Raw genomic sequence first — 55,756 nt, 5'->3', positions numbered from 1 at the left:
CTGATGCATGCTGCTGGCCCAGAAGGCCAGCCAGGCCTTCATCGCCGCGCCGCTGATCTGGGTTTCATCAAAATTGCCGCCGACAATCGCCTGCAATCGCTGCTCTGCGCTGCCGTCCGGCAGGGCGCGTAAACGGCTTAATACCGCGTCGCGCAGCTGACCGGTGATGTCACGCATGGTCGCTTCCAGCAGACCGTTTTTATCTTTGAAATAGTGGCTGATGATCCCCGTGGATACGCCCGCCCGACGGGCGATTTGCGCGATGGTTGCGTCATGCATTCCCACTTCATTAATTGCTTCCAGCGTGGCATCGATTAGCTGCCTGCGCCGGATCGGCTGCATCCCCACTTTGGGCATTTTTGCCACTCCATTCATCAGCGTTGGTTAACTATTAAAGCGGTTTTTGATTGGACGTTCAATATAAAATGTGTCTTAATTGTTGCGGATTTGGATTTCAATAGTTACAAAAACAGTGGGGATACTGGATGACAGACCTTTCACAGGACAGAGAAAAAGACAAAATCAACCCGGTCGTTTTTTATACGTCCGCCGGGCTGATTTTGTTGTTTTCCCTGACGACCATTTTCTTTCGTGATTTTTCTGCCGAGTGGATTGGGCGCACCCTGAACTGGGTGTCGAAGACCTTCGGCTGGTACTATCTGCTGGCCGCGACGCTCTATATCGTCTTCGTGGTCTGCATTGCCTGCTCGCGCTTCGGTTCGGTGAAGCTCGGGCCAGAGCAGTCTAAGCCCGAGTTCAGCCTGCTGAGCTGGGCCGCGATGCTGTTTGCCGCGGGCATCGGCATCGACCTGATGTTCTTCTCCGTGGCGGAACCGGTCACGCAGTATATGCAGCCGCCGGAAGGGGCAGGGCAGACGATGGAGGCCGCGCGCCAGGCGATGGTCTGGACGCTCTTCCACTACGGCCTGACGGGCTGGTCGATGTATGCCCTGATGGGCATGGCGCTCGGATACTTTAGCTATCGTTATAATTTGCCCCTTACCATCCGCTCCGCGCTGTACCCGATTTTCGGCAAAAAGATCAACGGCCCTATTGGGCACACGGTAGACATCGCGGCGGTGATCGGCACCATCTTTGGTATCGCGACAACGCTCGGAATTGGCGTAGTGCAGCTTAACTACGGGCTGAGCGTGCTGTTTGACATCCCGGATTCGATGGCGGCGAAGGCGGCGCTGATTGCGCTGTCGGTGATTATCGCCACCATCTCGGTGACCTCCGGCGTGGATAAAGGGATTCGCGTGCTCTCCGAGCTGAACGTCGCGCTGGCGCTGGGGCTGATCCTGTTCGTGCTGTTTATGGGCGACACCTCGTTCCTGCTGAATGCGTTAGTGCTGAACGTAGGTGATTACGTAAATCGCTTTATGGGCATGACGCTGAACAGCTTCGCCTTTGACCGTCCGACAGAGTGGATGAACAACTGGACGCTCTTCTTCTGGGCGTGGTGGGTGGCGTGGTCGCCGTTTGTCGGCCTGTTCCTGGCGCGTATTTCGCGTGGGCGCACCATCCGTCAGTTCGTGATGGGCACGCTGATCATCCCGTTCACCTTTACCCTGCTGTGGCTGTCGATTTTCGGCAACAGCGCGCTGCACGAGATCATCCACGGCAATGCGACTTTTGCCCAGGAAGCGATGGCGCACCCGGAGCGCGGCTTCTACAGCCTGCTGGCGCAGTATCCGGCGTTTACCTTTAGCGCGTCCGTAGCGACCATTACCGGCCTGCTGTTCTACGTCACCTCGGCGGACTCCGGCGCGCTGGTGCTGGGGAACTTCACCTCGAAGCTCAAGGACATTAACAGCGACGCGCCGAACTGGCTGCGCATCTTCTGGTCCGTCGCCATCGGCCTGCTGACGCTCGGCATGCTGATGACCAACGGTATCTCGGCGTTGCAGAACACCACGGTGATCATGGGCCTGCCGTTCAGCTTCGTGATCTTCTTCGTGATGGCCGGGCTGTATAAATCGCTTAAGGTGGAAGACTACCGCCGCGTCAGCGCCAGCCGCGACACCGCCCCGCGTCCGCTGGGCGCGCAGGACAGGCTGAGCTGGAAAAAACGTCTCTCGCGCCTGATGAACTACCCCGGCACGCGCTACACCAGCCAGATGATGGAGACGGTCTGTTTCCCGGCGATGGAAGAGGTGGCCCAGGAGCTGAAGCTGCGTGGCGCCTACGTGGAGCTGAAAAACCTGCCGCCGGAGGAGGGTGAAACCCTGGGGCACCTGGATCTGCTGGTGCACATGGGCGACGAGCAGAACTTTGTCTATCAAATCTGGCCGCAGCAGTATTCGGTGCCCGGGTTTACCTACCGGGCGCGCAGCGGGAAGTCGACCTACTACCGGCTTGAGACCTTCCTGCTGGAAGGCAGCCAGGGGAATGATTTGATGGATTACAGCAAGGAGCAGGTGATCACGGACATTCTGGACCAGTATGAACGGCACCTGAACTTTATCCATCTGCACAGGGAAGCGCCGGGAAATAGCGTGATGTTCCCGGATGTTTGAGGCTTGATCTGAAGAACCTACAAAGGCAGCGCCGCTGCCCTCATGCCGGGTGGCGGCGATGCCTTACCCGGCCTACAAAACCGGTTTATCGTAGGCCTGATAAGCGAAGCGCCATCAGGCGTTTAATGAGCATTGGATCTGAAGGGCAATATTTCCTTTCTTTATATTCACCATTTTATTTTTCTTTATTTACTCGAGCCGCCTCGCATTTCCCTAATATTCGACCCCTGTACATTTATCCATGGCAGTATAATAGCGGCAGTTAAGCCAGCACTGAGATCTTGAAAGAATAGGTAAAAAGGTAAGAAAAGGAATCGCGGTACAAAGGTGTGCGACCACCTTCATACCGCTAACCACAAACAACTAAAAGGGAGTTGATTATGGCTGCGAAGAATTCTATGCCAGAGCGGGCTATTGCCCAAACAGAAAATGCAGATCTAGAGATTCAGCAAGAAAATCGCGAGAAGCTACGCAAAAAACGCATCCGGGCGTTGCATGACGAGCCGGTTCACTCTGCGTATCTTCATGAAAGAGGAGAGGCGGATTCCTCCTGTGTGGAACTTTATACTCGAATGGAGCGCAACTATCTGCCGTTAACCGGCGCGTGGTTAACCCGCGCAGGGTTTAAAGCAGGAATAGCCGTGAAGATCCGCGTGATGCCGGATTGTATTGTGATTACGCCGCAAAATTCCCGTGAGCTGTGGGGCTGTCTGGAAGGCGTCAGTGCAACGTATACCAACAAACTGAAGATGATGAAGTGGCTGGAGACGTTTCCGGGAGCGTTAATTGATACGGGGGATTTGCCCGTGAACGAAAGTGGAAAAGGGTAGCGCTTAAGATTAACCAGGCGATCCAGGGAATGCCAGGATCGCCGTTTCTGAGCGGCAGCATGCAATGATCTTTATGAGCCAGGTAAATTATGCGTTACTCTTCTCTTTCTGTGCAGGTTTCATCCATGCATCGCCATAAAGAATATTGCCTTTCACATAATTCCACTGAATGCCCCGGAATCGAAGTCCCACCACTTCATGCATATTCGGGGCTGAACTGCCCGGGTAATAAACATGCGTGAAATCCAGAGATGCGATCACCACGCTGTCAAGCGTAATGGTGTAGATCTCTCTTTCTGCTCCCGCTTCAACAATTTCATAATATTTGATAATGGCTTTTTGCAGCCGTCTGCCCTCGCAGGCGGCAACGGCAAGATAAGGGCTCACTTTATCTAATTGCTTATGCACAGTAACGGGACCATGCTGCCGTGTTCCGGTCATATTCCCGGTATGGCTGTCCACTGCCTGTTTTATGCCGTAACTGCTGTTCATAATTTCGATAGCACCTTCCCGGCCTGGCATCATACAGTCGCCCTGAACCTGCATTCCGTTCTCATCGTAGAGAAATAAGTAAGCGGGTAATGACATTATAATTCTCCTAAGTTGATTTGTTTTCCGTTATTATCAACATCGAATTGGTGTACATATTTTTTATTGTTTAATCCGTAATGAATAACGTAAGTACGACCATTTTTCCATTTTATATTTAAACATGTATCCGGGTAGGAGATGTCTAAATTATTATATCCCGACCCTGTTACGATAGTGATTTTATGATCTTTACTTGAATAAATAGTGTAAAAGTTCAGGACGTCATTTTTATCTATGCTAAAACATAGGCGGTTACCATTAATAAATGTAAATCTATTTTTGGGGGCTCGATTACCTCCCGGGCATCCAGTGATTAAAATGCAGAGGATAAAGATGACAAATATGTTCTTCATCCTGGAAATCCCTTTAAGACATTTTTGTATTTTTGCAGAAGGAAATACAAGCTTTCCCTAAGTTTTAAGTCTCTGTATTGTAATAATTCTTCATTCCTCTCCAAACCAAAGTATTTCAATAACCAGTAATCGCTTACAATTGATGCTTGCTGCTCTAACCCATAATGCAATAAATCTACTTTATCTAAGCTATAAGTATAGTCAGCAATACCGGAAAATAATCCTCTTGTTCTGACAAACATCCCTTTTTGAGTTTGCCAGACATGCATCATCTCATGCATGAATCGATGTTTTTTAACAATGTCATCCTCTAGCGAAAAATCCGGCGAATACGTTTCCTCTCTGTACCACATCTCCCCATTGGGACTCATCGCCACATCAACGGGTTGCAGATTAAAAGGAAGATAGCTTTCCCTGTGTACCCACACCAGATGATAACGGATGCTGTAACCGTAAAGCGTCTTCGCAAGGGCGATTTCACCAATTGTGAGCTGTCGGATCCCGCCCGGATTAATCGGGGTTCCCGAAGTGGGGTGAATTCTTTCATTAACCGGCATATCAATTCCCTTTTGTTAATATGGGTATTGGCCGTAAATAATACTCCTGACCGTGAGAGAAAAAAGAAAGCACATTTCCTAAAAATTCCGCCTGACAGTCCAGGTTGACACAACTTTAATGATAATTATTTTCATTTAAATATAGCCTGTGCTATACCTTATAGCACAGGCTAATTTTGCTTTGAATTTAATCACCTCAGGAGACTTCTGCGATGCATCCACGGCAAGGATTGAAGCGTTTGTTGCTCGGCGCGCTGCTCATGACTGCGACCACGACCGGCGCGCTGGCGGCTGAAAAGTTCCAGGTCATCACCACTTTTACCGTTATTGCTGATATGGCGAAAAACGTGGCGGGGGATGCCGCAGAGGTCACCTCCATCACCAAACCGGGCGCGGAAATTCACGAATACCAGCCCACCCCGGGCGATATCAAACGCGCGCAGAAGGCACAGCTGATCCTGGCGAACGGCATGAATCTGGAGCTGTGGTTCCAGCGCTTTTATCAGCATCTGAACGGCGTGCCGGAGGTGATTGTCACCAAAGGCATCACCCCGATGGGCATCAGCGAAGGGCCCTATAACGGCAAGCCCAATCCGCACGCGTGGATGTCGCCGGACAACGCCCTGATTTACGTCGATAACATCTGCGACGCGCTGGTGAAGTACGATCCGGCCAACGCACAGACCTATCAGCGCAATGCGGAAGCCTACAAGCAGAAGATCACCGCCACTCTCGAACCGCTGCGCAAGCAGGTCGCGGAGATACCTGAAGACAAACGCTGGATGGTAACCAGCGAAGGGGCGTTCTCCTATCTGGCGCGGGATTTGGGCCTGAAGGAGCTTTACCTGTGGCCGATCAACGCCGATCAGCAGGGCACGCCGCAGCAGGTGCGCAAGGTTATCGATCTGGTGAAAAAACATCACATTCCGGCGGTGTTTAGCGAAAGCACGGTCTCGGATAAGCCCGCCCGTCAGGTGGCGCGTGAAACCGGCTCCCACTATGGCGGCGTGCTGTACGTCGACTCTCTGAGCGCTGAAAACGGCCCGGTGCCGACCTATATCGATCTGCTGAACGTCACCACCCGCACGCTGGTGCAGGGCATCCGTGACGGCATGAAGGAGTAACCATGCACGAGGGGATTGTTGTAACCGACGTGACCGTGACCTACCGCAACGGCCACACGGCGCTGCGCGACGCATCGTTCAGCGTGCCGGGCGGATCGATTGCCGCCCTGGTTGGCGTGAACGGTTCCGGCAAGTCCACGCTGTTTAAGGCGGTGATGGGGTTTGTGCGGGCGGCGAGCGGCACTATCTCTATTCTGGGGCTGCCGCCTCACCGGGCGCTGCGTCAGAACCTGGTCGCCTACGTGCCGCAGTCGGAAGAGGTCGACTGGTCGTTTCCGGTGCTCGTCGAGGACGTGGTGATGATGGGCCGCTACGGGCATATGGGGTTTCTGCGTCGTCCCAAAGAATGCGATAAGCAGATCGTCACCGACGCCCTGAAGCGTGTAGATATGCTCGAGCTGCGCCATCGGCAGATTGGCGAGCTGTCCGGCGGGCAGAAGAAGCGCGTGTTTCTGGCCCGTGCGATTGCCCAGCAGGGCGAGGTGATCCTGCTCGACGAGCCGTTTACCGGCGTGGACGTCAAAACCGAAGCCAGGATCATCAGCCTGCTGCGGGAGCTGCGCGACGAGGGTAAAACGATGCTGGTCTCGACCCATAACCTGGGCTCGGTCACGGAATTCTGCGATTACACGGTGATGGTCAAAGGCACCGTGCTGGCGAGCGGCCCGACGGAAACCACCTTTACCGCCGAGAATCTCGAGCGCGCCTTTAGCGGCGTGCTGCGCCACGTGGTGCTCAGCGGCTCGGAAGATCGCATTATTACCGACGACGAACGCCCCTTCGTCACGCACCGTCAGGAGGCCAAATGAACGTGCTTCTCGAACCCTTCGGCTACGAGTACATGCTCAACGCGATGTGGGTCTCGGCGATGGTGGGCGGGCTGTGCGCGTTTCTCTCCTGCTATCTGATGCTCAAAGGCTGGTCGCTGATCGGCGATGCGCTGTCGCACTCCATCGTGCCGGGCGTAGCGGGGGCCTACATGCTCGGGCTGCCGTTCTCGCTGGGGGCGTTTTTATCGGGCGGGCTGGCGGCGGGCAGCATGCTGTTTCTCAACCAGCGCAGCCGCCTGAAGGAGGACGCCATTATCGGGCTGATCTTCTCCTCGTTTTTCGGGCTGGGGCTGTTTATGGTCTCGCTCAACCCGACCTCGGTGAACATTCAGACCATCGTCCTCGGCAATATTCTGGCTATCGCCCCGGAAGATATCGTCCAGCTGGCGATTATCGGCGTGGTGTCGATAGTTATCCTGCTGTTCAAATGGAAAGATCTGATGGTGACCTTTTTTGATGAGAACCACGCCCGCGCCATCGGCCTGCGTCCTGAACGCCTGAAAATTCTCTTCTTCACGCTGCTGGCGGTCTCTACCGTGGCGGCGCTGCAAACCGTCGGCGCATTTCTGGTGATCTGTCTGGTGGTCACGCCCGGCGCGACCGCGTGGCTGCTGACCGACCGCTTCCCGCGCCTGCTGATGATTGCCGTCGCCATTGGCAGCATCACCAGCTTCCTCGGCGCGTGGGCCAGCTATTACCTGGACGGCGCCACCGGCGGCATTATCGTCGTGGCCCAGACACTGCTGTTCCTGATGGCGTTCGTCTTTGCGCCGAAGCACGGACTGCTTGCCAGCCGACGTCGGGCGCGGGAGGCACACCCATGTTGACGCTGCTTCTCGAACCGTTCCAGTTTGCGTTTATGAACAACGCGCTGCTGATTTCACTCATGGTGGCCGTGCCCTGCGCGCTGCTGTCGGTTTTTCTGGTGCTGAAAGGCTGGGCGCTGATGGGCGACGCCATGAGCCACGCGGTGTTTCCCGGCGTCGTGCTGGCCTGGATGATGGGCCTGCCGCTGGCGTTGGGCGCGTTCGTAGCCGGTCTTTTCTGCGCGGTCGCCACCGGATATCTGAAGGATAACAGCCGCATCAAACAGGATACGGTCATGGGGATCGTCTTTTCCGGCATGTTCGGCGCCGGGCTGATCCTCTATATCGCCGTCAAACCCGAGGTGCATCTCGACCACATTCTGTTCGGCGATATGCTGGGTATCAACGGGATGGACATTCTGCAAAGCGGTCTCGTCGCGGGGCTGATTGCGCTGGTGATTGGCCTGAAGTGGCGCGATTTTCTGCTGTTCTGCTTTGACTATCAGCAGGCGCAGGCGAGTGGCTTGCGCACCCGCTGGCTGCACTACGGCTTACTGTGCATGGTTTCGCTGACCATCGTTGCGACGCTGAAAGCGGTGGGGATCATTCTGTCGATTTCCCTGCTGATTGCACCCGGCGCCGTGGCGGTGCTGATTACCCGACGCTTTCACATGGCGCTGCTGGTGGCGGTCGCCGTTTCAGCGCTGGTGTCGGTAAGCGGCGTTTATGCCTCGTTTTATCTCGACAGCGCGCCTGCGCCGACCATTGTGGTCCTGTTCGCGATGGTGTTTATCGTGACGTTTGTGGTGACCAGCGTGAAGGCTCGTCGCCAGGAGCGTGTGACAGCAGGGTGATGACTTGTTCGCCGTGCTGCTGCCAGTGCAGGCGGAAGGCGGTGCCTTCTTCAAAGCCTGCCAGTTGACGGGTCAACGCCAGCGTGAGCGTCTTGTCGTCGAGCTTGGTAACGCGGGCGCAGTCAAAACCCATCCAGGCCTGTACCTGCGGAAAGAGGGCCTTAAACAGGCTCTCTTTGGCGCTGAAGACCAGCGTCAGGGCGAGGGCGAACGGGTATCCCTGGCGGGAAAGCACAGGTTCTTCCTGCGTATCAATAATGCCGTCTTTGATTTCCCTGGCTTCGTTTTCGAAGAGGATCGTTTCACAATCGATGCCGATAAGCGCCGGGTATTGCGTGACGACGGCTATCGCCTGCGTGCCGCTGTGGGTGATGCTGCCGGAAATACCTTGCGGCCAGAGCGGTTCCCCGCTGGGGCCGATGGCGGGCATGGTGTGGTCAGGTAAGGCGTGCGCGGCGGCGATGCGGCCTGCCAGGTGGTCGGCCTTGCGTTTGCGTCCGGCGTCAGCGAGCTGGGCGTGGTGGGGGAGCCAGAGGAGATCGGCGTCGGTAAAGGTGGCGGGGTCGAAAGTGATGCGGTGGAGGGTGTGGCCAGCGAGAGAAAATGTGCTGTGGGTGGTGTGCATGGTTTTTCCCCTCACCCTGACCCTCTCCCCGGAGGGGAGAGGGAAGGATTGACTTCAGTGCCTTAAAAACGCGTATTCACGCTCATATACCAGGTACGGCCCGGTTCATTATACGTATACGCGCCCGCACCGTACATATACGCGCCGGTGGTGGTATTACCCGTGGTCTGGGCGTTACCCGCACGCCACTGGCGCTTGTCGAAGACGTTGTCCACGCCGCCGGTCAGGCTGACGTTTTTGGTCACGTCCCAGGTCGCGCTCAGGCCAACGATGCTGTACGGGCTGACTTCGTCTTTCTCAGACCCGGTCACCGGCTGACCTTTGTAGTTGTACTTCTTCGGCTGCTGCTTGCCATACCAGGTGAAGGTCGACTGCAATGAGACATCCTGACGTACCTGCCAGCTCAGGGTAGAGTTCAGCGTATACTCCGGGATGATCGACAGACGATCGCCGGTCTCCTTGTTCTTGCTTTGCAGCATGTAGGTGATGTTGTTGGTCCAGTTGATGGTATCGCTGACCGGCACGTTCAGGGAGCCTTCCAGACCTTCTACTACCGCCTTCGGCACGTTTTCCCACTGGTAGATATCGGTGGTGACTTTGCCGGTGGACGTCTGGCCAATCGGCGCGTAGCCCGCTTCAATCTTGTTGCGGTAGTCGTTGCGGAACCAGGTCACGCCCGCCAGCCAGCCGTCGCGTTTCCACTCCAGGCCAATCTCTTTGTTGATGCTGGTTTCCGCTTTCAGATCGTCGTTACCCATCATGTAGCAGCCCACGCCGTCGGAACTGGCGTAGCAGCCCTGGCCTTTACTGTACAGCAGGTAGTTCGGGTTGGTCTGGTACAGGCTTGGCGCTTTATAGGCGCGCGCGATGCCCATCTTCAGGGTGAAGTCATCCCCCAGACCCTGCGACAGGTTCAGGGACGGGCTCCAGTTATTACCCACAATGGTGTGGTGGTCGAAGCGCAGGGCAGGGGTCAGCATGGTGCTGTCGGTCAACTCCATGTTGTTTTCGGCAAACAGGGAAAAGATCTCCGCTGAAGTGTACGGGCTACGGTCTTCGCTCATGCCCGGAATGGTGCCGCCCTGCTGGGTTTGCGTGAAGGAGGTCGAGTCCTTCATGCGCTGCTGGTTCCACTCGGTGCCGAGCGTCAGGTTTTGATTCACAATGAAATCAATCGGCAGGTTGATTTCGCTGTGCAGCATCACGTCGGCCAGGTCGGTATCGGTGAATTTATTGCTGTTGAACAGGCCTTCCAGACCGCCCGCCAGGCCTTCGCCCAGACGTGAGTTGCGGGTGTGCTCGTACTGCGCCCAGTTGCTGGTGGTAATGCCGTTATCCCAGCCGCCGTTCCAGGTCACGGCGAAGTTCTGACGATAGATACGGTTAGTCTCTTTACCGTAGTTCTTCTTCACCAGCCCGCTGGAGCTGTTGTCGTTGTTGGTATTCTGGGTATCGCCCGCGTAAAGGTTGTTCTGGCGGCTGTATCCCGCCTCAAACTCCAGGGACTGCATAGGCGCAAAGTCCCAGCGCACCACGCCGTTGATGTCTTTATTCTCGACCCCTTCACGGCCTGCCGGCAGCGTGTCGGCATATGTGCCGGTACGGTCAGACTGATGGCCCTGGTTAATGTCCCAGGCGTCGGCCTGAGTTTTATCCAGGTTACCGTACATGCGGAAGCTGAAATCCCCGCCCAGCGGGCCGCTCAGGCTGAAGTTAGTGCGTTTGGTGGAACCTTCGTCTTTATGCTCTGGCGCATTCAGGTAGGTGTTCCAGGAGCCGTGCCACTGGTCGTCAAATTTTTTGGTGATGATGTTCACCACGCCGCCCGCCGCGCCGTTACCGTAGCGGGCAGCAGCCGGGCCACGGATCACTTCGATGCGCTCGATCATCTCCGGCGGGACCCAGCCGGTATCGCCGCGGGTATCACGCTCGCCGCGCCAGCCCAGACGGATGGAGTTGCGGCTGGTGACCGGCTTGCCGTCGATCAGGATCAGGGTGTTTTCCGGGCCCATGCCGCGAATGTCAATCTGACGGTTATTCCCGCGCTGGCCGCTGGTGGAGTTGCCGGTCAGGTTAACGCCCGGCATGGTGCGGATGATTTCCGCCACGTCCCGCGCGGGCGGGTTTTTGCGGATCTCGTCGGCGGTGATGGTCGACACGCCCGGCGCCTGCAAATTCTGCTCGGCGGCGGTGATCACCATGGTGTCTTCATGCTGCGCGGAGGCGGTGTTGTCGTCTGCCATGACGGGCAGCGCGACACCATAAATCCCTAAATTGACCAGCAAGGCCAGAGAGTGAATCTTCTTATTCATTGTACGTCCCGCTTTTATGGTTATTTAATGAGCGCGCTTCCCACAGCGCGGGCATTACGCTATTGCAAATGCAAATAGTTATCAATAATATTATCAATAAAATTTGCTCTGAAACAAAAAAGACTGTTAAACATGGGGTTATAAGGGTGACGGCGTTAACAACCGGAAGTGAAGCGTGGTGGCAGGCGAAAGACGGGCCGGAACGGGAACGTCATCAGGAAAACTATCGCGTGACATTCTGGTGGCGGGACCCGGCGGGAACGCAGAAAACGTCGACGGTTAAACGCGTCTGGCTCTACGTCACCGGTGTGACCGATCACCATCAAAATGCCCGTCCGCAGTCCCTTGAACGTATCCCGGATACCGACGTCTGGCAGTGGCAGGGCGAGTTCAGCCCCGAATGGCGCGGCAGCTACTGTTTTATCCCCTCCGACAATGAAAACGATTTTGCCAGCGCAGTGTTTGAAGGCGATCAGCCGGACCGCATGGCGCTGCGCGAAGGCTGGCGCAAACTGTTGCCGCACGCGGTGTCCGACCCGCTGAACGCCCAGAGCTGGCGCGGCGGGCGCGGGCACGCAGTCTCGGCGCTGGAGATGCCGGAGGCGCCCGTACAGCCCGGCTGGAACCATCCCGATACCCCTTACAAAAAGCCTGTCTGCATTGAGTGGCACAGCGCGCGTCTGAAGAACCGTCGCCGCGTGTGGATTTTTACCACCGGGGATGAAAGCCCCGAGCGCCCGCTGGCGGTGCTGCTCGACGGGCAGTTCTGGGCCGAAAGCATGCCCGTCTGGCCTGCGCTGGCGTCGCTCACCCTTGAAGGCAAACTGCCGCCTGCGGTCTATGTCTTAATCGACGTGATTGACACCGCACACCGCAGCCGCGAGCTGCCGTGTAACCCTGATTTCTGGCTGGCGGTGCAGGACGAACTTCTCCCGCAGGTGAAAAGCATGGCCCCGTTCAGCGACCGCGCCGACCATACCGTGGTGGCGGGTCAGAGCTTCGGCGGGCTCTCTTCCCTCTATGCGGGCCTCAACTGGCCGCAGCGTTTTGGCTGCATCCTCAGCCAGTCCGGATCCTACTGGTGGCCGCACCGCGGCGCGCAGCAGGACGGGCTGCTCATCGAACAACTCAAAGCGGGTGACAAAACCGCTCGCGGGCTGCGCATCGTCCTTGAGGCCGGGCGCAACGAGCCGCTTATTTTGCGCGCAAACCAGGCGATCCTCGCCGAACTACACACTCAGCAACCGGTTTTCTGGCGTCAGGTTGACGGCGGACACGATGCGCTTTGCTGGCGCGGTGGGCTGACGCAGGGGCTGATGACCCTCTGGCAGCCGCTTATTCAATAACGGAGTCTGTATGGAATTCAGCAATCCTTTCGATAATCCGCAGGGACAGTTCGCCATTTTGCAAAATGACCAGGGGCAGTACAGCCTGTGGCCGCAGCAGTGCGAGTTGCCCGCGGGCTGGCGCGTGGTCTGCGAACCGCAATCTCAGGAGGCGTGCCAGCAGTGGCTGGCGGAACAGTGGCAGACGCTTGAGCCGTCATGTTTTGCGGGGGAGCGCGCATGAACCGTCTCCCTCTTGTCGCCGCCCAGCCCGGGATCTGGATGGCAGAGCAGCTTTCCTCCCTGCCAAATGCCTGGAGCGTCGCGCACTACACCGAGCTGAAAGGCGCTATCGATGCGCCATTGCTGGCAAAAGCCATCGCTGAAGGCATGATGCAGGCCGACACCCTGCGGATGCGTTTTGCCGAAGATAACGGTGAGGTGTGGCAGTGGATCGATGAGGCCATGCTCCTGCCGGAGCCGTCCATCGTGCGCGTTGACTCCCACGACGCCGCCGTGGCGCTGATGGAGGCCGATCTCAACCAGAACCTGCGCGTCGACAGCGGTCAGCCGCTGGCGTTTCACCAGCTGATCCAGGTGGGAGAAAGCCACTGGTACTGGTATCAGCGGTATCATCATCTGGTGGTAGATGGCTTCAGCTTCCCGGCTATTACCCGTCAGATCGCCGCCATTTACGCTGCGTGGCAGAAAGGTGAATCCACGCCGGCCTCGCCGTTCACCCCGTTCGCCGAGGTGGTGGAGGAGTATCAGCGCTATCGCGACAGCGAGGCGTATCAGCGCGACGGTGCTTTCTGGGCCGCACAACGCAAACAGCTTCCTTCTCCGGTCTCGCTCTCTTCCGCGCCGCTGCCGGGACGCGCCGCCACCACCGATATCCTGCGCCTGAAAATTGCGATGGACGGCCGTGCGTTCAGCCAGCTTGCACAGAAGGCAGGCCAGGCGCAGCGTACCGATCTGGCCCTTGCGCTGGTGGCGCTGTGGCTGGGCCGCCTGACCGGACGGCTGGACTACGCCGCCGGGTTTATCTTTATGCGCCGTATGGGCTCCGCCGCGCTGACCGCGACCGGACCGGTGCTCAACGTCCTGCCGCTGGCGGTGAATATTCGCCCGCAGGAGAGCCTGCCGGAACTGGCGCTGCGCCTGGCGAACCAGCTGAAAAAGATGCGCCGCCATCAGCGTTACGACGCCGAGCAGATCGTGCGCGACAGCGGACGTGCCGCAGGCGACGAAGCCCTTTTTGGTCCGGTGCTGAACGTCAAGGTGTTCGATTATCAGCTGAATATCGACGGCGTGGAGGCCATTACCCACACGCTGGCAACCGGCCCGGTGAACGATCTGGAGCTGGCGCTGTTCCCGGACGAGCAGGGCGGACTGAGCATTGAGATCCTCGCCAACGGGCAGCGTTACGACGAGGCGACGCTGAAGGGGCACGCGGCGCGCCTGAACGCAATGCTGACGCAGTTTGCCGCCAATCCGGACCTGCGCTGTGGCGACGTGGAAACCGTATCAGAGCAGGAATACGCCCGGCTGGCGCGCATCAACGATACCGGGCTGGCGCTGCCGTCCACCACGCTGGCGGATCTTGTGGCGGAGCAGGCGAGCAAAACGCCGGACGCCCCCGCGCTGGCGGATGCCCATACTGAACTGAACTACCGCCAGATGCGCGAGCAGGTGGTCGCGCTGGCAAACCTGCTGCGCGCGCGCGGCGTGAAGCCGGGCGACAGCGTGGCGGTGGCGCTCCCGCGCTCGGTGTTCCTGACCCTGGCGCTGCACGGGATTGTTGAAGCAGGCGCCGCCTGGCTGCCGCTGGATACCGGTTACCCGGATGACCGTCTGCGGATGATGCTGGAGGACGCGAAGCCGTCGCTGCTCATTACTACCGGCGAGCAGCTTCCGCGCTTTAACGATCTGCCGATCGCCACCTTTAGTTACAACACACTATTACCGGCCACCGATGCTGAACCTCTGCGCCTGGCGAAGCCGGAGCAGACCGCGTACATCATATTTACCTCCGGTTCGACGGGGCGTCCAAAAGGGGTGATGGTCGGCCATACCGCCATCGTTAACCGCCTGAAGTGGATGCAGGATCATTATCCACTGGCGGCGCATGACGTGGTGGCGCAGAAAACGCCGTGCAGCTTTGACGTGTCGGTGTGGGAGTTCTGGTGGCCGTTTATCGCCGGGGCGAAGCTGGTGATGGCCGAGCCGGACGCGCACCGCGATCCGCAGGCGATGCAGGGCTTCTTCGCAGAATATGGCGTAACCACCACCCACTTCGTGCCGTCGATGCTGGCGGCCTTTGTCGCCTCTCTGACCCCGGAAAACGCTGTGTGCTGCAAAACCCTTAAGCAGGTGTTCTGTAGCGGCGAAGCGCTGCCGACTGCGCTGTGTCGCGAGTGGGAACAGCTCACCCATGCGCCGCTGCACAACCTCTATGGCCCAACCGAAGCGGCGGTGGATGTGAGCTGGTATCCGGCGTTTGGCCCCGAGCTGGCGGCGGTGGAAGGCAACAGCGTGCCGATCGGCTTCCCGGTGTGGAATACGGGGCTGCGCATTCTGGACGCGATGATGCGCCCGGTGCCGTTCGGCGTGGCGGGGGATCTGTATCTCACCGGCATTCAGCTGGCGCAGGGGTATCTGGGACGCCCCGACCTTACCGCCAGCCGCTTTATCGCCGATCCGTTTGCCCCCGGCGAGCGAATGTACCGCACCGGGGACGTTGCCCGCTGGCTGGACAACGGCGCGGTGGAATATCTGGGCCGCAGCGACGATCAGCTGAAAATCCGCGGCCAGCGCATCGAGCTGGGCGAAATCGACCGGGCGATGCTCGCGCTGCCGGATGTGGCCCAGGCGGTGGCGCACGCCTGCGTGTTCAACCAGGCGGCTGCCACGGGCGGCGATGCCCGCCAGCTGGTGGGATACGTTGTCTCTGAATCCGGCTTACCGCTGGATCGCGACGCGCTGCTTGCCTCACTCAAAGCCCAGCTGCCGCCGCATATGGTGCCGGTGGTGCTGCTGCAAATCAGCGCGCTGCCGTTAAGCGCCAACGGCAAACTGGATCGCAAGGCGCTGCCGCTGCCGGAGCTGACCAGCAAAACTTCCGGTCGCGCGCCCGAGACGCAAACCGAAGTCACCGTGGCGCAGGCGTTTTCTGCCCTGCTGGGCTGCGCGGTGAACGATATCGAGGCCGATTTCTTTGCCCTCGGCGGCCACTCGCTGCTGGCGATGCGCCTTGCGGCTCAGCTCAGCCGTGCGTTCAGCCGCAAGGTCACGCCGGGGCAGATTATGGTCGCCTCGACGGTGAGCAAGCTTAGCGCCCTGCTGGACTCGCAGATGAGCGACGAGCAGGCGCAGCGTCTGGGGTATGAAACCGTTCTCCCGCTGCGTGAAAGCAACGGCCCCACGCTGTTCTGCTTCCATCCGGCGTCCGGCTTTGCCTGGCAGTTTAGCGTCCTGGCGCGCTACCTCAGCCCGCGCTGGTCAATCATCGGCATTCAGTCTCCCCGACCTGAGGGGCCAATGCAGCAGTGTGCGGATCTCGATGCGGTGATCGAGCATCATCTGAAGACGTTGCGTAAGCAGCAGCCGCAGGGGCCCTATTATCTGTTCGGCTATTCCCTCGGCGGCACGCTGGCGCAGGGCATTGCGGCGCGTCTGCGCGAGCAGGGTGAAAACGTAGCGTTCCTCGGCCTGCTGGATACCTGGCCACCGGAAACCCAGAACTGGGCGGAGAAAGAGGCCAACGGCCTCGATCCGGAGGTGCTGGCGGAAATTGAGCGCGAACGTCAGGCGTTTATTGCCGCCCAGCAGGGGCAGGGCTCCAGCGAGTTGTTTAACGCCATTGAAGGCAACTATGCGGACGCGGTGCGGCTGCTCACCACGGCACACAGCGCGCGGTTTGACGGTAAAGCGACGCTGTTTGTCGCCGAGCGAACGCGAACCCTGGATCCGCAGGCCGCGTGGGCGCCGTGGGTGGGTGAGCTGGAGGTGTACAGCCAGGACTGCGCCCACGTGGATATTATTTCACCGCAGGCGTTTGAAAAGATTGGGCCGGTACTGAAGGAAATTTTTGGATAGTGCAAATGCCCGGTGGCGCTGCGCTTACCGGGCCTACGGGAGCTGAATGTAGGCCGGGTAAGGCGTAGCCGCCACCCGGCAATTACCGCCGACCCAACGGCACCACCAACGGCGTACCCGCCACCGGATCGTCAATAATCATGCAGCGCATGCCGTAGATCCGCGCGATCAGATCCGGCGTCACAATCTCCTTCGGCGCGCCCTGCGCCACAATCTCGCCGTCGCGCAGCGCAATCAAATGCGTAGCGTAGCGGCACGCCTGGTTTAAGTCGTGCAGCACTGCCGCCAGAGTGTACCCCTGCGTACGGTTCAGTTCGCTCAGCAGCTCCAGCAGGTCAATCTGATGGCTGATATCCAGCCAGGTCGTCGGCTCGTCCAGCAGCATGATGGAGGTCTCCTGCGCCAGCACCATCGCGATCCACGCGCGCTGGCGCTGTCCGCCGGAGAGGGTATCGACGCTTTGCTGGGCCAGATCGGTGATGCCCGTCGCCTGCATCGCGCGCTTCACGGCCTCGTCGTCCTCCTTGCGCCAGCGGGTAAACAGCGGCTGGTGCGGATAGCGCCCGCGGGAGACCAGCTCCTGCACGGTAATATCCCCCGGCGTGGTGGCGTTTTGCGCCAGCAGCCCAATTCGGCGCGCCACCTCTTTGCTGGCGAAGCGCTGGATCTGCTCCCCGTCGAGGAACACGCTGCCCTCAACCGGCGACATCAGGCGGCTCAGCGTGCGCAGCAATGTCGATTTGCCGCAGCCGTTTGGCCCGATGATGGCGGTGAAGTGGCCGTCCGGAATGGCAACGGATAAGTCCCGGGCAATGATTTTTTTACCGTAGCCGAGGGTCAAGTTTTCGCCGCGCAAGCGGGGTGTTGAATCTGTCATTTCTTGCGTGACTCCTGAACGAGCAAGACGATGAGGTAAATCCCGCCGAGGCTGACGGTCACCACGCCCACCGGCAGTTGATAAGGCGTAAACAGCTGCTGAGCGCAGAGATCGGCGGCCAGCAGTAATACTGCGCCGCACAGCGCTGCCTGGGTTAATCCCCAGCGCGCGGTGCCGCTAAGTCGCCGCGCGATATGCGGCGCGACAAGGGCAATAAACGAGATCGGCCCGGCGATGGCGGTAGACGCTGCGGTCAGCAAGACCGCCACCAGCATCAGCATCAGGCGCGAGCGCTCTACGCTCACGCCCAGCGCGCAGGCGCTGTCGTCGCCCATCTCCAGCAGGCGCATGCGCCTGACCAGCAGCAACGCGCCAATAAACATCAGGATAATCAGCGGCGCGGCGGGCCAGGTTTTTCCCCACGTCAGACCGTTGAGGGAACCGGCGTACCACAGCCCGGCGGAGAGTGCGGTTTCCAGCGACGCCTGTAGCAGAAGCCAGGTGTTAAACGCCATCAGCATCGCGCGGATGCCGATCCCGATGATGATCAGGCGGAAGGTGTCGATGCCGTTGCGCCAGGCCAGGGCCCAGATAAGCAGGGAGGTGAGAATGCCGCCCGCCATCGCCGTAAAGGTAATGGCCATGAGATGCTGCCCGAACAGCACCATCGCCACCAGCACGCCGCTCCACGCGCCGGTATTCAGGCCCATCACGTCCGGGCTGCCGAGGGGGTTACGCATCAGCGACTGGAATATTGCGCCGCTGACGCCGAGCGCCGCGCCAACCAGGATCGCCATCGCCACGCGCGGCAGTCGCCATTCGGTGACCACCATGGTGATGTTACGCGGCGCGCTGCCGGTGAGAGCATGAAAGACCTGCGCGAAATCAAGCGTTACGGCACCGCTTTGCAGGCTCCAGACCGCCAGCAGCAGACTGGCGACGACCAGCAGGGCGACGCTGGTGAGTAATCGACGGGACGGGGCCATCATGCGCCACCCCCGCGTCTGCGTCGTACCAGGAAGATCAGCACCGGCGCGCCGATAAAGGCGCTGACCACCGAGACGCGCAATTCACCCGGCACCAGCAGGCGGCCCAGTACGTCGGCAAACAGCAGCAGGGCAGGGGTCGCCAGCAGCGTGACCGGCAGTGACCAGCGGTGATCCGCCCCCACCAGCCAGCGCGCCATGTGCGGCATCATCAGGCCGATAAAGGCAATCGGCCCGACGACGGCGGTCGCGCTGCCGCACAGCACGGTGATGACAAGCAGGCCCGTCAGCTGCGTGCGCGCCACGCGGTTGCCGAGGGCGGTCGCGGTGTCGCTGCCGAGGCTCAGGCTGTTGAGCGCCCGGCTTAAACACAGCGCTACGGCGGCAGAGATAAACACCGGGAATGCCACCACTTTCAGGGTATCAAGGGTACGGATATCCAGCGAACCGGCCTGCCAGAAGCGCAGCTGGTCATACACGTCCGGGTTGAGCAGGGCGATGCCGTTCGATAAGCCTTCCAGCACCGCCGCGAGCGCCACGCCCGCCAGTGTCAGACGTACCGGGCTGAGCTGTCCGCCGCCCTGGCTGCCGGTAAAGGCCACCACCAGCGAGGCGGCCAGCGCGCCGCAGAAGGCCATCACCAGCTGTTCAGACGGAGAGGTGAAACCAAACAGCGCCGCGCCGAGCACAATGGCGAAACTGGCACCAGAGTTCACGCCGAGAATGCCAGGGTCCGCCAGCGGGTTGCGGGTGAGGGTTTGCATCAGGGCACCGGCAAGCCCGAGTGCGCCACCGGCCAGCAGGCCGGCAAGGGTGCGGGGCAGGCGGGCGTCGAGCACGATAATGCAGTCGGCGCTCTGGCAGGTACCGGAGAGCGCATCGACAATAACGGACGCGGGCAGCGGCTTCGCGCCAACCAGCAAACTGAGTGCAATCGCAAGGATCAACAGCAGCAATAAAACGGGCACGGCTACGGCGCGCACCGCGGAAGAGGAAAACGACATAGCAACGTCCATGATGTGATAATGATAGTAATTATCGTTATCTATCTTATTTGGCTATGTTAGCATGTGCGCCCATGGAAATGGTAGACCGATACCTCAAGGCCTTGTCATGAATCAAAAATCCTGGCTGCTCAACCTCAGCCTGCTGAAAACGCACCCGGCGTTTCGAGCGGTTTTTATCGCCCGCTTTATCTCCATTTTATCCCTCGGCCTGCTCGGGGTCGCCGTGCCGGTACAGATCCAGACCATGACCCACTCCAGCTGGCTGGTGGGGTTATCCGTCACCTTAACCGGCGGGGCGATGTTTATCGGCCTGATGGTGGGCGGCGTGCTGGCGGACCGCTACGAGCGTAAAAAACTGATCCTGCTGGCGCGCGGCACCTGCGGGGTGGGCTTTGTCGGGCTGTGTCTGAACGCAATGCTGCCGGAGCCGTCGCTGATGGCGATTTATGCCCTGGGCCTGTGGGACGGCTTTTTTGCCTCGTTAGGCGTGACGGCGCTGCTGGCGGCCACGCCCGCGCTGGTCGGGCGCGAGAACCTGATGCAGGCGGGGGCGATCACCATGCTCACCGTGCGTCTGGGATCGGTGATTTCGCCGATGGTCGGCGGCCTGCTGCTGGCGACCGGCAACGTGGCGTGGAACTACGGCCTTGCCGCGGCGGGAACCTTTATCACCACCCTGACGCTGCTGCGTCTGCCGCTCCTGCCACCGCCGCCGCAGCCGCGCGAGCATCCGCTGAAGTCCCTGATGGCCGCGATTCGCTTTCTGTTCAGCAACCCGCTGATTGGCGGCATTGCGCTGCTCGGCGGCCTGCTGACGATGGCGAGCGCCGTGCGCGTGTTGTACCCGGCGCTGGCGGGCGAGTGGCAGATGAGCGCCTCAGAGATTGGGGTGCTGTACGCCGCCATTCCGCTCGGCGCCGCGTGCGGGGCGCTGACCAGCGGAAATCTGGCGCAGAGCGCGAGACCGGGGTTAATCATGCTGGTGGCGACGCTGGCCTCGTTTATCGCGATTGGTTTCTTCAGCCTGATGCCGGTGTGGGCGCTGGGGGTGATGTGTCTGGTGATTTTTGGCTGGCTGAGCGCGGTCAGCTCTCTTTTACAGTACACCCTGATCCAGACCCAGACGCCGGAAGGGATGCTCGGGCGCATTAACGGCCTGTGGACGGCGCAGAACGTCACGGGCGATGCGATTGGCGCAGCGATCCTCGGCGGGCTGGGGGCGATAATGACCCCGGTGGCGTCGGCGAGCAGCAGCGGGTTTGTGTTAGCCGTGGTTGGCGTAATTTTATTGGCGGTTTTGGTGGAGTTGCGTCGGTTCAGGCAGAACCTGTAGGTCGGGTAAGGCGTAGCCGCCACCCGACAAAACGCCCGGTGGCGCTGCGCTTACCGGGCCTACGGGAAACGTGCCACTTATTTAAAAATTGAATTCAAACGCTGCAACACCAACAACGCGCTGTAATAATCCAGGCGGAACGTCTCCGTTCCCAGCGCCCAGACGCGCTTGTTCTTGACCGACGGCAGATGCGCCAGCAGCGGATTGGCGTAAATCGCGTCCACGTCTTTCTGGTCGCCGGCAAACACGAACAGCCCTTCGCCGTTCAGCCCCGTCGCCAGGTTTTCCCCGCCCAGCTGAATAATGTCGTGACGCTTGCCCTGGCTTTGCGAGGTGTGCAATCCATCAGGTAACGCCGCCAGCGTGAAGCCCAGCTGGTGCAGCAGCTTGCCCTGAGCCGAGTCTGTCGTCCACAGGTTCGCCGTGTGCGCCGCGGCGGTGTAGACGATGGCGTTCACCGGCTGCGGCGGCAGCTTCATCTGCTGCTTCACCTGGGCGAGCTGTTTATCGAAGGCAGCGATGCGCTCTGCGGCCTGTGTTTCCTGCCCGGTGATCGTCCCCAGCTGGGTCAGCAGTTCCTGCCAGCTTTTGTCGTCGTAGTTAATGATAAGCGTCGGGGCGATGGCGGAAAGCTGATCGTAGAGCGCCAGCGCGGAATCCCCGCCGGTGGCGCTGATCAAAATCAGGTCCGGCATCTGGGCCGCGACCGCTTCGGCGCTCGGCTCGCCGATGTACAGCCGGGCAACCTTACGCTGTTTCGCGATATCGCCCCACTGACGTAAAAAGCCCTGTGCATCCGCCACGCGGTTGTTTGGCGTGGTGGCTCCGCTGGCAATAACCGGGGCGTCAATGGCCAGCAGGGAGCCGGTTAGGGTCACGCTGGTGGAAACAATGCGCGTCGGTTTGCGCTCAAGCGTATGAACGCCGCGGCTGTCTGTGACCTGACGCGGCCAGTCGGCGGCCGTCGCTGAGGTTAGTCCTAAAACAAAAAGTCCTGTTAAAAGAAAGGCATTACGGCAAACGGCAGGGAGTTTCACAGAGCGGCATCCTGTTTTTGTTGAAGTTAATGCTTCTCATTTTCATGATTGCGGGGAAGGGATGCAAGCGTTAGTCGCACAAGTTGTTTGCTCTGCGGTTGACACCAGGGCGATGTGGGATTAGGTTAGCCGACGAAAATATAAATGATAATCATTATTACTGCTTTTATCATTTTAGGAGGATGATATGGATACGTCATTGGCTGAGGACCTTCAGCACACCGCGACCACGCTGCAATCAGACAGCTTTTTCTTTATGTCGCCCTATCGCAGTTTTACCACGTCAGGCTGTTTTGCCCGTTTTTCTGAACCCGCCGTCGGCGGTGACGATCCGGCGGGCCCCTTTCAGCAGAAATTAGCTCAGGCTTTCCAGAATGCGAAAAACAGCGGCATTGCCCATCCGGTGATGGTAGGGGCGATCCCCTTCGATACCCGCAAACCGTCATCGCTGTTTATTCCGCAACGTTGGCAAACCTTCTCCCGCCCGGCGCGTCAGCAGTCCGCACGCTACGCCTCCGGCGCGCAGACGCTGAACGTGCAACAACGCACCGAGATCCCGCCGCAGCCGGTTTTCGAGGAGATGGTCGCTCGCGCCGCGTCGCTCACCGCCACGCCGCAGGTGAATAAGGTGGTGCTGTCGCGCCTGATTGATATCGCCACCGACAAACAGATTGATAGCAGCGCGCTGATGGAGCGTCTTATCGCCCAGAACCCGGCGAGCTTTAACTTCCACGTACCGCTGGAAGACGGCGGCGTGCTGCTGGGCGCCAGCCCGGAACTGCTGCTGCGTAAAGAGGGCGCGCACTTTAGCTCGCTGCCGCTGGCGGGCTCTGCGCGCCGTCAGCCGGACGATGTGCTGGATCGCGAAGCGGGCACTAAGCTGCTGGCCTCCGAAAAAGACCGTCACGAGCACGACCTGGTAACGCAGGCGATGAAAACCATTCTGGAACCGCGCAGCCATCATCTGACCATGCCGGCTTCCCCGCAGCTCATCACCACCCCGACGCTGTGGCATCTGGCGACGCCGGTAGAAGGTGACGCGCGTGAAAACGAGAACGCCCTGACGCTGGCCTGCCTGCTGCACCCGACGCCAGCGCTGAGCGGCTTCCCGCATCAGGCGGCAAAAGAGCTGATTGCCGAGCTGGAGCCGTTCGATCGTGAGCTGTTCGGCGGCATCGTCGGCTGGTGCGACAGCGAAGGTAACGGCGAGTGGGTGGTAACTATCCGCTGCGCGCGGCTGCATCAAAATACCGTTCGCCTGTTTGCCGGCGCGGGCATTGTGCCTGCTTCCTCCCCGGTGGGCGAGTGGCGCGAGACGGGCGTGAAGCTCTCCACCATGCTCAACGTGTTTGGTTTGCACTAAGGAATACTCATGACCATCCCTTTTACCCGCTGGCCTGAGGATTTTGCCCGCCGCTACCGTGAAAAAGGCTACTGGCAGGATCTGCCGCTGACTCACATCCTGACGGACCATGCGGACAACGATGCGGTCGCGATAATTGACGGCGATCGCCGCATCACCTACCGCGCGTTTAATCAGGCGGTGACGAATCTGGCGTCTGTCCTTCAGGCGCAGGGGCTGCATCGCGGCGAGACAGCGCTGGTGCAGCTCGGCAACGTGGCCGAGTTCTACATCACCTTCTTCGCGCTGCTGCAAATCGGCGTCGCACCGGTCAACGCGCTCTTTAGCCATCAGCGCAGCGAACTCAACGCCTACGCGGAGCAGATCAAACCCGCCGTGCTGATTGCCGATCGCGACCACACGCTGTTCGCGGGTGATGATTTTCTCAATACCTTTGTGGATGCGCATCGCTCGGTACGCGTTGTGCTGCTACGCGGCGATAAGGGCGAACACGCGCTGGAGGCGGCGATTGCACGCCCGGCGGACAATTTCATCCCGAACCCGACGCCCGCCGACGAAGTGGCGTTCTTCCAGCTCTCCGGCGGCAGCACCGGCACGCCGAAGCTGATCCCGCGTACGCACAACGACTACGACTACAGCATCCGTCGCAGCAACGAAATCTGCGGTATCACTGCGCACACCCGCTATCTGAACGCGCTTCCCGCGGCGCATAACTACGCCATGAGCTCGCCGGGATCGTTAGGCGTTTTCACGGCGGGCGGCTGCGTGGTGCTGGCTAACGATCCGAGCGCCACGCTCTGCTTCCCGCTGATTGAGCAGCATCAGATAAACGTCACCTCACTGGTGCCGCCCGCGGTCAGCCTGTGGTTGCAGGCGATTGCCGACGGCGCGGGGAACGCCCAGCTGAAATCCCTCGAACTGCTCCAGGTAGGCGGCGCACGTCTCTCCGCCACGCTTGCGGCACGTATTCCGGCGGAAATTGGCTGCCAGCTTCAGCAGGTGTTTGGCATGGCGGAAGGGCTGGTGAACTACACCGCCCTCGACGATGCGCCGGAGCGCATCATCAATACCCAGGGCCGCCCGATGTGCCCGGACGATGAAGTGTGGGTGGCGGACGAGGACGGCAACCCGCTGCCGCGCGGGGAAGTCGGGCGTCTGATGACGCGCGGCCCTTACACCTTCCGCGGCTATTTCAATAGCCCGGAACACAACGCCAGCGCCTTTGATGCCAACGGTTTCTACTGCTCGGGCGATCTGATCGCCATCGATGAGCAGGGTTACATCACCGTGCAGGGGCGCGAGAAAGATCAGATCAACCGCGGTGGCGAGAAGATCGCCGCCGAAGAGATCGAAAACCTGCTGCTGCGCCACGACGCGGTGATCCACGCCGCGCTGGTGAGCATGGAAGACAGCCTGCTGGGCGAAAAAAGCTGCGCGTACCTGGTGGTGAAACAGCCCCTGCGCGCGGTGGAGGTGCGCCGCTTCCTGCGCGAGCAGGGCGTCGCCGAATTTAAGCTGCCGGACCGCGTGGAGAGCGTGGATGCGCTTCCGCTCACGCCGGTCGGCAAAGTTGATAAGAAACAGTTGCGCCTGTGGCTTGCTGAACGCGCCCGGGGCTGAGGAACAGATAATGGCCATTCCAAAATTAACCGCATACGCGCTGCCAACCGCCGCCGAACTGCCGACCAGTAAAGTGAACTGGGCGTTTGAACCGGAGCGCGCCGCGCTGCTGATCCACGATATGCAGGAGTACTTCCTGAACTTCTGGGGCGAAAATAGCGACATGATGCAGCAGGTAGTGGCGAACATCGCTAAACTGCGCGCGTACTGCAAAGAGCACAATATTCCGGTGTACTACACCGCGCAGCCGAAAGATCAGAGCGATGAAGACCGCGCCCTGCTGAACGATATGTGGGGGCCGGGCCTGACTCGCTCGCCGGAGCAGCAGCGCATCGTCGCTGAGCTGACCCCGGACGAAGCGGACACCGTGCTGGTGAAGTGGCGCTACAGCGCGTTTCACCGCTCGCCGCTGGAGCAGATGCTTAAAGAGACCGGGCGCAACCAGCTTTTGATCACCGGCGTGTACGCCCACATCGGCTGCATGACCACCGCCACCGACGCCTTTATGCGCGACATCAAACCGTTCTTTATCGCCGACGCGCTGGCGGATTTCACCCGCGACGAGCACCTGATGTCGCTGAAATACGTGGCAGGACGTTCGGGCCGCGTGGTGATGACCGACGAACTGCTGCCGTCCGTTCCGACAACGAAAGCCGCGCTGCGTGAGCTGATCCTGCCGCTGCTGGACGAGTCCGACGAGCCGATGGATGACGAAAACCTGATCGACTACGGTCTGGATTCAGTGAGGATGATGGCGCTGGCCGCCCGCTGGCGCAAAGTGCACGGCGACATTGATTTCGTGATGCTGGCAAAAAATCCGACCCTCGATGCCTGGTGGGCGCTGCTCTCCCGCGAGGTGAAGTGATGGCTTTTGATTTCACCGGTAAAACGGTCTGGGTGACGGGCGCGGGTAAGGGCATTGGTTATGCGACCGCGCTGGCATTTGTGGAGGCCGGGGCGCAGGTGACCGGGTTCGATCTGGCTTTCCCTCACGGCGAATATCCGTTTGCCACCGAAACGCTGGACGTGGCGGATGCGGCGCAGGCGAGTGACGTCTGCGGGCGTTTGCTCAGCAGCCTTGAGCGGCTCGATGTGCTGGTTAACGCGGCGGGCATTCTGCGTATGGGCGCGACGGATCAGCTCTCGCAGGAGGACTGGCAGCAGACCTTTGCGGTCAACGTCGGCGGCGCGTTCAACCTGTTCCAGCAGACGATGGGCCAGTTCCGTCATCAGCAGGGGGGGGCGATTGTGACGGTGGCCTCTGACGCGGCGCACACGCCGCGCATCGGCATGAGCGCCTACGGCGCGTCGAAAGCGGCGCTGAAAAGCCTGGCGCTGACCGTCGGGCTGGAGCTGGCGGGCAGCGGCGTACGCTGTAACCTGGTGTCGCCGGGTTCAACGGATACCGACATGCAGCGCACCCTGTGGACCAGCGATGATGCGGAACAGCGGCGCATTCGCGGCTTTGGCGAGCAGTTCAAGCTCGGCATTCCGCTCGGTAAAATTGCCCGTCCACAGGAGATTGCTGCGACCGTGCTGTTCCTGGCATCCGATGCCGCCAGCCATATCACCTTGCAGGATATCGTGGTGGACGGCGGCTCCACGCTGGGGGCGTAATGAACTGGAAACGTCATTTAACGCTCGAGGAGCTGAACGCCACCAGCCTGAATACGATGGTGGGGCACCTTGGCATCGTCTATACCCGCCTCGGGGACGATACGCTGGAAGCAGAGATGCCGGTGGATGCCCGCACCCACCAGCCGTTTGGCCTGCTGCATGGCGGCGCCTCGGCGGCGCTGGCGGAAACGCTGGGCTCAATGGCCGGTTTTCTGATGACCCGTGACGGGCAGAACGTGGTGGGCACGGAACTGAATGCCACGCACCACCGCGCGGTCTCTCACGGTAAGGTACGCGGCGTGTGTCAGCCGCTGCATCTGGGCCGTTCCAGCCAGAGCTGGGAGATCGTGGTGTTCGACGAGCAGGGGCGGCGGTGCTGTACCTGTCGGTTGAGTACGATGGTGTTGGGGTAAGTCATTCAGCTGAAAGTGATCGGCTTAACACTGTGGTGTAAATCTCTGGTTTGACCACGCATTATTGCGTTTCAAAGTTGTTAAATTTTATCCGTTGTTCTAGAAACAAAATGTAACATCTCACTGTTTCACAACAACGGACAACAACTATGAACAACTCAGGGAAATACCTTACGTGGGCGGTGCTCTCCGTGGTGGGAGCCTTTGCCCTGGGCTATATCGCCCTCAACCGGGGGGAGCAGATCAACGCGCTGTGGATCGTCGTCGCCTCCGTCTGCATTTATCTGATCGCATACCGTTTTTATGGCCGCTATATCGCTAAGACGGTACTGGGCGTAGACGGCACGCGCATGACGCCGGCCGTGCGTCATAACGACGGTCTGGACTACGTGCCGACCGATAAAAAAGTGCTGTTCGGTCACCATTTCGCGGCGATTGCCGGGGCAGGCCCGCTGGTGGGGCCGGTACTGGCCGCGCAGATGGGCTACCTGCCAGGGATGATCTGGATCCTCGCGGGGGTGGTGCTGGCGGGCGCGGTGCAGGACTTCATGGTGCTGTTCGTCTCCACCCGCCGCGACGGTCGTTCACTGGGTGAGCTGGTGAAAGAGGAGATGGGCGCAACCGCCGGGGTGATTGCGCTGGTGGCGACCTTTATGATCATGGTGATCATCCTCGCGGTGCTGGCGATGATCGTGGTGAAAGCCTTGACCCACAGCCCGTGGGGAACCTATACCGTCGCCTTCACCATTCCGCTGGCGCTGTTTATGGGGATCTATATCCGCTATCTGCGTCCGGGGCGCATTGGTGAAGTTTCAGTTATTGGCCTGGTGTTCCTGGTGTTTGCCATTATCTCCGGCGGCTGGGTAGCGGAAAGCCCGACCTGGGCGCCGTTCTTCGACTTCACCGGCGTGCAACTGACCTGGATGCTGGTGGGCTATGGCTTCGTGGCGGCGGTGCTGCCGGTATGGCTGCTGCTGGCCCCGCGTGACTACCTCTCCACCTTCCTGAAAATCGGCACCATCGTCGGGCTGGCGATCGGCATTCTGATTATGCGCCCGACCCTGACCATGCCTGCGCTGACCAAATTTATTGACGGCACCGGCCCGGTCTGGACCGGTAACCTGTTCCCGTTCCTGTTTATCACCATCGCCTGTGGGGCGGTGTCGGGCTTCCACGCGCTGATTGCCTCCGGGACCACGCCGAAGATGCTGGCGAATGAAAATCAGGCCTGCCTGATTGGCTACGGCGGCATGCTGATGGAATCCTTCGTGGCGATTATGGCGCTGGTTTCGGCCTGTATTATTGACCCGGGCGTTTACTTTGCGATGAACAGCCCAATGGCGGTACTGGCACCTGCCGGCACCGTTGACGTGGTTGCCTCTGCCGCGCAGGTGGTCAGCGGCTGGGGCTTTGCGATTACCCCTGAAACGTTGACGCATATCGCTAATGAGGTCGGCGAGCAGTCGATTATCTCTCGTGCAGGCGGGGCACCAACGCTGGCGGTGGGCATGGCCTACATTCTGCACGGCGCGCTGGGCGGGCTGATGGATGTCTCGTTCTGGTATCACTTCGCCATTCTGTTCGAGGCGCTGTTTATTCTGACGGCGGTGGATGCCGGTACGCGTGCGGCGCGCTTTATGTTGCAGGATCTGCTGGGGGTGATCTCCCCGAACCTGAAGCGTACCGATTCACTCCCGGCTAACCTGCTGGCGACGGCGCTGTGCGTGCTGGCGTGGGGCTACTTCCTGCATCAGGGCGTGGTCGATCCGCTGGGCGGGATTAACACCCTGTGGCCGCTGTTCGGTATCGCCAACCAGATGCTGGCGGGCATGGCCCTGATGCTCTGTGCCGTAGTCCTGTTCAAGATGAAGCGCCAGCGTTACGCATGGGTGGCGCTGGTGCCAACGGCGTGGCTGCTGATCTGTACCCTGACCGCGGGCTGGCAGAAAGCCTTCAGCCCGGACAACAAGGTGGGCTTCCTGGCGATCGCCAACAAGTTCCAGGCGATGATCGACAGCGGCAAGATCCCGGCACAGTACACCGAGTCGCAGCTGTCGCAGCTGGTGTTTAACAACCGTCTGGACGCCGGGCTGACCATCTTCTTTATGGTGGTGGTTGTGGTGCTGGCGTTGTATTCTCTGAAAACCGCGCTGGCGGCGTTGAAAGTCGACAAACCGACGGCGAAAGAGACGCCGTACGAGCCAATGCCTGAGAACCTGGACGAGATTGTCACCCAGGCGAAAGGGGCGCATTAACCCGTGTGCCGGGTGGCGGCTTCGCCTTACCCGGCCTACATTTCCTGTGAGATCAGAACTATGTTCGACACCCTTTCCAAAGCAGGTAAATACCTGGGCCAGGCCGCTAAAATGATGATTGGCGTGCCGGATTACGACAACTACGTCGAGCATATGCGCGTCAACCACCCGGACCAGACGCCCATGACCTACGAAGAATTTTTCCGCGACCGTCAGGACGCCCGCTACGGCGGCAAGGGCGGGGCGAAGTGCTGTTAACCCTCTTTTGGTAAATAGAGGCTGATCTGCTCCTGTTTACAGCCGTAAATTGCCGCCAGCTTTTCGCGGGTGCGCTTTTGCGGTCGGGAGTCCAGCGCTTCCAGCTGTGACACGGCGGACTGGCTGATGCCAAGCTTCTCCGCCACCTCCTGCTGGGACATGCCGCGTAAAATGCGCCAGGCGGCCTGTAGGCTGACGTTCTCGTTATGCATGACGTCGCACACTTCCCCCGGTAAACCTACGTTATCGTAGATATCTGATTCATAAGGGATGTCTTCCCAGTCGCTTTCATCCTCATCGTCATACTCAAGCGTGGCTAAACGCATGCGAAAATATTCACTATAAGGAATGACAACATACTGTTTTTTCCCTTCTTTATCCTTTATGAACTGAACAGTCATATTCCGTATGCTCCTCATGAAGGTAGGTGGTTGTTGTCCGGCGTTTAACCGCCACTACGTAGCAGATATCACCCGGCGGATCCCCGAAGGTGTAAATTACCCTGTAATCACCTAATCGCAGCCTGTAGTGGTTTTCGGGAGATGATAATTTCTTGATATCCGCGACAGGTGATGTTTTATCATCCATCTTCTCCAGCCTGAATTTAATGCGGTTCTGATATCGCGTATCGATTTTAGAAAATTGCTTCTCAGCGGTCTTTGACCAGACAATCTTCATCCGTACCTCCACTGTACGCCCACACAAAATATAAGGAAATAATAAGACTATTAGATAAATTCCGAATTTCTTATGGGTACTGTAGAGCGGAGAAAAACCGCGAGAAAGCGGCAAACCGCGAATCGTCGAGGCGGCTCGAACAGGCCTCTGCCGGACGACAGAGGCATACAGTAAATTTGCGATCAGGCGTTCAGACCGCCGTCGACATCCAGACCGGTGCCGGAAATTTGCCCCGCAGCCGGGCTGGCGAGGAAGGTGACCGCCGCTGCGATATCCTCCGGCTGGCCGTAATGGCCCAGGGCAATAAGCTGACGCTGAGAGTCAGCCTGCTCGCCGTCTTCCGGGTTCATATCGCTGTTGGTCGGGCCGGGGTGGACCAGGTTGACGGTAATGCCGCGCGGGCCTAAATCGCGGGCCAGACCTCGGGTGAGGGAGTTAAGGGCAGACTTGGTCATCGAGTAGACGGCGATCCCCGGCTGTGCCACGCGGTTCGCCAGACAGCTACCGATGTTGATGATGCGTCCGCCGTCAGACATATGCACCAGCGCTTCCTGAATGGCGATCACCACGCCGCGGATGTTGACGTTGATCAGAGCGTCGATGTCCGCCAGGGTCATGGACTCCAGCGGGCCGCCGCGCGCAATCCCGGCGTTATTGACCAGAATATCCAGCCCGCCGAGGGAGCGCGCCGCCTGCGTGACCGCATCCTGAATCGCCTGCGCGCTGGCGCTGTCGGCCTGAATCGCCTCGCCGTGTCGCCCCAGCGCGTTGATCTCATCGACAACCTGCTGGGCTTTATCGACGGATTTTTCGTAGGTGATAACCACATCGGCACCGGCGCGTGCCAGCGACAGCGCAATCGCCCGACCCAGCCCACGACTGGCGCCAGTAACCAGCGCCTTTTTACCTGTTAAATCGATCTGCATGATGACCTCGTTGCAAGAGTGGAGAGAATCATCATTAGGTATAGCCCGTCGGCGCGATTAACGGCTGAAGGATTCCACCTTCTCAAACGCGGCGCGCAGCACCTCAGGCGTTAACGTCACCGGCAGATAGTGAATCGACTCCACCGGGCGCAGGGTGTGGGCAATGACCTTATCCAGCTCGTCGCGGTTGTGAATATCGACGTCCAGCTCGCGAAGCGTGGTCGGCAGATTGAAGCGCTGGTACGCCGCCACCAGCTGCGCCAGCACGTCGTCCTGACCGAGCAGGGCGCTCTGCACCAGAATGCCGTAGGCCACCTTGGTGCCGTGCAGGTATTTTTCCGTCTGCGGCAGCACGGTTAAGCCGTTGTGCACCGCGTGCGCCGCCGCCACGCGGGTATAGCGCTCACCCAGACCGCCGACCATTCCGCCTCCGGCAATAATCGCATCCACCACGTCCCGGAACGCCTGCGTCTGTTCGCCGCGCTGCTGATCCGCAAGCGCTTCTTCGCTGCGTGCCAGCAGCACGTCACGGATCGCCAGCGCACCGTTCAGGCCAAGACGCACGGTCAGCGGCAGACTCTCAGGTTGAGGGGCGAGCACCGCCGCTTCGTACCACTTCGCCAGCGTATCGCCGATGCCCGCCAGCAGATATTCCGCCGGGGCGTTAAGGATGATCTGCGGCTCCACCAGCACCAGAAAGTTGGCGTCGTCAAAAATCTCAAACTGTAGCGCCTGACCGGCATCGTTGTACCAGACGGAGAGCGGGGTCCACGCCGCGCAGGTGGCGGCGATAGTGGGAATGCCTACGAACGGCACGCCCAGACGACGCGCCACGGCCTTGACGGTATCCATTACCGCACCGCCGCCCACGCCAATCACCACGCTGGTTTCACTACCCGACTCGTTCACCAGATGGGTGACGTCACGCTCGCTGCAATGGCCCTTAAACAGCAGATGTTTTGCCCCCGTCGCGTTAAAACTCTGCGGCAGATAAGGGCGTGCGCCCTCGATTGCCCGCTCGCCGTAGATCCACACCGCGCGGGAAAGCTGTTCCGGAGTAAAGAAATCATCCAGGTGGGCAAGGCTTCCCGGATGAGAGAAGTAGTTCGCCGGGCCGGGCACGACGCGGATATCGGTGTTGCTCATGAAGTTGTCCTTTTTTAGCAAGCGCTAACCCGATGTTATGTCTGGACATCCGGATGGCTAATAATATTTTGCTTTAACTTATGCCTTTTACGTCGTTGTCAGTCAACAAGAGCTGTGAAAAATTCGCTAAATCAGAAGAGTAATGAAGGATTTACGCGGATGGTTTCCAGTCGCCTTGAGATGCGCGGTATCAGCCTGGCCTTTTCCGGCTTTCAGGCCCTGTCGCGCGTGGATTTCACCCTGAACGGCGGGTCGGTGCATGCGCTGACCGGCGCCAACGGCGCGGGGAAATCGACGCTGATGGCGGTGCTGTGCGGGACGCACGATCGTTATGAAGGCGAAATCTGCATTAACAACCAGCCGGTAAGTATCCGCGAGCCGCTGGACGCCAAACGGCTGGGTATCCACCTTGTGCAGCAGGAGGTGGATGTGGCGCTCATCCCCGGGTTAAGCATTGCCGAAAACATCATGCTCGACCAGTTGGCGCATCCGGGGCACCGCTACAGCTGGCGCGCGGTTCGTCAGCAGGCGCGGCAGGCGCTGGCGCAGCTGGATGTTTCGCTCGACGTACGCCGCTCCATCGACAGTTGCACGCTGGCTGAAAAACAGCAGATTTTGCTTGCGCGGGCGCTCTCGCACCACTGCCGTTTTCTCATTCTTGATGAGCCCACCGCGCCGCTGGACGCGCACGAGAGTGAGCGTCTGTTTGCGGTAGTAAGACGTCTGCAACAGCAGGGTATCGGCGTGGTGTTTATCTCTCACCGCATTCACGAGCTGAAGGCCATCTGCGACACCCTGACGGTGCTTCGCGACGGCAGGCTGATTGAGTCCGGCCCGATGGCGGATCTGAGCGGCGAAGCGATTGTTGAGAAGATGCTCGGCCACGAACTGAGCGATATCTATCCGCCCCCGCGCCCGCCGCACGGTGAGGAGACGCTGCTGCGGGTGGAAGGGCTGCACGACGATGCGCTGCTGAAAGATATCTCCCTGCACCTGCGCAAAGGTGAAATCCTTGGCATTGCCGGGCTGGCGGGGGCGGGGAAAACGGAACTCTGCAAGGCGCTGTTTGGCGCCAGCAAAAGCCGCGTCGCGCGCGGCGAGCTGAACCATCAGGCCTGGAAACCGCGCGATCCGGCAGACTCGGTACTGCGCGGTCTGGCGCTGGTGCCGGAGGAGCGGCGCAAAGAGGGCATTTTTATCGACGAGCCGGTGAGCATGAACCTTGCCGTGTGCGCCGATAACAGCTTCTCGCGCTGGAGCCTGTTTGGTCATCGTCAGGCGTGGCGCTGGGCAGAAGAGGTGATTGCCCGCGTCGGTGTGCGCACGCGCGGGCCGGGGCAGGTGCTGCGTCGGCTTTCCGGCGGTAACCAGCAGAAGGTCGCCATCGGCAAATGGCTGCGCAATGACGCCAGCGTGCTGATATTCGACGAGCCGACCAAAGGCGTGGACGTGAAGGCCAAAACCGATCTGTTTCAGCTGATCGACGGCCTGGCGCGCGAGGGCAAAGGGGTGATTTACGCCTCGGGCGAGTTCGCCGAGCTGGTCGGGCTGTGCGACCGCATCTGCGTGCTGTGGGACGGACGCATCGTGGCGGAAATCGCCGGAGCCGAGGCCCGGGAAGAGACACTACTTTATTATTCAACCGGAGGAACGGCGTCGTGAGCAAGGCCCTTTCAGTGAACGCGGCGGCGTCTGGCCGTCAGCAGATTTTCGATTTTCTCTACAGGTGGGGCATGCTGCTGACCGTCGTCGCGCTGGTGGCGGTGTTTGGCCTGGTGTCGGACAGCTTCCTCGATCCGAACAACATCATCAACATTCTGCGCTCGATTGCCATCGTGACGGTGATTGCCATCGGCGTCTCGATTTCGCTGACCGTCGGCGGGTTCGATCTCTCGGTGGGGTCAACCGCGTCGCTGGCGAACGCGCTGGTGATTTCGCTTTTCGTCTGGCACGGCTTCGGCACCACCGAGTCGATTCTGCTGACCCTTGCGCTCTGCACGCTGGTCGGCCTGTTTAACGCCTTTCTGATCGTCATCCTGCGCATTCCGGACATGCTCGCGACCCTTGCCAGCCTGTTTGTCATCCAGGGCGTGGCGATGACCTACAGCTACGGCGGGTCGATTACCGAGAACATGGTGCTGCCGAGCGGCGACATGGCGGAAGGGACCATTCCGGCGGCATTCAGCCTGCTGGGGCAGGTGCCGACCATTGTGATCGTCATGCTGGTGGTGACGATTCTGGCGCAGCTTGGCCTGTCGCTGACCACCCACGGACGCCGGATGTACGCCATTGGCGGCAACCCGGAAGCCGCGCGTCTCTCCGGTATTCGTACCACGCGCTACAAGGTGGCGGCCTACGTGATCGCCTCGCTGCTGGCGGGACTGGGCGGAATTTTGCTGGCTTCGCGTATCGGTTCATCGCAGGTGAATGCGGGGGGCGGCTACCTGATGGATGCGGTGGCGGCGGCGTGGATCGGGTTCTCGCTGGCCGGGTCCGGCAAGCCGAACGCGCTGGGCACGCTGGTGGGGGCGGTGATCCTCGGCGTGCTGTCGAACGGGCTGGTGATGCTCTCCGTGCCGTATTACGCCATGGACATTATAAAAGGGCTGGTGCTCGCGATGGCACTGGCGATTACTTACATACAAAAACGCTGACAACACAACGGGATAATAAATGAAAAAGATTGCGCTCTCTTTGGTAGCTCTTGGATTACTCACTTCTTTGCCGGGCCTGGCGGCTACCCCCGCGCCGGTTCCGGCCGCCATTGCCAGCCATGACGGCCCCATTCGCATTGCGGTGATCCGCAACCTGGGCTCGGACGACAACACCACGCAGTTTGTTGCCGGGGCGATTCAGGAAGGGAAAAAGCTCGGCTTTAAGGTCAGCACGTTTTTAAGTAACGGGGACGACGCCAGATTCCAGGATTTCGTGAACCAGGCCATCAGCCAGAAATACGACGGGATTATTCTCTCTCAGGGGCGCGATCCGTACTCCACCGCGCTGGTAAAGAAGGCGGTGGATGCCGGGATTAAAGTTTCGGTGTTTGATACCGCCGTGAACGGCGAGATCCCGGGCGTAACCGTTACCCAGCAGGACGATGCCTCCCTGACCAACCTCTCTTTTGGTCAACTGGCGAAAGATTTCAACGGCAAGGCCAATATCGTCAAGCTGTGGGTCGCGGGCTTCCCGCCGATGGAGCGCCGTCAGGCGGCGTATAAAGAACTGCAAAAGCAGTATCCGGAGATTAAAGAGCTGGAGTCCATCGGCGCGGTCTCCTCTGACGTGCAGGGCGACACCGCCAACAAGGTGGGGGCGATCCTCGCGAAATACCCGAAAGGTAAAATCGACGCCATCTGGGGGACCTGGGATGCCTTCAGCCAGGGCGCGTATAAGGCGCTGAAAGAGAACGGCCGCACCGAGATCAAGCTCTACAGCATCGACATCTCCAACCAGGATCTCCAGCTGATGCGCGAGCCGGGTAGCCCGTGGAAGGTGAGCGTGGCGGTAGATCCGAAGCTGATTGGCGCGACCAACGTACGCCTGATCGCCAATAAGATTGCCGGAGAAGCGACGCCTGCCACCTACGATTTCAAGGCGGCGGCTATTCCGCAGGCGCTGCTGACCGCCCAGCCGGGCGCGGTGAACGTGGCGTCTCTGGGGAAAATCATTCCGGGCTGGGGCCAGACGGAAGATTTTATCGCGCCGTGGTTTGCGACGCTTGCCGCTAAAAACAAGTAAACCAAGCCGGGTGGCGGCTGCGCCTTACCCGGCCTACATTTCGCACCCGTAGGCCCGGTAAGCGTAGCGCCACCGGGCGTAAGGAGCATAAGGTGTCTCAATTACCCCCTCCCGAATACAGCCGCAATATGCGGCTGATTGGCCATAGCGACCAGGGCGGTCGTCCGGACGGTGTACAGCTGATGGTGCACCGTGGTTTCGCCTATATCGGTCATATGGTGTCGCAGGGCTTTTCCATTGTCGACGTGCGCGATCCGAAAAAACCAAAAGCCGCAGGTTACGTGCCCGCGCCGCCGGGTACCTGGAACGTACACCTCCAGGCGCACGACGATCTGCTGCTGGTGATTAACGCCCGGGACCTGTTTGCCGATGCGCGTTTTGCCGATGAGAAGGTCTACTACACGCGCCAGGTGGGGGAGACCGTCAGCGACGTGCAGGATAAAGGCTGGAGCGCCGGGCTTCGCGTCTTTGATATCTCCACGCCGGACAGGCCGCGCGAAATCGGTTTTCTGTCGCTGAGCGGCATCGGCATTCACCGCATCTGGTACGTCGGCGGCCGCTGGGCCTACGTTTCAGCGCTGATCGACGGCTTTACCGACTATATCTTCCTGACCATCGATCTTGCGGACCCGCGTAAGCCTGAAGTGGCGGGGCGCTGGTGGCTGCCCGGGATGAACCAGGCCGGAGGGGAGAAGCCGGACTGGCCGGATGGGAAGCGCTACGCGCTGCACCACGCGATTATCGCGGGGGATACCGCCTACGGCAGCTGGCGCGACGGCGGCCTGACGCTGCTGGACGTGAAGGACCGCACCCGGCCTAAGCTCATTAGCCACCGTAACTGGAGCCCGCCGTTTGGTGGTGGGACGCACACCGCGCTGCCGCTGCCGGATCGCGACCTGCTGGTGGTACTGGACGAGGCGGTGCTGGATAACCAGCAGGACGGCGAAAAGCTGATCTGGCTGTTTGATATCCGCGAGCCGTCGAACCCGGTAAGTATTGCCACCTTCCCGCAGCCGGATGAAACCGACTACGTGACGAAAGGGGCGCATTTTGGGCCGCACAACCTGCATGAGAACCGGCCGGGAAGCTTCGTCAGCTCAACGCTGATCTTCGCGACGTACCAGAACGCGGGGGTGCGCGCGTATGACATTTCCAATCCGTATCGCCCGGTGGAAACGGGAGCGCTGGTGCCCGCGGCGCCGGAGAGGATGATGGATACGCGGCCCAACCGCCCGCAGGTGATCCAGTCGTGCGACGTGTTTGTGGATGCGCAGGGGATTATTTACAGCACGGATTATAACGGCGGGATGTCGGTGATTGAGTATTTGGGGTGAGTTTTTGCCGGGTGGCGGCTTCGCCTTACCCGGCCTACATTTTGCACCCGTAGGCCCGGTAAGCGGAGCGCCACCGGGCAAACGTTCTCAGCTGTACTGCCGCACCCGCGCCACCAGCTCTTCCGCGCTGTCGATGCGGTCGGCAATGACAATCAGCGCTTTACCGAGGGATATTGCATGGCGCAGGCATTCGTGGCGCATGGCTTCATCCTGGATGGTGTCGATATCCGCGACGTGGGAAAGCCCGACGCTGCGGCGAATGAGTTCGGTGCCGCAGAAGCCGATGGCGTCATGCCAGACCTTTTTCAGGAACGCGGAGGCATAGCCCGGCACGCCGAGCGCGGCGTCGCGGGCTTTCTCGTTTGCCAGCGCCTGGAAGCGTTCCGCGAAGGTGTTCCACAGCTCCTGAATATCGGTCAGCCGCTGCTCGCGCGCGGCGGCGGCATCGCGAATGCCAAGATGCCCCGGCAGGCCGCAGAAGTTCAGCAGCAGGTTGCCAATGGCGGTGCCAACGTCAAAGCCAATCGGCCCAAAATAGCCGAACTCAGCGTCGATGGCCTTCAGGCTGCCGTCGGCCACAAAAATCGAACCGCTGTGAATGTCTCCGTGCAGCAGGGCTTCGGCGTGCGAGAAAAAGCGGTGCTTGAGGGAGGCCACGGCGATTTTAAGCTGGGCGTCGTCGCGCAGGGCGGCAACGTCGTTTTCCAGCTCGGCCGGGTAGCTGTTGCGCGCGTGGATCTGGTACGGATCGTTAAAGAACAGATCTTCGGTGATCTCGCACATCTCCGGGTTGATGAATTTCGCTACCTGCGCTTTTTTATCGTGCGGATGCAGATAAAAATCGCTGGTGTGAAACAGGGTGTGAGCCAGATATTCCCCCAGCTGACGCGCCGCCTGGGGGTAGTAAATGTTGTTAATCAGCTCGCCGCGCCAGATGCGATGGCTGGAGAGATCTTCCATCACCATCACCGCCAGTTCCGGGTCAAAGTGGTGGATTTTTACCGTGTGCTGCGGGCTGTGCTGGTAATGCTCGACCAGGGTTTGCGCTTCAAGACGGGCACGATCCAGCGTCAGCGGCCAGGATTCGCCGACGCAGCGTACATAGGGCAGCGCCTGCTTAACGACGATGCGGCTCACGCCCGCGCGGTCGAAAATTTTAAAGACCAGGTTGAGGTTGCCGTCGCCGATTTCCTGCGCCTCTACCAGCGATGAAGGATCGTCAAGTCCGCCAAACTGCCTGGCATACTCCACGGCGTCCTGAGCGGTAAAGGTACGGTATTGCGACATGGCCTGCTCCTCAGTTTTGCTAATTAAGACATGTAGACGTCTATACATCTGGATTTCATCCTGACACAATGTGCTACAACAACGCAACAGGGAATTAACGACATGCAGACATTACAGACGACCAGCCTGCGGGTGGCGGATAATCAGCTCTTTATTCTCGACCAGCAGGCGCTTCCACAGGAGAAACGCTGGCTCGATGCCTCGACGGTCGAGGCGCTGGTCGGGCACATCCACGCCCTGCGGGTGCGCGGCGCGCCGCTGATTGGTCTCTCTGCAAGCCTGTTGCTGGCGCTGTTAGCGGAAAGCGGCAAAAGCCGCGACGAGCTGGCGGTGGCGCTGGAAACCCTGCGCGCCTCCCGCCCGACGGCGGTGAACCTGATGAATAACCTCGATCGCATGAAGATTGCGCTGTGGCAGGAAGATTATATTCCGGCGCTGATGGCTGAAGCGCTGCGGCTGATTGACGAAGACAAACGGCTCTGTGACGCTATTGCCAGTGCGGGCAGCGCGCTGGTGAAGCCCGGCAGCCGTCTGCTGACCCACTGCAACACCGGCGGGCTGGCGACGGCGGGCGTCGGTACCGCGCTGGGGGTGATTGCTCGCGCGCATCAGGAAGGCAAGGTAAGCAACGTCTGGGTGGATGAAACCCGTCCGCTATTGCAGGGCGGCAGGCTGACCGCGTGGGAACTCGGCGAGCTGGGCGTACCGTATCAGCTGATTACCGACTCCATGGCCGCCAGCCTGATGGCAAAAGGGCAGGTGGACGCCGTGTGGGTGGGTGCAGACCGCATTGCCGCCAACGGCGACGTGGCGAACAAAATCGGCACCTATTCCCTGGCGGTGCTGGCGAAGTTTCACGGCATTCCGTTCTACGTCGCTGCCCCGCAAACGACCCTCGACCCGGACTGCCCGAACGGTGACGCAATCCCGATTGAGCAGCGCGCGGCCAGTGAAGTGACGGGCGTGGCGGGGAGCTTTGGCGCGGTGCAGTGGGCGCCGCAAGAGGCGCAGGTCTATAACCCGGCGTTTGACGTCACGCCTGCCTCGCTGATTAGCGGCTGGGTGCTGGATACTGGCGTGGTCACGCCGGACGAGGTAGCGGCAGGGAAATTTGCCTGAGTCCGGCTATCCTTTAAGGGGGTTCCATGAGAGGACAACATCGTGACGCTCGATCCTGACACAGACTTAAAACTGGAGCGCGTGGTGGATGCACCGCGCGACCTCGGCGATTGCGCGTCATCCGACGAAGGAGATCCGCGAGCAACATGAGCAGATGGGCTTCCACGAAGCATGGGGCGTGGTGCTGGATCATCTGGTGGGGTATGTTAAGGGGCTTAACGCGTAGTGCGCGCGGGTGCCCTCACCCCAACCCTCTCCCACAGGGAGAGGGGGCTAACCGTGCCTGTTCAGACTATGCCAGGCGTGGATACGCATCCGCAATCGCATCCCCGGTAAACTGTGCGACCCAACCCTCCGGGTTATCGAAGATACGAATCGCCGTAAAGTTCGGCTCTGAGCCCATATCAAACCAGTGCGGCGTGCCCGCGGGAACGGAAATCAGGTCGTTTTTCTCGCACAGCACCTGATACACTTCATCGCCGATGTGCAGGCAGAACAATCCCGCCCCTTCCACGAAAAAGCGCACTTCGTCTTCACCGTGAGTGTGTTCGTTCAGAAACTTCGCGCGCAGCGCCTCTTTCTGCGGATTGTCGGCGCGCAGGCTGATCACATCCCAGCTCTGGTAACCTTTCTCTGCCACCAGCTTGTCGATCGCATGCTGATAGGCCGCGATCACGGCTTCAGGCGCGGGATCGTGCCCTAAATCGCGATCCGCCGCCCAGCGTTCAAACCGCACGCCTTTGGCGTTGAGCTGTTGGGCAATCTCGGCGGCGTCGGTGCTGTGCCACTGGTGCTGACTGGCGTCTTTATCGGAATAAATGGTCAATGCGCTCATGAAGGGATCTGCTCCGGATTAATCTCGTCAAACTGGTGGATCTGATGATGATGGCTTGCGCCGTCATCTTCACCGCGAATCAGTTGCAGGGTACGAAAACCCGCCTGCTCAGCCGCGTCCAGCTCCTGATGAATATCCGACAGAAACAGGATCTGCGACGGGGCAATGCCCGTTTGCGCCGCAATATTTTGATAAGACTGCACCTCGCGCTTGGCGCCAATGTGGGTATCAAAATAGCCGCTGAACAGATGAGTAATATCACCTTCGTCGCTGTAGCCAAATAACAGTTTCTGCGCGGCGACAGAGCCAGAGGAATAAACATAGAGATCAATCCCTTGCGCCTTCCATTTTTCCAGCGCGGGCAGTACGTCAGGATAGAGGTGTCCGGTAAAGTCACCGTTGACGTAACCGTCCTGCCAGATGATGCCTTGCAGGGCTTTGAGCGCCGTCGATTTGCGGTCTTCATCCATAAAGGTAAACAGTACGTTGATGAGATCGCTGACGCTGGCATGCGGAGCGCTGATTTCATCGCGCAGGTTGTCCAGAATCGATTTGACCGGCTCGGCGTACTGCTGCGCGGTCACAAAGGCCGCCAGCCGCTCACGCGCGTAGGGGAACAAAACATCATGGACAAAACGGATATCGCTGGTGGTCCCTTCAATATCCGTCACAATCGCGCGAATCATACTCTCTCCCATTGTCGTAAACGCATTTCGCATTCAAATAAGAATTCTAAACCTTCCAGATGACGGCGGGCTTCGGCCACGTCGCGTCCCCAGCAGGTTAAGCCATGACCGCGCAGAAGAAAACCATAATTAAGCGGACGTTCCTGCGCGTAATGGGCGATGCGAGAGGCGAGGGCGTCGATGTCCTGGTCGTTATCAAACACCGGGATGGCCACCGTATCCTGGTGCGTGGTCTGCCCGGTAAGGGATTTTTGCATCTCGAAACCGGTGATCTTCAGCTCGGCCTCGTTGACCAGACGCGACAGCACCGTGGCATTGACAGTGTGAACGTGCAGGACGGCGTTAGCCTCGGGAAACAGGCGATAGATGAGGGTATGCAGCCCGGTCTCTGCCGACGGTTTACGGCCAGACGGCGCACGGTTGGTGGCGATTTCAACCTGTAGAAAATCGGCGGTGGTCAGGCTGCCTTTATCTTTTCCGGATTCGCTCAGCCAGCACAGGTGTTCATCCTGACGCACGGACATATTGCCGCCGGTAGCGGGCGCCCAGCCTTTGGCGCCAATCCAGCGGCAGGCCTCGACCAGGTGTGTGAGTTGCAGGTTGTCTGTCATTTCCTTTTACCCTCTCGGTCAGGAATATTTATATCGTTTAGACGTCTAAGCGTCTTGATTGCCAAAGACTAACATCGTGTTATAGTGTCAGCAACATAAGTATTACAGGCAGGCACACTACAATGAGCAATAACCCGTTGATCCCGCAGAGTAAACTTCCAAATCTCGGCACGACGATTTTTACCCAGATGAGCGCCCTGGCGCAGCAGCACAACGCCATTAACCTCTCACAAGGTTTTCCGGATTTTGACGGGCCGAAATATTTGCAGGAGCGTCTGGCGTACCACGTGGCGCAGGGAGCCAACCAGTACGCGCCGATGACCGGCGTGCAGGCGTTGCGTGAAGCCATTGCGGATAAAACGGCTGAGCTGTATGGCTATAAACCTGATGCGAACAGCGATATCACGGTAACCGCAGGGGCGACCGAAGCGCTGTATGCGGCGATAACCGCCCTGGTGCGTACGGGCGATGAGGTGATTTGTTTTGACCCGAGCTACGATAGCTACGCCCCGGCGATTGAACTGGCCGGCGGCGTAGTGAAACGCGTGGCGCTCCAGCCGCCGCATTTTCGTCCGGACTGGCAGGCGTTTGCCGCGCTGCTGAGCGATAAAACCCGGCTGGTGATCCTGAATACGCCGCACAACCCATCGGCGACGGTGTGGCAGAAGAGCGATTTTGCCGCCCTGTGGCAGGCCATCGCCGAACGTGAAATCTATGTTCTGAGCGACGAGGTGTATGAGCATATCTGCTTCGCCGAAGAGGGGCATGCCAGCGTGCTGGCGCATCCGCAGCTTCGTGAGCGTGCAATCGCGGTATCGTCATTTGGCAAAACCTACCATATGACCGGCTGGAAGGTCGGGTACTGCGTGGCGCCCGCCGCCATCAGCGCTGAGCTGCGTAAAGTGCATCAGTATCTGACGTTTGCGGTGAACACACCCGCTCAGCTGGCGCTGGCGGATATGCTGCGCAGCGAACCCGGACACTACCGTGAGCTACCGGATTTCTACCGTGCGCGTCGGGATCGGTTTGTGGCTGCGTTGAGCAAAAGCCGTCTGGAGATTTTACCCTGTGAAGGGACCTATTTCCTGCTGGCCGACTACAGCGCGATTTCCGATCTGGACGACGTGAGTTTCTGCCAGTGGCTGACGAAAGAGGTGGGCGTGGCGGCCATTCCGCTGTCGGTGTTCTGCGCCGATCCCTTCCCGCATAAGCTGATCCGACTTTGCTTTGCGAAGCAGGAATCGACGCTGCTGGCAGCGGCAGCGCGGTTAAACGCGCTCTGACTATTTCACCGTCCAGGCTTCAGAAAAACGACGGTCTGCGAAGAGTTCGAGCAGACCGTTGATTTGTTTGAGGCGCAGTACTTCGTCGCTATCCATCCCAAGCTCCTTGCCTATCTTCTCGTCGTCCCAGCCGAGCTGAACCAGTTCACGAACAATCTCTGACATGGCGTTGATTTGATGCCGCCCACGAGCCCGATTGTGGCGAATGGTGGCCGCCATTCGGTTATGTTTGTCCTGTCGCTCCTGGCGCAGGCAAGTGACGGGTAAGTACCCTTTGAGCTGGCGCTTCAAAACCGCCCGGGTTGTGCCAATTTCATGGCGGTGAAAACCGTCCACGATTTCATACTGCTGCTGTTCGCTTTCGGTCACAACGATAGGCTGGGTGAATCCATCAAGTTCCAGTGACTTGCTGAGTAATCGTTTTTCCGGTGGGGCAACGTTATTGGGGTTGTAATCGTTGGCGGTAATCGCGTCCTGTTTAACCCAGAGCACACAGTCTATAGGTTGCTCACGAAAAGGGCTGTTTTTATGTATTGCCTGACGGAAGGCGTTAATGGCATTGATCCGATCCTCTTCGGCAAGTGATTGAAGGTAGATGTCAATTTCGGTGATTATTCGCTGTCGCATAAAATGCCCCACTCCTTGCGTTTTGCCTTCACTCTGTCGCTGTAGCGCTGATAGTGTTTTAGTTTATTTGGGCTAAATGACAGGGCCCTGCACCAGTAATCGTTATTAAGTAAAACCTTACAGATACGTCGCCAGGAGGGGATGTCCTTGGCGCCAATGTCGCCCTCCTGCGTATCGGGAATATCGTTCATGCCTCGCTTTTGATACCAGTGGAGATAAACCGCAATTTTATTGCGGTAATGCTCCGCCGTATTTTGCGGCATGCTGTCGAGTAGCAGCATGGCGTATTCGCGCCAGCCAAGATGGTCTGGTTTCAGGATCTTCCGGTGGCCATAAAAATGGTTATCGTGCCCGGCATAAATACCGCCGCTGCGCACCCCGCAGGCACGCTCACACATCGCCGCCCAGCGTTCGGGTTCAATGACATGATAGAGCCACAAGCCCTGACGCTGTTCCGGGCCAAACGGTTCGCAGATGCGCATATAACGCGGCGGCACCCCCGCCTTGTACATCAGGTCGTATAACGGGTTATAGCAACATTTCGATTTCGCGAACCACGTCCAGATGTCGGCGGTTTTCCAGTCGTACAGAGGGTAGATATACCAGGTGTGCCCGCCCGGTGCGACGGTCGTCCAGGGTTTATCGTCAGAAAAGCGCTGCTTACGTGCCGACGCGATAGCCAGAAAGCGGTTGTAGGATTCATCGGCGCGGATCCCCACCATAACGGCGGCAGGACGTTTTTGCGCATACCATTCGGCAAACTCTCGCACGAAGACTTCAAACGTCATTCCCTGCTGATAAAAATCGAAATAGTGATAATCGGTAATGGCATCTTCCGGTGGCTGGCGAACCCAGTTTGTCCCGGGTTCCCAGCACTGCCATTCAGGTTGAAACTGTGACAGGGCGTTCTGGGTCGTGAGCGGAAGCGCTACCCACCAGAACTGATGGATAACATCCCGATACAGCGTTCTCATCGTGTCAACATGCTGAATGGTTGAGGAGAATTGCGCTTCCCAGTCCAGAAAGATGACATCTATTTTTCGCTTTAATTGCCGTGCTTGCTGGGCAACGAGATGCAGCATCACGGTAGAATCTTTTCCACCGGAAAAGGAAACGCATACCCTGGAGAAATTGTTTAGCGTCCAGTCTATGCGTTCCGCTGAAGCGTCTAAAACATTTTCCTGTAAAGGGATTTTATAGATCGACATGGTTAATCGCATCCTGCGTGTTAAATGTCTGGAAAAAATTAAGACGATATTATGAAATCATTTTTCATTATTTTCACGGGATCATTTTTTCAGTTTGCGATTTTTATATTCATCATATAAATGATTTTACGCAGATGGAGCGGAAAGACAGAGTTTATGCATTTTCTCAATGAACGTTGAAAAAACGCTGCTGTTCAGCGATGAACGGCTGTAAAGCATATAGACATGTATTTCGGGCAATTCAAATGGGGCGGCGATCCGTTTTATTTTTAACGTCTCTTTATAGGCTTCATAGATTGATACGGGTATAAAGCCTAACAGATCAGATGAACTGACCATGGAGATAAGCGAGCTGATGGAGTCCGTGCGAAAAGCAATATCTCTTTCCGGGAAAAGGTCATTGGCGCGATTCTGGAACTCTTTAACGCCCGGGTGCGCACTCTGGTAAAAGGTGAATTTTTCCCGGTATAACGCTTCAAGACTGACCGTATCGGCGAGTCTTGGGTGGTTTTCTCGGCAGATTAACGCTATTGGCACCGTGGCAAAGTGAGAACACACCACAGAGCGATTCTTAATTGGGGCAATAGTAAAGATCAGGTCGGCTTTACGGTAGGCGAGCAGGTCCTCTGCGGATTCCGGAGAGATAAGCATATCTCGTTGTTCTATCTCGTAATTTTCCTCTGACATTAGCAGCTTCATTGGTTCGAGCATATAGCCGGGCGACATCATTTGAGAGCAATAGATAACGAACTTTTTCTTGATGTCCGAGTGATGCATCATGTTGATCGTCTGCTCAATTTGGTTGAGATTCTGTTCAAGATGATGATGCAGGTTGGTGCCCACCGTGGTCGGCGTAATTCCCTTACCTGAGCGGATGAACAGGGGGTCATTGAGCTGGCCACGCAGACGTTGCAGCGACTGGCTCACGGCGGATGGCGTGATATAAAGTGTCTCGGCAGCCTTACTGATACTGAGATGTTGGTAAATGCATTCGAAGATGACTAACAGATTGAGATCGAATTTTTTTAGGTCGTAGAGGTTGGCCATGTTTCGTCCTGAGTGTGCTGTGTTTGCTGTCGTTATCACATCATGGAGTACGACAGAGGGAAGTTACCTTTAACAATCCGTGGGGGTAACTCGCTTAATTTAAAAATTAAGTGATCTTAATATATCACGGCTTTGGATTATTGAAACACAACTTCAAGATTTATTAAGATAATTTTATCTTTAAAGTGTGATTGAATTATTTGAATGACAACTGGCATTTATATATAGCGCGAAATTTATAATGAAATTAAATTTATAACGTTTCTGAGGCCTGTTCGATTCTGCCTATCACAACCATAGGCAGGACTATCCCTCTTATGCATTGCTCAATGCGCGCACGGATGCTGTAATCAAACCGCTGTTACGGCCTTGATACAAGGTATGTAGAGCGCAACGCAACGCCAGCTTCGGCTGGCACTGAATGTACCTGCGGGGAATTCAGGTATCAGGGCCGCCCGTTGAGGCGGCCTTTTTACTTTCAGGCTTTCCTGTAAAAGGTTCACCTTGCTGTCTTGTTGCTGTTGTAAGGTTTGGCTGATTGATTTGATAAAGCATACGCATTAGCCCCGATGAACAAAGTTGGTTACCTTACATCTCAACGAAAACACGGAGGAAGTACAGATGTCCTTGATTAACACCAAAATTAAACCTTTCAAAAACCAGGCGTTCAAAAACGGTGAGTTCATCGAAGTTACTGAGAAAGATACCGAGGGCCGCTGGAGCGTGTTCTTCTTCTATCCGGCTGACTTCACCTTCGTTTGCCCGACCGAACTGGGTGACGTGGCAGACCACTACGAAGAACTGCAAAAGCTGGGCGTAGACGTTTACTCTGTTTCTACCGATACCCACTTCACCCACAAAGCGTGGCACAGCAGCTCTGAAACTATCGCGAAAATCAAATACGCGATGATCGGCGACCCGACTGGCGCCCTGACCCGTAACTTCGACAACATGCGTGAAGATGAAGGCCTGGCAGACCGCGCGACCTTCGTTGTTGACCCGCAGGGCATTATCCAGGCTATCGAAGTTACCGCTGAAGGTATCGGCCGTGATGCATCTGACCTGCTGCGCAAAGTGAAAGCGGCTCAGTACGTTGCTTCTCACCCAGGCGAAGTGTGCCCGGCGAAATGGAAAGAAGGCGAAGCGACGCTGGCTCCATCTCTGGACCTGGTTGGCAAGATCTAAGTCTGTAAAGCCTGGCGGCGCTACGCTTGCACTGGCCTACAGTATCGTAGGCCGGGTAAACGAAGTGCCACCCGGCAATCAATGGGCGCTCCCCGCGCCCATTTCATTCCAGCACCATGATGCAAGTTGCATTCAGGCAGCCCGTATAAGGCGGCTTGCATGATGACGTTTTAAGAGAGGGAAGAATAATGCTCGACGCTAACATGAAAACCCAGCTCAAGGCCTACCTTGAGAAACTGACCAAACCTGTTGAGCTGATTGCCACGCTGGACGACAGCGCGAAATCGGCAGAAATCAAAGCGCTGCTGACAGAGATTGCTGAGCTGTCGCCGAAAGTGACCTTCAAAGAAGACAACACGCTGGCAGTCCGTAAGCCTTCTTTCCTGATCGCTAACCCAGGGTCTGACCAGGGGCCGCGTTTCGCGGGCTCTCCGCTGGGGCATGAATTTACCTCGCTGGTGCTGGCGCTGCTGTGGACCGGTGGTCATCCGTCAAAAGAAGCGCAGGCGCTGCTGGAGCAGATCCGCGATATCGACGGTGATTTTGAGTTTGAAACCTATTACTCACTCTCCTGCCACAACTGTCCGGACGTGGTGCAGGCGCTGAACCTGATGTCAGTCCTCAACCCACGCATTAAGCACACGGCGATTGACGGCGGTACGTTCCAGAACGAAATCACCGAGCGCAACGTGATGGGCGTTCCGGCGGTTTACCTGAATGGTCAGGAGTTCGGCCAGGGGCGTATGACCTTGACCGAAATCGTCGCCAAAGTGGATACCGGCGCAGAAAAACGTGCGGCGGAAGAGTTGAACCAACGCGATGCGTACGACGTACTGATTGTTGGCTCCGGCCCGGCGGGCGCGGCGGCAGCGGTCTACTCCGCACGTAAAGGGATCCGTACCGGTCTGATGGGGGAGCGTTTCGGTGGTCAGGTTCTGGATACCGTTGACATTGAAAACTACATTTCCGTGCCGAAAACCGAAGGCCAGAAGCTGGCCGGGGCGTTGAAAGCGCACGTCAGCGACTACGACGTGGATGTCATTGACAGCCAGAGCGCCAGCAAACTGGTTCCGGCGGCGGTCGAGGGTGGTTTGCACCAGATTGAAACAGCGTCCGGCGCGGTGCTGAAGGCGCGCAGCGTGATCATTGCCACCGGCGCGAAATGGCGCAACATGAACGTCCCGGGCGAAGATCAGTATCGCACCAAAGGCGTGACCTATTGCCCGCACTGTGACGGCCCGCTGTTCAAAGGTAAACGCGTCGCGGTGATCGGCGGCGGTAACTCCGGCGTGGAAGCGGCTATCGATCTGGCGGGAATTGTTGAACACGTTACCCTGCTGGAGTTCGCCCCGGAGATGAAAGCGGACCAGGTGTTGCAGGATAAGGTGCGTAGCCTGAATAACGTCGATATTGTGCTCAATGCCCAGACGACAGAAGTGAAAGGCGACGGCAGCAAAGTGACCGGTCTGGAATACCGTGACCGCGTGAGTGGCGATATCCACAGCGTGGCGCTGGCAGGGATCTTTGTTCAGATTGGCCTGCTGCCAAACACCACCTGGCTGGAAGGCGCGATTGAGCGCAACCGCATGGGCGAGATCATCATTGATGCGAAATGCGAAACCAGCGTGAAGGGCGTGTTTGCGGCGGGCGACTGCACCACCGTGCCGTACAAACAGATCATCATCGCCACCGGTGAAGGTGCGAAAGCGTCGCTGAGCTCGTTTGATTATCTGATCCGCACCAAAACCGCATAATAAAAGAAAGCAAGACGACACCTGCAATGCCAGAGGCCACCAAAAGGTGGCCTCTTTTTTTATCTCACGACCATCACCGGAATGTGGGTGTGGCGGATCACGCTGGAGGCGTTCGACCCCAGCAGGTGAGTGGTGATGGAAGGGTTACGTGAACCAATCACTACCACGTCGGCATTTAATTCCCCCGCCAGCTCATTAACGGCGTCGCGCACGCTACCGAACCGGACGTGGGTTTTGATGCGGGAAGGATCGATGCTGAAGTGCCCGACCATGGTTTGCAGGCGTGTCTCGGCTTCATGCTGTAAATGCTCTTCAAAACGACGCACATCAGCAGCGAAACGATGCAGGCTCAGGCTGGCAGAGCCCGGTAAAACATGCAGAAGATGAATAACTCCGTCCTGCTGCGCGAGAAATTCCGCGTGACGTACAGCCTTATCACTCAGTTCCATTTCGAAAACATCAACCGGCATAATGATTGTTTGATACATAACCGTTTCTCCTTGTTTATAAACGCTGAAATCATTCAACCACAAAATATAAAAGGTTTCTGTAATCCCGACAGCACTTTTTTATCTCGCCAGGATAAATCTCAAAACAGCCGGATTCCGGGGCAGATCCCGAGAGATAGCTACCCTTTTATAAGCTTACCCACACCCTTTCGGAGGTTGCATGAAAGCTCTCACCTATCACGGTCCGCATCATGTTCGGGTCGATAATGTCCCCGATCCGGGCATCGAACAGCCTGACGATATCATCCTGCGCGTAACGGCCACGGCGATCTGTGGTTCTGATTTGCATCTTTATCGCGGAAAAATTCCCAAGGTCCAGCACGGCGATATCTTTGGTCATGAATTTATGGGCGAGGTGGTGGAGTGCGGGAGCGAAGTGAAAAACGTGCAGAAAGGTGACCGGGTGGTGATCCCGTTTGTGATTGCCTGCGGTGACTGCTTCTTTTGCCAGATGCAACAGTACGCGGCCTGCGAAAACACGAACCGCGGGCAGGGCGCGGCGCTGAACAAAAAGCAAATTCCCGCCCCTGCCGCGCTGTTTGGCTACAGCCATCTTTACGGCGGCGTGCCGGGCGGACAGGCGGAGTATGTGCGCGTCCCGAAAGGCAACGTGGGGCCGTTTAAAGTGCCCCAGCTGCTGTCTGACGACAAAGCGCTTTTCCTGTCAGATATTCTGCCTACCGCCTGGCAGGCGGCAAAAAATGCGCAGATCCAGAAAGGCTCCAGCGTCGCCGTATTCGGGGCCGGGCCGGTGGGGTTACTGACCATTGCCTGCGCGCGGCTTCTCGGCGCAGAGCAGATTTTCGTGGTTGACCATCATCCCTATCGACTGCGGTTTGCCCAGGAGCGCTACGGCGCGATCCCGATTAACTTTGATGACGATAACGACGCGGCGGAGAAAATCATTGAGCAAACGGCCGGACAGCGCGGAGTGGATGCGGTGATTGATGCCGTCGGGTTTGAGGCCAAAGGCAGCACCACGGAAACGATCCTCAGTAACCTGAAAATTGAAGGCAGCAGCGGCAAAGCCCTGCGCCAGTGCATTGCTGCGGTGCGGCGCGGCGGCGTGGTCAGCGTGCCGGGCGTGTACGCCGGTTTTATTCACGGCTTCCTGTTTGGCGATGCCTTCGATAAAGGGCTGAGCTTTAAGATGGGGCAGACCCACGTCCATGCCTGGCTGGGAGAGCTGCTGCCGCTCATCGAAAAAGGGCTGCTTACCCCAGAAGATATTGTGACCCACTATCTTCCGCTGGCTGATGCGGAACGCGCCTATAAGATCTTCGAAAAACGGGAGGAGGAGTGCCGCAAGGTGATCCTGGTGCCTGGCGCAGACACCCCGGAGGCAGCGCAGCAGAAAGTGAAGGGACTGGTGAATGCCTTCCCCGGCGGCGTTGTGTGAGGTTCCTCACTCACCAGTGGCGCTCAAGATACAGCACCGCCACGACGAGGATCGCCAGGATGATGAGAAAAACCAGTGTGATAACAAGTATCTCACCCATGACCGTCCCCACGGCACTACAACAGACTAAGCGTGGATTAAGCGGTTTTTGTCCGGTATAGCACAATAGGGTGAATTTGCGGAAAGAGGATGCGGGTGCATCCTCTGTGCAAAGCGGGGTCGCTTGTTCAGAAGGGATTAACGCAGGTAATCGCCAGCGGCTTCGGGCTGGTAGAGCAGCTCAAGCACTTCCAGGTGAGCTGAGGCGCCGCCCGGGAGTTCCCAGTGGATGGTATCGCCCGTGCGCAGTCCAAGCAGCGCTGCGCCCACGGGTGCCAGCACCGACAGTTGCGTGCTGCTGTCGGTCATCTGCCCCGGATAGACCAGCGTACGAGTGAGCTCCTCTCCGGTGGTCAGGTTGCGGAACTTCACCTGGCTGTTCATGGTGACCACATCATGCGGCATGGTCTCAGGCGTACACATCTGCGCCCGGTCGAGCTCTTCGTTCAGCGCATCGGCTACCGGCAGCGAGGCGAATTCTGGTTTCTCCAACAGTCGGTCAATACGTTCTGCGTCGAGTTCATTGATGATAATCGTAGGTCTGGACATTTTTACTCCATGTCGTTAATGCTGCGTGTAACGCAGAAACCAATCCAAAAGAAAACCCTCGCCGTCTGGCAGCGAGGGTTTAACTTATCTGATGATACTGTCTGAAACCGTAAGTTTGAAGTGATGAAGGTCACAATCATGCGCCATATGACTTTTTGGCAATAAACCCGGCGTCCCGATTCACGCTGAACGGAAATTTCGTTACGCTGGAAAGACTGAACCCGGGCAATGCGCGTTGCAGCCCCAGCGTAGAGAGAGCGATATGTACTTTTACCAACCGTCTCAGGGGCACGGCCTGCCGCACGACCCGCTGAACGCCATTATCGGTCCACGTCCGATTGGCTGGATCTCATCCTGTGATAAGGCCGGTCAACTGAACCTTGCCCCGTACAGCTTCTTTAACTGCTTTAACTATCGCCCACCGATCATTGGTTTTTCAAGCAACGGCTGGAAGGATAGCGTGCGGAATATTACCGAAACGGGGGAGTTTGTCTGGAACCTCGCAACGCGCGATCTGGCCGAGGCGATGAATGAAACCTCCGCCACGCTCCCTCATGGCGAGGATGAATTTACCTTTGCCGGCCTGACGCCCGTAGCCAGCCAGCTTGTGAGCTCGCCGCGCGTGGCGGAAAGCCCGGTGAATTTCGAGTGTCGATTGTCACAGTGCATTCAGCTTACCGGCGCGGATGGGACACCGATTGATACCTGGCTGGTGCTCGGCGAAGTCGTGGGCGTCCATATCGCCGAGAGTTTGCTGGAAGAGGGGATATACCAGACCGCGAAAGCGCAGCCCATTCTGCGTGCGGGTGGACCTACAGCCTACTACGCCATCAGTGACAGCCATCGCTTCGACCTGGTACGCCCGGATGCGCGCAGGGGGTGATATGCGCGCAACCCTGTTGCCCGCCGATCAGCAGTTTTTTGCCGATCTGTTGAGCGGCCTGGTGCTCAACCCACAGCAGCTGGGGCGAGTCTGGTTTGCTCAACGTGGCGCGTCTGACGCTGTCGGAAGCGTGAGCCGCGACTGGCCACGGCTTGATGTCGTTCTTCGCGGGGAATATGGCAACAGACTGGTTACCGGGCAGCAGACCCTCTGCCAGGGGGAAATGCTGTTTCTTCCCGCCCAGGCCGCCAGCGTCCCGGTGTTTGAACGACCGGTCATGCTGCTGAGCATTCTTTTTGCGCCGTCGTGGCTGGGGCTGGTGTTTCATGATACCCGTCACGGGCGATCCGTGCCTGCGCAGCGACACGTTGAGCTTCCTCATCCTGAACGAGGCGAATGTGCCGCGATGCTGATGGCCCTGACGCACCTGAGCACTTCCCCGCAGGATCAGGCCATTATTCAACCGCTGGTGCTGAGCCTGCTGCACTGGTGCCGGAAAGTGGTGTCGTCGCTGCCTGAACCGGGACTGTCGCGCGGGGATTTCCTCTATCAGAGCATTTGTAACTGGGTGCAGGAAAACTATGCTGAATCCCTGTCGCGGGACAGCGTCGCCGCGCTTTTTAATATTTCGGCTAACCATCTGTCACGCCTGTTCTCCCAACAGGGGACGATGAGTTTTGTGGATTACGTTCGTTGGGTGCGTATGGCGAAGGCGAGAACCATCCTGCAAAAATACCACCTGCCGGTGGGGGAAGTGGCGAAGCGCTGCGGCTATGCCGATAGCGACTATTTTAGCCGTCTGTTCCGGCGCCAGTTTGGCCTGACGCCGGGGGAGTATCGCGCACGCTTTCAGTGACAGTCAGAACGTGATTTCAGCGTTCAACAGATCCAGGATACTTTGCGGCGTCGTTGCTGCAAACAGCGACTCGCGAAACGTTTTATTGACCAGCTTCCGCGCCAGCTGGGAAAAGACCTTCACGTGATTAATCCCTTCCTGAGCGCCGAGCGTCAGCATGATCACCAGCTCGACATCGCCCAAATCCGACTCCCAGTCAATCGCCTTGTCCAGGCGTGCAATGCTGATGCTGGAGTGGCGTATCCATTGCGATTTGGTGTGAGGGATCGCCACGCCAAACCCGACGGCGGTGGTGACAATCTCTTCGCGCTGCCAGAGATCTTCTTCAAGTTCGAGCGGGTTTTCGGTCCTGCCATGAATCGCAAGATTTCCGCATAAGAACTGAAGCACCTGCTCTTTTGAGGTCAGCGGCTCATTGACCACGATAGTCTCCAGGGCCAGCAAGGGACGCGGCGGCGCTTCCGGTGTGAAATCCGCCAGCAGGGCTTCAATCTCCTCTGCGCTGCGGCTGTCGCAGGCCTTTTCCGCCAGCGCCCGGCAGGTTGCCATGTCCAGCTGACGCAGCTGGGTTTTTACCGCAGGGATGCGCGGCCCGCTCATGCTGAACTCATCTAAGCCCAGACCAAGCAGAAGAGGGAGGTAGCGCTGCTCTCCGCCAAGTTCCCCGCAAATGCCGACCCATTTCCCGTGACGATGCGCTGCGGCGACAATCTGGCGAACCATGCGTAAAAAAGACGGTGTGATGGGGTTATACAGCCCCGAAACGCGCGGGTTGTTGCGATCGACAGCGTAGAGATACTGAGTCATATCGTTCGAGCCGATACTGAAGAAATCCACCTCTTCGCAGAAGTGATCGATGATAAAGCAGACTGAAGGCACTTCAACCATGATCCCCAGCGGCAGGTGCGCGGTGTGACGTAACCCCTGTGAGGCCAGGGCGTCACGAACGTTTTGCAGCTCCTGTTTGATCCATAAAATCTGATCGAGACTGTGCACCATCGGGATCATCAACAGCGCATTGCCGCTGGCGCCTGCGCGTAAGATCGCGCGCAGTTGGGTGCGGAAGAGATCGGCAAATTCGGGATAAATACGAACGGCGCGATAGCCGAGGAACGGGTTTTCTTCCTGGGGAATGTTCAGGTAAGGGATCTGCTTATCGCCGCCGATGTCCATTGTGCGAAAGATGACCGGCTTGCCCTGCGCGGAGAGCAGCACCTGCTGATAGGCTTCGAATTGCTCCTGCTCGTCCGGCGCGGAGTCTCTGTCCATATACAGCATTTCAGTGCGAAACAGCCCGATACCCTGCGCGCCGCAGGCAAACGCCCCGGGCGCTTCCAGCGCGCTGCCGATGTTGGCGGCAATCTCTACCGGTACGTTGTCGCGGGTGAGTGCTGGAAGACCCGCATCTTTGATCTGCTGCTGGTGGCGTCGGTCGGCAAGGCGCTGCGCCACGCTATAGTAATCATTCACCGCGTCGTTGGGTTCAACGACCAGCACGCTACAGATGCCGTCCAGAATGACCTCTCTTCCCATCAACGGCGCCAGCGAGGCGACCGTTAAACCACTCAGCACAGGCACGGAGGCCGCGCGTGCCAGGATCAGCGTATGCGACGTCCGGCCTGTTTTTTCAAGCACCATGCCTTTCAGATACTGCGTGTCGAGGCTGAGAAACTGGCTGGGCGTCAGATCTTCTGCCACCAGAATAGTGGGAGCGCTGAGGGTGAATGCGGAGGTTTGCTGCAACTCCGGCCAGGTAATGTTAAGAAGCTGCTCGCTGATGTCGCGAATATCGCTGACGCGTTCACGCAGGTAGTCGCTGGCGGAGAGCGACAGCTTGTCGCAGATCAGCTCCATATTACGAATGATCGCCTCCGCAAGGCTTAGCCGCTCCTCGGCGATCAGTCGGCGTATGGTGCCGCCAAACTCCTCATCCTGGATCAGCGAAAGATGCGCGCTGAGAATGGTTTTACTCTCGCCGTCCAGCCCGCGCAGACGGTGGTTGAGCTGTTCAGCCAGTGTCGCCAGGCTGTGTTCCAGGCGGGTAATATCTTCCGGCGAGGCGGGGATCTGACAATAACGTTTGAGGTTATCGCTCTGCCAGCCTCGCAGAGTGCCAGCCCCGATGCCACTGGCGAGCGTAATGCCGTGCTGAAGGTGGGGAGCAAGCCTTACAAGCGAACGGGGCAGGGGATGCGCAACGTGCGGCGCGTCGCCGGAGGGAATACTGTCGCTGTCGATAAACGCGCCGGTGAGATACGCCTCCAGCACGCGTCGGGCCTGCTCCTCGTCGCTGCCGTTAATTTCCAGCACGCAGCTGTCATTAAACAGCGTACCGGTACTGATCAGCGCCAGCGAGCTTTTGGCATCCGCGTGAGTGTTAAGCCGTCTGTTGATAAAACGGATGTCG

At 58.5% G+C, this 55,756-nt stretch carries 54 protein-coding genes (2 of these 54 cut by a window edge); 29 read left to right on the top strand and 25 right to left on the bottom strand.

From position 1 onward, the window contains the following. Nucleotides 1–357, bottom strand: the 5' portion of a protein-coding gene (gene betI, locus ACJTMZ_RS07605; protein WP_017382531.1) for a transcriptional regulator BetI. Its footprint begins 231 nt before the window's first position; only the first 357 of its 588 coding nucleotides appear in the window; it begins with the start codon at nt 355–357; the stop codon falls past the left edge of the window. Nucleotides 358–485: 128 nt separating this feature from the next. Here betI and betT point away from each other — a divergent pair, with 128 nt between their 5' ends. After that, nucleotides 486–2,519 carry a choline BCCT transporter BetT gene (gene betT, locus ACJTMZ_RS07600; RefSeq protein WP_045329137.1) on the top strand — a complete coding sequence of 678 codons (2,034 nt, stop codon included), beginning with the start codon at nt 486–488 and terminating at the stop codon, nt 2,517–2,519. 380 nt (nt 2,520–2,899) lie between these two features. Beyond that, nucleotides 2,900–3,349, top strand: a complete 450-nt coding sequence (locus tag ACJTMZ_RS07595) for a SymE family type I addiction module toxin (RefSeq protein WP_074173866.1) — start codon at nt 2,900–2,902, stop codon at nt 3,347–3,349. 87 nt (nt 3,350–3,436) lie between these two features. On the opposite strand, the gene ACJTMZ_RS07590 is transcribed toward ACJTMZ_RS07595, so the two are convergent. The 3 genes from ACJTMZ_RS07590 to ACJTMZ_RS07580 are packed head-to-tail and all read right to left on the bottom strand — an operon-like array spanning nt 3,437 to nt 4,850. After that, the gene (locus ACJTMZ_RS07590; protein WP_017694784.1) at nt 3,437–3,937 is read right to left on the bottom strand and encodes a type VI secretion system tube protein Hcp; all 501 of its coding nucleotides are present in this window, start codon (nt 3,935–3,937) and stop codon (nt 3,437–3,439) included. Continuing rightward, nucleotides 3,937–4,293 (bottom strand): putative T6SS immunity periplasmic lipoprotein, encoded by a 357-nt coding sequence (locus ACJTMZ_RS07585; RefSeq protein ID WP_017694783.1) that lies wholly within the window; start codon nt 4,291–4,293, stop codon nt 3,937–3,939. The genes ACJTMZ_RS07590 and ACJTMZ_RS07585 overlap by 1 nt, the downstream gene beginning before the upstream one ends. Next, nucleotides 4,290–4,850, bottom strand: coding sequence for a hypothetical protein (locus ACJTMZ_RS07580; RefSeq protein ID WP_017382526.1), 561 nt, complete (start codon nt 4,848–4,850; stop codon nt 4,290–4,292). The genes ACJTMZ_RS07585 and ACJTMZ_RS07580 overlap by 4 nt, the downstream gene beginning before the upstream one ends. 212 nt (nt 4,851–5,062) lie before the next feature. Here ACJTMZ_RS07580 and ACJTMZ_RS07575 point away from each other — a divergent pair, with 212 nt between their 5' ends. Genes ACJTMZ_RS07575 through ACJTMZ_RS07560 form a run of 4 tightly spaced genes read left to right on the top strand, consistent with a single transcriptional unit; the run spans nt 5,063 to nt 8,464 of the window. Next, nucleotides 5,063–5,974 carry a metal ABC transporter substrate-binding protein gene (locus tag ACJTMZ_RS07575; RefSeq protein ID WP_408626890.1) on the top strand — a complete coding sequence of 304 codons (912 nt, stop codon included), beginning with the start codon at nt 5,063–5,065 and terminating at the stop codon, nt 5,972–5,974. A gap of 2 nt (nt 5,975–5,976) precedes the next feature. Continuing rightward, nucleotides 5,977–6,783: an iron/manganese ABC transporter ATP-binding protein SitB gene (gene sitB / locus ACJTMZ_RS07570; RefSeq protein ID WP_017382524.1), complete on the top strand. Its 807-nt coding sequence runs from the start codon at nt 5,977–5,979 to the stop codon at nt 6,781–6,783. Further along, entirely contained in the window at nt 6,780–7,631 is an 852-nt protein-coding gene (sitC, locus tag ACJTMZ_RS07565) for an iron/manganese ABC transporter permease subunit SitC (RefSeq protein ID WP_023296090.1), read from the top strand. The genes sitB and sitC overlap by 4 nt, the downstream gene beginning before the upstream one ends. Next, nucleotides 7,625–8,464, top strand: a complete 840-nt coding sequence (locus ACJTMZ_RS07560) for a metal ABC transporter permease (protein ID WP_023303259.1) — start codon at nt 7,625–7,627, stop codon at nt 8,462–8,464. The genes sitC and ACJTMZ_RS07560 overlap by 7 nt, the downstream gene beginning before the upstream one ends. Here the strand turns inward: ACJTMZ_RS07560 and entD are convergent. Then, on the bottom strand, nt 8,400–9,089 hold the full coding sequence (gene entD / locus ACJTMZ_RS07555) for an enterobactin synthase subunit EntD (RefSeq protein ID WP_039271382.1): 690 nt from the start codon (nt 9,087–9,089) through the stop codon (nt 8,400–8,402). The genes ACJTMZ_RS07560 and entD overlap by 65 nt on opposite strands. Before the next feature lie 62 nt (nt 9,090–9,151). Then, on the bottom strand, nt 9,152–11,401 hold the full coding sequence (locus ACJTMZ_RS07550) for a TonB-dependent siderophore receptor (RefSeq protein ID WP_032620108.1): 2,250 nt from the start codon (nt 11,399–11,401) through the stop codon (nt 9,152–9,154). Between the two features lie 146 nt (nt 11,402–11,547). Between ACJTMZ_RS07550 and fes the strand changes: the two genes are divergently transcribed. Genes fes through entF form a run of 3 tightly spaced genes read left to right on the top strand, consistent with a single transcriptional unit; the run spans nt 11,548 to nt 16,824 of the window. Continuing rightward, nucleotides 11,548–12,747: an enterochelin esterase gene (gene fes / locus ACJTMZ_RS07545; protein WP_017694342.1), complete on the top strand. Its 1,200-nt coding sequence runs from the start codon at nt 11,548–11,550 to the stop codon at nt 12,745–12,747. Nucleotides 12,748–12,757: 10 nt separating this feature from the next. After that, the gene (locus ACJTMZ_RS07540; RefSeq protein ID WP_015571182.1) at nt 12,758–12,970 is read left to right on the top strand and encodes an MbtH family NRPS accessory protein; all 213 of its coding nucleotides are present in this window, start codon (nt 12,758–12,760) and stop codon (nt 12,968–12,970) included. Next, nucleotides 12,967–16,824 (top strand): enterobactin non-ribosomal peptide synthetase EntF, encoded by a 3,858-nt coding sequence (entF, locus tag ACJTMZ_RS07535; RefSeq protein WP_252010902.1) that lies wholly within the window; start codon nt 12,967–12,969, stop codon nt 16,822–16,824. The genes ACJTMZ_RS07540 and entF overlap by 4 nt, the downstream gene beginning before the upstream one ends. An 82-nt stretch (nt 16,825–16,906) precedes the next feature. On the opposite strand, the gene fepC is transcribed toward entF, so the two are convergent. Genes fepC through fepD form a run of 3 tightly spaced genes read right to left on the bottom strand, consistent with a single transcriptional unit; the run spans nt 16,907 to nt 19,691 of the window. Beyond that, the gene (gene fepC, locus ACJTMZ_RS07530) at nt 16,907–17,701 is read right to left on the bottom strand and encodes an iron-enterobactin ABC transporter ATP-binding protein (protein ID WP_023296094.1); all 795 of its coding nucleotides are present in this window, start codon (nt 17,699–17,701) and stop codon (nt 16,907–16,909) included. Next, a complete protein-coding gene (fepG, locus tag ACJTMZ_RS07525; protein WP_072203935.1) occupies nt 17,698–18,687 on the bottom strand; it encodes an iron-enterobactin ABC transporter permease in 990 nt (329 codons plus the stop codon). Before fepG ends, fepC begins: the two co-directional genes overlap by 4 nt. Beyond that, nucleotides 18,687–19,691 (bottom strand): Fe(3+)-siderophore ABC transporter permease, encoded by a 1,005-nt coding sequence (gene fepD / locus ACJTMZ_RS07520; protein WP_017382515.1) that lies wholly within the window; start codon nt 19,689–19,691, stop codon nt 18,687–18,689. Before fepD ends, fepG begins: the two co-directional genes overlap by 1 nt. Before the next feature lie 109 nt (nt 19,692–19,800). On the opposite strand from fepD, the gene entS reads away from it, so the two are divergent. Continuing rightward, the gene (entS, locus tag ACJTMZ_RS07515; protein WP_017382514.1) at nt 19,801–21,027 is read left to right on the top strand and encodes an enterobactin transporter EntS; all 1,227 of its coding nucleotides are present in this window, start codon (nt 19,801–19,803) and stop codon (nt 21,025–21,027) included. Between the two features lie 77 nt (nt 21,028–21,104). On the opposite strand, the gene fepB is transcribed toward entS, so the two are convergent. After that, on the bottom strand, nt 21,105–22,064 hold the full coding sequence (gene fepB / locus ACJTMZ_RS07510; RefSeq protein ID WP_048973961.1) for a Fe2+-enterobactin ABC transporter substrate-binding protein: 960 nt from the start codon (nt 22,062–22,064) through the stop codon (nt 21,105–21,107). A 187-nt stretch (nt 22,065–22,251) separates the two neighbouring features. Between fepB and entC the strand changes: the two genes are divergently transcribed. From entC to ACJTMZ_RS07475, 7 genes are all read left to right on the top strand, one after another. Further along, nucleotides 22,252–23,427, top strand: a complete 1,176-nt coding sequence (entC, locus tag ACJTMZ_RS07505; RefSeq protein WP_017382512.1) for an isochorismate synthase EntC — start codon at nt 22,252–22,254, stop codon at nt 23,425–23,427. 9 nt (nt 23,428–23,436) lie between these two features. Beyond that, nucleotides 23,437–25,047 (top strand): (2,3-dihydroxybenzoyl)adenylate synthase EntE, encoded by a 1,611-nt coding sequence (gene entE / locus ACJTMZ_RS07500; protein ID WP_017382511.1) that lies wholly within the window; start codon nt 23,437–23,439, stop codon nt 25,045–25,047. A gap of 10 nt (nt 25,048–25,057) precedes the next feature. After that, a complete protein-coding gene (locus ACJTMZ_RS07495) occupies nt 25,058–25,912 on the top strand; it encodes an isochorismatase (RefSeq protein ID WP_015571175.1) in 855 nt (284 codons plus the stop codon). Beyond that, nucleotides 25,912–26,664 carry a 2,3-dihydro-2,3-dihydroxybenzoate dehydrogenase EntA gene (entA, locus tag ACJTMZ_RS07490; RefSeq protein ID WP_015571174.1) on the top strand — a complete coding sequence of 251 codons (753 nt, stop codon included), beginning with the start codon at nt 25,912–25,914 and terminating at the stop codon, nt 26,662–26,664. Before ACJTMZ_RS07495 ends, entA begins: the two co-directional genes overlap by 1 nt. Then, nucleotides 26,664–27,077 (top strand): proofreading thioesterase EntH, encoded by a 414-nt coding sequence (gene entH / locus ACJTMZ_RS07485; protein WP_252010901.1) that lies wholly within the window; start codon nt 26,664–26,666, stop codon nt 27,075–27,077. The genes entA and entH overlap by 1 nt, the downstream gene beginning before the upstream one ends. Before the next feature lie 149 nt (nt 27,078–27,226). Continuing rightward, nucleotides 27,227–29,332: a pyruvate/proton symporter CstA gene (gene cstA / locus ACJTMZ_RS07480; protein ID WP_015571172.1), complete on the top strand. Its 2,106-nt coding sequence runs from the start codon at nt 27,227–27,229 to the stop codon at nt 29,330–29,332. 60 nt (nt 29,333–29,392) lie between these two features. Continuing rightward, entirely contained in the window at nt 29,393–29,590 is a 198-nt protein-coding gene (locus ACJTMZ_RS07475; RefSeq protein ID WP_006809671.1) for a YbdD/YjiX family protein, read from the top strand. Here ACJTMZ_RS07475 and ACJTMZ_RS07470 read toward each other — a convergent pair. The 4 genes from ACJTMZ_RS07470 to ACJTMZ_RS07455 form a co-directional block, all read right to left on the bottom strand. Continuing rightward, nucleotides 29,587–29,991 carry a helix-turn-helix transcriptional regulator gene (locus ACJTMZ_RS07470; RefSeq protein WP_017694334.1) on the bottom strand — a complete coding sequence of 135 codons (405 nt, stop codon included), beginning with the start codon at nt 29,989–29,991 and terminating at the stop codon, nt 29,587–29,589. The genes ACJTMZ_RS07475 and ACJTMZ_RS07470 overlap by 4 nt on opposite strands. Next, entirely contained in the window at nt 29,966–30,268 is a 303-nt protein-coding gene (locus ACJTMZ_RS07465) for a type II toxin-antitoxin system RelE/ParE family toxin (RefSeq protein WP_015571170.1), read from the bottom strand. Before ACJTMZ_RS07465 ends, ACJTMZ_RS07470 begins: the two co-directional genes overlap by 26 nt. A 182-nt stretch (nt 30,269–30,450) precedes the next feature. After that, complete coding sequence (locus tag ACJTMZ_RS07460) at nt 30,451–31,194, bottom strand: SDR family NAD(P)-dependent oxidoreductase (RefSeq protein WP_017382507.1); 744 nt, start codon at nt 31,192–31,194, stop codon at nt 30,451–30,453. A 57-nt stretch (nt 31,195–31,251) separates the two neighbouring features. Beyond that, nucleotides 31,252–32,340: an oxidoreductase gene (locus ACJTMZ_RS07455; RefSeq protein ID WP_047063326.1), complete on the bottom strand. Its 1,089-nt coding sequence runs from the start codon at nt 32,338–32,340 to the stop codon at nt 31,252–31,254. Between the two features lie 159 nt (nt 32,341–32,499). Between ACJTMZ_RS07455 and ACJTMZ_RS07450 the strand changes: the two genes are divergently transcribed. The 4 genes from ACJTMZ_RS07450 (at nt 32,500) to ACJTMZ_RS07435 (ending at nt 37,412) form a co-directional block, all read left to right on the top strand. Next, nucleotides 32,500–34,002 (top strand): sugar ABC transporter ATP-binding protein, encoded by a 1,503-nt coding sequence (locus tag ACJTMZ_RS07450; RefSeq protein ID WP_023296101.1) that lies wholly within the window; start codon nt 32,500–32,502, stop codon nt 34,000–34,002. After that, nucleotides 33,999–34,994 carry an ABC transporter permease gene (locus tag ACJTMZ_RS07445; protein ID WP_252010900.1) on the top strand — a complete coding sequence of 332 codons (996 nt, stop codon included), beginning with the start codon at nt 33,999–34,001 and terminating at the stop codon, nt 34,992–34,994. The genes ACJTMZ_RS07450 and ACJTMZ_RS07445 overlap by 4 nt, the downstream gene beginning before the upstream one ends. A gap of 19 nt (nt 34,995–35,013) precedes the next feature. Then, nucleotides 35,014–36,078 carry a sugar ABC transporter substrate-binding protein gene (locus ACJTMZ_RS07440; RefSeq protein ID WP_015571167.1) on the top strand — a complete coding sequence of 355 codons (1,065 nt, stop codon included), beginning with the start codon at nt 35,014–35,016 and terminating at the stop codon, nt 36,076–36,078. Nucleotides 36,079–36,170: 92 nt separating this feature from the next. Further along, complete coding sequence (locus tag ACJTMZ_RS07435) at nt 36,171–37,412, top strand: LVIVD repeat-containing protein (RefSeq protein ID WP_252010899.1); 1,242 nt, start codon at nt 36,171–36,173, stop codon at nt 37,410–37,412. Nucleotides 37,413–37,499: 87 nt separating this feature from the next. On the opposite strand, the gene mtnK is transcribed toward ACJTMZ_RS07435, so the two are convergent. Further along, entirely contained in the window at nt 37,500–38,699 is a 1,200-nt protein-coding gene (gene mtnK, locus ACJTMZ_RS07430; RefSeq protein ID WP_252010898.1) for an S-methyl-5-thioribose kinase, read from the bottom strand. A gap of 102 nt (nt 38,700–38,801) precedes the next feature. Between mtnK and mtnA the strand changes: the two genes are divergently transcribed. Then, entirely contained in the window at nt 38,802–39,818 is a 1,017-nt protein-coding gene (gene mtnA / locus ACJTMZ_RS07425) for an S-methyl-5-thioribose-1-phosphate isomerase (protein WP_252010897.1), read from the top strand. A gap of 88 nt (nt 39,819–39,906) precedes the next feature. Then, nucleotides 39,907–40,044, top strand: coding sequence for a hypothetical protein (locus ACJTMZ_RS07420; protein ID WP_017694329.1), 138 nt, complete (start codon nt 39,907–39,909; stop codon nt 40,042–40,044). 66 nt (nt 40,045–40,110) lie between these two features. On the opposite strand, the gene ACJTMZ_RS07415 is transcribed toward ACJTMZ_RS07420, so the two are convergent. The 3 genes from ACJTMZ_RS07415 to ACJTMZ_RS07405 are packed head-to-tail and all read right to left on the bottom strand — an operon-like array spanning nt 40,111 to nt 41,950. Continuing rightward, nucleotides 40,111–40,653 carry an acireductone dioxygenase gene (locus ACJTMZ_RS07415; RefSeq protein WP_023315605.1) on the bottom strand — a complete coding sequence of 181 codons (543 nt, stop codon included), beginning with the start codon at nt 40,651–40,653 and terminating at the stop codon, nt 40,111–40,113. Next, nucleotides 40,650–41,339, bottom strand: a complete 690-nt coding sequence (gene mtnC, locus ACJTMZ_RS07410; protein ID WP_006809660.1) for an acireductone synthase — start codon at nt 41,337–41,339, stop codon at nt 40,650–40,652. The genes ACJTMZ_RS07415 and mtnC overlap by 4 nt, the downstream gene beginning before the upstream one ends. Next, nucleotides 41,336–41,950: a methylthioribulose 1-phosphate dehydratase gene (locus tag ACJTMZ_RS07405; RefSeq protein WP_017382494.1), complete on the bottom strand. Its 615-nt coding sequence runs from the start codon at nt 41,948–41,950 to the stop codon at nt 41,336–41,338. Before ACJTMZ_RS07405 ends, mtnC begins: the two co-directional genes overlap by 4 nt. A gap of 122 nt (nt 41,951–42,072) precedes the next feature. On the opposite strand from ACJTMZ_RS07405, the gene ACJTMZ_RS07400 reads away from it, so the two are divergent. Beyond that, a complete protein-coding gene (locus ACJTMZ_RS07400; protein ID WP_032620087.1) occupies nt 42,073–43,233 on the top strand; it encodes a pyridoxal phosphate-dependent aminotransferase in 1,161 nt (386 codons plus the stop codon). Here ACJTMZ_RS07400 and ACJTMZ_RS07395 read toward each other — a convergent pair whose 3' ends face one another. The 3 genes from ACJTMZ_RS07395 to citR all read right to left on the bottom strand — a co-directional run bounded on the left by ACJTMZ_RS07395 (nt 43,234) and on the right by citR (nt 46,115). Further along, the gene (locus ACJTMZ_RS07395; protein WP_163358782.1) at nt 43,234–43,860 is read right to left on the bottom strand and encodes a ParB/RepB/Spo0J family partition protein; all 627 of its coding nucleotides are present in this window, start codon (nt 43,858–43,860) and stop codon (nt 43,234–43,236) included. Next, nucleotides 43,845–45,068, bottom strand: a complete 1,224-nt coding sequence (locus ACJTMZ_RS07390) for a DUF3440 domain-containing protein (RefSeq protein WP_252010896.1) — start codon at nt 45,066–45,068, stop codon at nt 43,845–43,847. Before ACJTMZ_RS07390 ends, ACJTMZ_RS07395 begins: the two co-directional genes overlap by 16 nt. 126 nt (nt 45,069–45,194) lie before the next feature. Continuing rightward, nucleotides 45,195–46,115 carry a DNA-binding transcriptional repressor CitR gene (gene citR, locus ACJTMZ_RS07385; RefSeq protein WP_045348560.1) on the bottom strand — a complete coding sequence of 307 codons (921 nt, stop codon included), beginning with the start codon at nt 46,113–46,115 and terminating at the stop codon, nt 45,195–45,197. Between the two features lie 621 nt (nt 46,116–46,736). Between citR and ahpC the strand changes: the two genes are divergently transcribed. Together ahpC and ahpF are read left to right on the top strand one after the other, a co-directional pair. Then, a complete protein-coding gene (ahpC, locus tag ACJTMZ_RS07380; RefSeq protein WP_014882974.1) occupies nt 46,737–47,300 on the top strand; it encodes an alkyl hydroperoxide reductase subunit C in 564 nt (187 codons plus the stop codon). 188 nt (nt 47,301–47,488) lie between these two features. Next, entirely contained in the window at nt 47,489–49,054 is a 1,566-nt protein-coding gene (gene ahpF, locus ACJTMZ_RS07375) for an alkyl hydroperoxide reductase subunit F (protein ID WP_017382489.1), read from the top strand. A gap of 59 nt (nt 49,055–49,113) precedes the next feature. Here ahpF and uspG read toward each other — a convergent pair whose 3' ends face one another. Continuing rightward, nucleotides 49,114–49,542 carry a universal stress protein UspG gene (uspG, locus tag ACJTMZ_RS07370; RefSeq protein WP_006809652.1) on the bottom strand — a complete coding sequence of 143 codons (429 nt, stop codon included), beginning with the start codon at nt 49,540–49,542 and terminating at the stop codon, nt 49,114–49,116. Nucleotides 49,543–49,723: 181 nt separating this feature from the next. Here uspG and ACJTMZ_RS07365 point away from each other — a divergent pair, with 181 nt between their 5' ends. Next, nucleotides 49,724–50,962: a zinc-dependent alcohol dehydrogenase gene (locus ACJTMZ_RS07365; RefSeq protein WP_015571156.1), complete on the top strand. Its 1,239-nt coding sequence runs from the start codon at nt 49,724–49,726 to the stop codon at nt 50,960–50,962. Nucleotides 50,963–50,972: 10 nt separating this feature from the next. Here ACJTMZ_RS07365 and yldA read toward each other — a convergent pair whose 3' ends face one another. Then, a complete protein-coding gene (yldA, locus tag ACJTMZ_RS07360; RefSeq protein ID WP_015571155.1) occupies nt 50,973–51,062 on the bottom strand; it encodes a small membrane protein YldA in 90 nt (29 codons plus the stop codon). Nucleotides 51,063–51,199: 137 nt separating this feature from the next. Then, on the bottom strand, nt 51,200–51,610 hold the full coding sequence (gene rnk / locus ACJTMZ_RS07355; protein WP_047737907.1) for a nucleoside diphosphate kinase regulator: 411 nt from the start codon (nt 51,608–51,610) through the stop codon (nt 51,200–51,202). A 262-nt stretch (nt 51,611–51,872) separates the two neighbouring features. Here rnk and ACJTMZ_RS07350 point away from each other — a divergent pair, with 262 nt between their 5' ends. Continuing rightward, the gene (locus tag ACJTMZ_RS07350) at nt 51,873–52,493 is read left to right on the top strand and encodes a flavin reductase family protein (RefSeq protein WP_003858756.1); all 621 of its coding nucleotides are present in this window, start codon (nt 51,873–51,875) and stop codon (nt 52,491–52,493) included. A 1-nt stretch (nt 52,494) separates the two neighbouring features. Beyond that, a complete protein-coding gene (locus tag ACJTMZ_RS07345) occupies nt 52,495–53,349 on the top strand; it encodes an AraC family transcriptional regulator (protein WP_063946092.1) in 855 nt (284 codons plus the stop codon). Nucleotides 53,350–53,352: 3 nt separating this feature from the next. Here ACJTMZ_RS07345 and ptsP read toward each other — a convergent pair whose 3' ends face one another. Continuing rightward, nucleotides 53,353–55,756: the 3' portion of a phosphoenolpyruvate--protein phosphotransferase gene (ptsP, locus tag ACJTMZ_RS07340; protein ID WP_252010894.1), read on the bottom strand. It continues 92 nt past the right edge of the window; the window shows 2,404 of its 2,496 coding nt (coding positions 93–2,496); its start codon lies beyond the right edge, outside the window; it ends in the stop codon at nt 53,353–53,355.

The organism is Enterobacter sp. DN, assembly GCF_046054285.1.
Taxonomy (GTDB): Bacteria; Pseudomonadota; Gammaproteobacteria; order Enterobacterales; family Enterobacteriaceae; genus Enterobacter; species Enterobacter hormaechei_C.
This window is presented reverse-complemented; position numbering and strand designations above follow the sequence as displayed.

Bases quoted from the DNA above. Each gene is read 5' to 3' on its own strand.
- betT (WP_045329137.1), top strand. From the start codon at position 486: ATGACAGACCTTTCACAGGACAGAGAAAAAGACAAAATCAACCCGGTC.
- ACJTMZ_RS07595 (WP_074173866.1), top strand. From the start codon at position 2,900: ATGGCTGCGAAGAATTCTATGCCAGAGCGGGCTATTGCCCAAACAGAA.
- ACJTMZ_RS07590 (WP_017694784.1), bottom strand. From the start codon at position 3,937: ATGTCATTACCCGCTTACTTATTTCTCTACGATGAGAACGGAATGCAG.
- ACJTMZ_RS07585 (WP_017694783.1), bottom strand. From the start codon at position 4,293: ATGAAGAACATATTTGTCATCTTTATCCTCTGCATTTTAATCACTGGA.
- ACJTMZ_RS07580 (WP_017382526.1), bottom strand. From the start codon at position 4,850: ATGCCGGTTAATGAAAGAATTCACCCCACTTCGGGAACCCCGATTAAT.
- ACJTMZ_RS07575 (WP_408626890.1), top strand. From the start codon at position 5,063: ATGCATCCACGGCAAGGATTGAAGCGTTTGTTGCTCGGCGCGCTGCTC.
- sitB (WP_017382524.1), top strand. From the start codon at position 5,977: ATGCACGAGGGGATTGTTGTAACCGACGTGACCGTGACCTACCGCAAC.
- sitC (WP_023296090.1), top strand. From the start codon at position 6,780: ATGAACGTGCTTCTCGAACCCTTCGGCTACGAGTACATGCTCAACGCG.
- ACJTMZ_RS07560 (WP_023303259.1), top strand. From the start codon at position 7,625: ATGTTGACGCTGCTTCTCGAACCGTTCCAGTTTGCGTTTATGAACAAC.
- entD (WP_039271382.1), bottom strand. From the start codon at position 9,089: ATGCACACCACCCACAGCACATTTTCTCTCGCTGGCCACACCCTCCAC.
- ACJTMZ_RS07550 (WP_032620108.1), bottom strand. From the start codon at position 11,401: ATGAATAAGAAGATTCACTCTCTGGCCTTGCTGGTCAATTTAGGGATT.
- ACJTMZ_RS07540 (WP_015571182.1), top strand. From the start codon at position 12,758: ATGGAATTCAGCAATCCTTTCGATAATCCGCAGGGACAGTTCGCCATT.
- entF (WP_252010902.1), top strand. From the start codon at position 12,967: ATGAACCGTCTCCCTCTTGTCGCCGCCCAGCCCGGGATCTGGATGGCA.
- fepC (WP_023296094.1), bottom strand. From the start codon at position 17,701: ATGACAGATTCAACACCCCGCTTGCGCGGCGAAAACTTGACCCTCGGC.
- fepG (WP_072203935.1), bottom strand. From the start codon at position 18,687: ATGGCCCCGTCCCGTCGATTACTCACCAGCGTCGCCCTGCTGGTCGTC.
- fepD (WP_017382515.1), bottom strand. From the start codon at position 19,691: ATGTCGTTTTCCTCTTCCGCGGTGCGCGCCGTAGCCGTGCCCGTTTTA.
- entS (WP_017382514.1), top strand. From the start codon at position 19,801: ATGAATCAAAAATCCTGGCTGCTCAACCTCAGCCTGCTGAAAACGCAC.
- entC (WP_017382512.1), top strand. From the start codon at position 22,252: ATGGATACGTCATTGGCTGAGGACCTTCAGCACACCGCGACCACGCTG.
- entE (WP_017382511.1), top strand. From the start codon at position 23,437: ATGACCATCCCTTTTACCCGCTGGCCTGAGGATTTTGCCCGCCGCTAC.
- ACJTMZ_RS07495 (WP_015571175.1), top strand. From the start codon at position 25,058: ATGGCCATTCCAAAATTAACCGCATACGCGCTGCCAACCGCCGCCGAA.
- entA (WP_015571174.1), top strand. From the start codon at position 25,912: ATGGCTTTTGATTTCACCGGTAAAACGGTCTGGGTGACGGGCGCGGGT.
- entH (WP_252010901.1), top strand. From the start codon at position 26,664: ATGAACTGGAAACGTCATTTAACGCTCGAGGAGCTGAACGCCACCAGC.
- cstA (WP_015571172.1), top strand. From the start codon at position 27,227: ATGAACAACTCAGGGAAATACCTTACGTGGGCGGTGCTCTCCGTGGTG.
- ACJTMZ_RS07475 (WP_006809671.1), top strand. From the start codon at position 29,393: ATGTTCGACACCCTTTCCAAAGCAGGTAAATACCTGGGCCAGGCCGCT.
- ACJTMZ_RS07470 (WP_017694334.1), bottom strand. From the start codon at position 29,991: ATGACTGTTCAGTTCATAAAGGATAAAGAAGGGAAAAAACAGTATGTT.
- ACJTMZ_RS07465 (WP_015571170.1), bottom strand. From the start codon at position 30,268: ATGAAGATTGTCTGGTCAAAGACCGCTGAGAAGCAATTTTCTAAAATC.
- ACJTMZ_RS07460 (WP_017382507.1), bottom strand. From the start codon at position 31,194: ATGCAGATCGATTTAACAGGTAAAAAGGCGCTGGTTACTGGCGCCAGT.
- ACJTMZ_RS07455 (WP_047063326.1), bottom strand. From the start codon at position 32,340: ATGAGCAACACCGATATCCGCGTCGTGCCCGGCCCGGCGAACTACTTC.
- ACJTMZ_RS07450 (WP_023296101.1), top strand. From the start codon at position 32,500: ATGGTTTCCAGTCGCCTTGAGATGCGCGGTATCAGCCTGGCCTTTTCC.
- ACJTMZ_RS07440 (WP_015571167.1), top strand. From the start codon at position 35,014: ATGAAAAAGATTGCGCTCTCTTTGGTAGCTCTTGGATTACTCACTTCT.
- mtnK (WP_252010898.1), bottom strand. From the start codon at position 38,699: ATGTCGCAATACCGTACCTTTACCGCTCAGGACGCCGTGGAGTATGCC.
- mtnA (WP_252010897.1), top strand. From the start codon at position 38,802: ATGCAGACATTACAGACGACCAGCCTGCGGGTGGCGGATAATCAGCTC.
- ACJTMZ_RS07420 (WP_017694329.1), top strand. From the start codon at position 39,907: ATGCACCGCGCGACCTCGGCGATTGCGCGTCATCCGACGAAGGAGATC.
- ACJTMZ_RS07415 (WP_023315605.1), bottom strand. From the start codon at position 40,653: ATGAGCGCATTGACCATTTATTCCGATAAAGACGCCAGTCAGCACCAG.
- mtnC (WP_006809660.1), bottom strand. From the start codon at position 41,339: ATGATTCGCGCGATTGTGACGGATATTGAAGGGACCACCAGCGATATC.
- ACJTMZ_RS07405 (WP_017382494.1), bottom strand. From the start codon at position 41,950: ATGACAGACAACCTGCAACTCACACACCTGGTCGAGGCCTGCCGCTGG.
- ACJTMZ_RS07400 (WP_032620087.1), top strand. From the start codon at position 42,073: ATGAGCAATAACCCGTTGATCCCGCAGAGTAAACTTCCAAATCTCGGC.
- ACJTMZ_RS07395 (WP_163358782.1), bottom strand. From the start codon at position 43,860: ATGCGACAGCGAATAATCACCGAAATTGACATCTACCTTCAATCACTT.
- ACJTMZ_RS07390 (WP_252010896.1), bottom strand. From the start codon at position 45,068: ATGTCGATCTATAAAATCCCTTTACAGGAAAATGTTTTAGACGCTTCA.
- citR (WP_045348560.1), bottom strand. From the start codon at position 46,115: ATGGCCAACCTCTACGACCTAAAAAAATTCGATCTCAATCTGTTAGTC.
- ahpC (WP_014882974.1), top strand. From the start codon at position 46,737: ATGTCCTTGATTAACACCAAAATTAAACCTTTCAAAAACCAGGCGTTC.
- ahpF (WP_017382489.1), top strand. From the start codon at position 47,489: ATGCTCGACGCTAACATGAAAACCCAGCTCAAGGCCTACCTTGAGAAA.
- uspG (WP_006809652.1), bottom strand. From the start codon at position 49,542: ATGTATCAAACAATCATTATGCCGGTTGATGTTTTCGAAATGGAACTG.
- ACJTMZ_RS07365 (WP_015571156.1), top strand. From the start codon at position 49,724: ATGAAAGCTCTCACCTATCACGGTCCGCATCATGTTCGGGTCGATAAT.
- yldA (WP_015571155.1), bottom strand. From the start codon at position 51,062: ATGGGTGAGATACTTGTTATCACACTGGTTTTTCTCATCATCCTGGCG.
- rnk (WP_047737907.1), bottom strand. From the start codon at position 51,610: ATGTCCAGACCTACGATTATCATCAATGAACTCGACGCAGAACGTATT.
- ACJTMZ_RS07350 (WP_003858756.1), top strand. From the start codon at position 51,873: ATGTACTTTTACCAACCGTCTCAGGGGCACGGCCTGCCGCACGACCCG.
- ACJTMZ_RS07345 (WP_063946092.1), top strand. From the start codon at position 52,495: ATGCGCGCAACCCTGTTGCCCGCCGATCAGCAGTTTTTTGCCGATCTG.